This is a genomic window from Enterococcus mundtii, assembly GCF_002813755.1.
Taxonomy (GTDB): Bacteria; Bacillota; Bacilli; order Lactobacillales; family Enterococcaceae; genus Enterococcus_B; species Enterococcus_B mundtii.
The window spans coordinates 552,501-610,171 of sequence record NZ_CP018061.1 but is presented as its reverse complement, the minus strand read 5'-3'; the positions used below and the strand labels follow the sequence as shown (position 1 = coordinate 610,171).

General features: G+C 39.1%; 47 protein-coding genes, 2 tRNA genes, 3 pseudogenes and 1 other annotated feature (1 of these 53 only partly in view). Of the genes and pseudogenes, 13 read left to right on the top strand and 39 right to left on the bottom strand.

Annotated features, from left to right (window positions below):
• The 4 genes from tmk to dnaX all read right to left on the bottom strand — a co-directional run.
• A protein-coding gene (gene tmk, locus EM4838_RS02845; protein ID WP_071866999.1) for a dTMP kinase crosses the window boundary here: on the bottom strand, positions 1-210 show its 5' end (the start). The gene continues 453 nt to the left of window position 1, outside the view; only the first 210 of its 663 coding nucleotides appear in the window; the start codon lies at positions 208-210; its stop codon lies off the left edge, out of view.
• A gap of 89 nt (positions 211-299) precedes the next feature.
• Positions 300-896, bottom strand: coding sequence for a recombination mediator RecR (recR, locus tag EM4838_RS02840; RefSeq protein ID WP_019722633.1), 597 nt, complete (start codon positions 894-896; stop codon positions 300-302).
• A 23-nt stretch (positions 897-919) separates the two neighbouring features.
• Entirely contained in the window at positions 920-1,231 is a 312-nt protein-coding gene (locus tag EM4838_RS02835; protein WP_010736051.1) for a YbaB/EbfC family nucleoid-associated protein, read from the bottom strand.
• Between the two features lie 18 nt (positions 1,232-1,249).
• Entirely contained in the window at positions 1,250-2,986 is a 1,737-nt protein-coding gene (dnaX, locus tag EM4838_RS02830) for a DNA polymerase III subunit gamma/tau (RefSeq protein WP_071867000.1), read from the bottom strand.
• A 465-nt stretch (positions 2,987-3,451) separates the two neighbouring features.
• Here dnaX and EM4838_RS02825 point away from each other — a divergent pair, with 465 nt between their 5' ends.
• From EM4838_RS02825 to EM4838_RS02805, 5 genes are all read left to right on the top strand, one after another.
• Positions 3,452-4,699 (top strand): SPFH domain-containing protein, encoded by a 1,248-nt coding sequence (locus EM4838_RS02825; protein WP_071867001.1) that lies wholly within the window; start codon positions 3,452-3,454, stop codon positions 4,697-4,699.
• Between the two features lie 17 nt (positions 4,700-4,716).
• On the top strand, positions 4,717-5,910 hold the full coding sequence (locus EM4838_RS02820; protein ID WP_071867002.1) for a TFIIB-type zinc ribbon-containing protein: 1,194 nt from the start codon (positions 4,717-4,719) through the stop codon (positions 5,908-5,910).
• A complete protein-coding gene (locus EM4838_RS02815) occupies positions 5,907-6,710 on the top strand; it encodes a TPM domain-containing protein (RefSeq protein ID WP_071867003.1) in 804 nt (267 codons plus the stop codon). The genes EM4838_RS02820 and EM4838_RS02815 overlap by 4 nt, the downstream gene beginning before the upstream one ends.
• Before the next feature lie 219 nt (positions 6,711-6,929).
• On the top strand, positions 6,930-7,235 hold the full coding sequence (locus tag EM4838_RS02810; protein ID WP_071867004.1) for a hypothetical protein: 306 nt from the start codon (positions 6,930-6,932) through the stop codon (positions 7,233-7,235).
• 28 nt (positions 7,236-7,263) lie between these two features.
• On the top strand, positions 7,264-8,586 hold the full coding sequence (locus EM4838_RS02805; protein ID WP_019722638.1) for a PTS sugar transporter subunit IIC: 1,323 nt from the start codon (positions 7,264-7,266) through the stop codon (positions 8,584-8,586).
• Positions 8,587-8,725: 139 nt separating this feature from the next.
• On the opposite strand, the gene EM4838_RS02800 is transcribed toward EM4838_RS02805, so the two are convergent.
• Together EM4838_RS02800 and EM4838_RS02795 are read right to left on the bottom strand one after the other, a co-directional pair.
• Complete coding sequence (locus EM4838_RS02800; protein WP_071867005.1) at positions 8,726-10,945, bottom strand: M60 family metallopeptidase; 2,220 nt, start codon at positions 10,943-10,945, stop codon at positions 8,726-8,728.
• A 426-nt stretch (positions 10,946-11,371) separates the two neighbouring features.
• On the bottom strand, positions 11,372-12,562 hold the full coding sequence (locus tag EM4838_RS02795; protein ID WP_071867006.1) for an MFS transporter: 1,191 nt from the start codon (positions 12,560-12,562) through the stop codon (positions 11,372-11,374).
• Between the two features lie 257 nt (positions 12,563-12,819).
• On the opposite strand from EM4838_RS02795, the gene EM4838_RS02790 reads away from it, so the two are divergent.
• Entirely contained in the window at positions 12,820-13,542 is a 723-nt protein-coding gene (locus tag EM4838_RS02790; protein WP_071867007.1) for a DUF6577 family protein, read from the top strand.
• A complete protein-coding gene (locus EM4838_RS02785; RefSeq protein WP_071867008.1) occupies positions 13,505-14,593 on the top strand; it encodes a nucleotidyl transferase AbiEii/AbiGii toxin family protein in 1,089 nt (362 codons plus the stop codon). The genes EM4838_RS02790 and EM4838_RS02785 overlap by 38 nt, the downstream gene beginning before the upstream one ends.
• Positions 14,594-14,772: 179 nt before the next feature.
• On the opposite strand, the gene EM4838_RS02780 is transcribed toward EM4838_RS02785, so the two are convergent.
• From EM4838_RS02780 to EM4838_RS02760, 5 genes are all read right to left on the bottom strand, one after another.
• The gene (locus tag EM4838_RS02780) at positions 14,773-15,036 is read right to left on the bottom strand and encodes a type B 50S ribosomal protein L31 (protein WP_010736059.1); all 264 of its coding nucleotides are present in this window, start codon (positions 15,034-15,036) and stop codon (positions 14,773-14,775) included.
• Positions 15,037-15,132: 96 nt separating this feature from the next.
• Positions 15,133-16,428, bottom strand: a complete 1,296-nt coding sequence (gene rho, locus EM4838_RS02775) for a transcription termination factor Rho (protein ID WP_071867009.1) — start codon at positions 16,426-16,428, stop codon at positions 15,133-15,135.
• Positions 16,425-17,696 carry a UDP-N-acetylglucosamine 1-carboxyvinyltransferase gene (locus EM4838_RS02770; RefSeq protein ID WP_071867010.1) on the bottom strand — a complete coding sequence of 424 codons (1,272 nt, stop codon included), beginning with the start codon at positions 17,694-17,696 and terminating at the stop codon, positions 16,425-16,427. Before EM4838_RS02770 ends, rho begins: the two co-directional genes overlap by 4 nt.
• A gap of 173 nt (positions 17,697-17,869) precedes the next feature.
• Positions 17,870-18,739 (bottom strand): class II fructose-bisphosphate aldolase, encoded by an 870-nt coding sequence (locus tag EM4838_RS02765; protein WP_010736062.1) that lies wholly within the window; start codon positions 18,737-18,739, stop codon positions 17,870-17,872.
• A gap of 262 nt (positions 18,740-19,001) precedes the next feature.
• A complete protein-coding gene (locus EM4838_RS02760; RefSeq protein ID WP_034689095.1) occupies positions 19,002-20,612 on the bottom strand; it encodes a CTP synthase in 1,611 nt (536 codons plus the stop codon).
• Positions 20,613-20,973: 361 nt separating this feature from the next.
• On the opposite strand from EM4838_RS02760, the gene EM4838_RS02755 reads away from it, so the two are divergent.
• Complete coding sequence (locus EM4838_RS02755; RefSeq protein ID WP_071867011.1) at positions 20,974-21,279, top strand: DUF898 family protein; 306 nt, start codon at positions 20,974-20,976, stop codon at positions 21,277-21,279.
• Between the two features lie 174 nt (positions 21,280-21,453).
• Here the strand turns inward: EM4838_RS02755 and glnA are convergent, their stop codons facing one another.
• From glnA to EM4838_RS02725, 6 genes are all read right to left on the bottom strand, one after another.
• Entirely contained in the window at positions 21,454-22,794 is a 1,341-nt protein-coding gene (glnA, locus tag EM4838_RS02750) for a type I glutamate--ammonia ligase (protein WP_010736064.1), read from the bottom strand.
• 29 nt (positions 22,795-22,823) lie between these two features.
• Positions 22,824-23,219: a MerR family transcriptional regulator gene (locus EM4838_RS02745; protein WP_010736065.1), complete on the bottom strand. Its 396-nt coding sequence runs from the start codon at positions 23,217-23,219 to the stop codon at positions 22,824-22,826.
• A 169-nt stretch (positions 23,220-23,388) separates the two neighbouring features.
• The gene (gene hflX, locus EM4838_RS02740) at positions 23,389-24,633 is read right to left on the bottom strand and encodes a GTPase HflX (protein ID WP_071867012.1); all 1,245 of its coding nucleotides are present in this window, start codon (positions 24,631-24,633) and stop codon (positions 23,389-23,391) included.
• Positions 24,630-25,553 carry a tRNA (adenosine(37)-N6)-dimethylallyltransferase MiaA gene (miaA, locus tag EM4838_RS02735; protein ID WP_071867013.1) on the bottom strand — a complete coding sequence of 308 codons (924 nt, stop codon included), beginning with the start codon at positions 25,551-25,553 and terminating at the stop codon, positions 24,630-24,632. Before miaA ends, hflX begins: the two co-directional genes overlap by 4 nt.
• 7 nt (positions 25,554-25,560) lie before the next feature.
• Positions 25,561-26,295 (bottom strand): glycerophosphodiester phosphodiesterase, encoded by a 735-nt coding sequence (locus EM4838_RS02730; RefSeq protein ID WP_071867014.1) that lies wholly within the window; start codon positions 26,293-26,295, stop codon positions 25,561-25,563.
• Positions 26,296-26,429: 134 nt separating this feature from the next.
• Complete coding sequence (locus EM4838_RS02725; RefSeq protein ID WP_373865798.1) at positions 26,430-26,894, bottom strand: hypothetical protein; 465 nt, start codon at positions 26,892-26,894, stop codon at positions 26,430-26,432.
• 243 nt (positions 26,895-27,137) lie between these two features.
• On the opposite strand from EM4838_RS02725, the gene clpP reads away from it, so the two are divergent.
• Positions 27,138-27,731, top strand: a complete 594-nt coding sequence (gene clpP, locus EM4838_RS02720) for an ATP-dependent Clp endopeptidase proteolytic subunit ClpP (RefSeq protein WP_010736070.1) — start codon at positions 27,138-27,140, stop codon at positions 27,729-27,731.
• An 82-nt stretch (positions 27,732-27,813) separates the two neighbouring features.
• Here the strand turns inward: clpP and EM4838_RS02715 are convergent, their stop codons facing one another.
• The 3 genes from EM4838_RS02715 to efrA form a co-directional block, all read right to left on the bottom strand.
• Entirely contained in the window at positions 27,814-28,302 is a 489-nt protein-coding gene (locus tag EM4838_RS02715) for a gamma carbonic anhydrase family protein (protein ID WP_062805556.1), read from the bottom strand.
• Positions 28,303-28,374: 72 nt separating this feature from the next.
• Positions 28,375-30,135 carry a multidrug efflux ABC transporter subunit EfrB gene (gene efrB, locus EM4838_RS02710; RefSeq protein WP_062805557.1) on the bottom strand — a complete coding sequence of 587 codons (1,761 nt, stop codon included), beginning with the start codon at positions 30,133-30,135 and terminating at the stop codon, positions 28,375-28,377.
• A complete protein-coding gene (gene efrA, locus EM4838_RS02705) occupies positions 30,132-31,862 on the bottom strand; it encodes a multidrug efflux ABC transporter subunit EfrA (RefSeq protein WP_029593997.1) in 1,731 nt (576 codons plus the stop codon). Before efrA ends, efrB begins: the two co-directional genes overlap by 4 nt.
• Positions 31,863-32,245: 383 nt before the next feature.
• On the opposite strand from efrA, the gene EM4838_RS02700 reads away from it, so the two are divergent.
• Positions 32,246-32,458, top strand: coding sequence for a DNA-directed RNA polymerase subunit epsilon (locus tag EM4838_RS02700; RefSeq protein ID WP_010736074.1), 213 nt, complete (start codon positions 32,246-32,248; stop codon positions 32,456-32,458).
• A gap of 1 nt (position 32,459) precedes the next feature.
• The gene (gene rnjA / locus EM4838_RS02695) at positions 32,460-34,139 is read left to right on the top strand and encodes a ribonuclease J1 (RefSeq protein ID WP_010736075.1); all 1,680 of its coding nucleotides are present in this window, start codon (positions 32,460-32,462) and stop codon (positions 34,137-34,139) included.
• A gap of 331 nt (positions 34,140-34,470) precedes the next feature.
• On the opposite strand, the gene EM4838_RS02690 is transcribed toward rnjA, so the two are convergent.
• The 14 genes and pseudogenes from EM4838_RS02690 to EM4838_RS02625 all read right to left on the bottom strand — a co-directional run bounded on the left by EM4838_RS02690 (position 34,471) and on the right by EM4838_RS02625 (position 51,230).
• Complete coding sequence (locus EM4838_RS02690; protein WP_010736076.1) at positions 34,471-34,671, bottom strand: cold-shock protein; 201 nt, start codon at positions 34,669-34,671, stop codon at positions 34,471-34,473.
• 149 nt (positions 34,672-34,820) lie between these two features.
• Positions 34,821-34,976 (bottom strand): annotated as a pseudogene (locus EM4838_RS02685) (JAB domain-containing protein); the annotation flags it as partial.
• A 105-nt stretch (positions 34,977-35,081) separates the two neighbouring features.
• A pseudogene (gene ltrA / locus EM4838_RS02680) lies at positions 35,082-37,001 on the bottom strand (group II intron reverse transcriptase/maturase).
• A 754-nt stretch (positions 37,002-37,755) separates the two neighbouring features.
• Positions 37,756-38,289: pseudogene (radC, locus tag EM4838_RS02675) on the bottom strand (RadC family protein); the annotation flags it as partial.
• A gap of 63 nt (positions 38,290-38,352) precedes the next feature.
• The gene (locus tag EM4838_RS02670) at positions 38,353-39,006 is read right to left on the bottom strand and encodes an HAD family hydrolase (protein WP_071867016.1); all 654 of its coding nucleotides are present in this window, start codon (positions 39,004-39,006) and stop codon (positions 38,353-38,355) included.
• Entirely contained in the window at positions 38,996-40,309 is a 1,314-nt protein-coding gene (locus tag EM4838_RS02665) for a bifunctional folylpolyglutamate synthase/dihydrofolate synthase (protein WP_071867017.1), read from the bottom strand. Before EM4838_RS02665 ends, EM4838_RS02670 begins: the two co-directional genes overlap by 11 nt.
• 121 nt (positions 40,310-40,430) lie before the next feature.
• Positions 40,431-43,076, bottom strand: a complete 2,646-nt coding sequence (locus EM4838_RS02660) for a valine--tRNA ligase (RefSeq protein WP_071867018.1) — start codon at positions 43,074-43,076, stop codon at positions 40,431-40,433.
• 47 nt (positions 43,077-43,123) lie between these two features.
• Positions 43,124-43,336: a binding site (T-box leader), on the bottom strand.
• Between the two features lie 103 nt (positions 43,337-43,439).
• Positions 43,440-44,093, bottom strand: a complete 654-nt coding sequence (locus EM4838_RS02655; protein ID WP_010736081.1) for a redox-sensing transcriptional repressor Rex — start codon at positions 44,091-44,093, stop codon at positions 43,440-43,442.
• A gap of 259 nt (positions 44,094-44,352) precedes the next feature.
• Positions 44,353-45,564 carry a tRNA uracil 4-sulfurtransferase ThiI gene (thiI, locus tag EM4838_RS02650; protein ID WP_071867019.1) on the bottom strand — a complete coding sequence of 404 codons (1,212 nt, stop codon included), beginning with the start codon at positions 45,562-45,564 and terminating at the stop codon, positions 44,353-44,355.
• Between the two features lie 19 nt (positions 45,565-45,583).
• Positions 45,584-46,726 carry a cysteine desulfurase family protein gene (locus EM4838_RS02645; protein ID WP_071867020.1) on the bottom strand — a complete coding sequence of 381 codons (1,143 nt, stop codon included), beginning with the start codon at positions 46,724-46,726 and terminating at the stop codon, positions 45,584-45,586.
• A gap of 200 nt (positions 46,727-46,926) precedes the next feature.
• Complete coding sequence (locus EM4838_RS02640; RefSeq protein ID WP_071867021.1) at positions 46,927-48,648, bottom strand: septation ring formation regulator EzrA; 1,722 nt, start codon at positions 48,646-48,648, stop codon at positions 46,927-46,929.
• A gap of 202 nt (positions 48,649-48,850) precedes the next feature.
• A complete protein-coding gene (locus EM4838_RS02635) occupies positions 48,851-49,405 on the bottom strand; it encodes a pyrophosphohydrolase domain-containing protein (RefSeq protein ID WP_071867022.1) in 555 nt (184 codons plus the stop codon).
• A 31-nt stretch (positions 49,406-49,436) separates the two neighbouring features.
• Positions 49,437-50,276 carry a Cof-type HAD-IIB family hydrolase gene (locus EM4838_RS02630; RefSeq protein ID WP_071867023.1) on the bottom strand — a complete coding sequence of 280 codons (840 nt, stop codon included), beginning with the start codon at positions 50,274-50,276 and terminating at the stop codon, positions 49,437-49,439.
• Positions 50,277-50,396: 120 nt separating this feature from the next.
• Entirely contained in the window at positions 50,397-51,230 is an 834-nt protein-coding gene (locus EM4838_RS02625) for a DUF72 domain-containing protein (protein WP_071867024.1), read from the bottom strand.
• Between the two features lie 143 nt (positions 51,231-51,373).
• On the opposite strand from EM4838_RS02625, the gene EM4838_RS02620 reads away from it, so the two are divergent.
• Entirely contained in the window at positions 51,374-52,342 is a 969-nt protein-coding gene (locus tag EM4838_RS02620; RefSeq protein ID WP_071867025.1) for an asparaginase, read from the top strand.
• 201 nt (positions 52,343-52,543) lie between these two features.
• Here EM4838_RS02620 and EM4838_RS02615 read toward each other — a convergent pair whose 3' ends face one another.
• The 4 genes from EM4838_RS02615 to EM4838_RS02600 form a co-directional block, all read right to left on the bottom strand.
• Entirely contained in the window at positions 52,544-53,293 is a 750-nt protein-coding gene (locus EM4838_RS02615) for an acyl-ACP thioesterase domain-containing protein (RefSeq protein WP_071867026.1), read from the bottom strand.
• Between the two features lie 14 nt (positions 53,294-53,307).
• The gene (locus tag EM4838_RS02610) at positions 53,308-54,141 is read right to left on the bottom strand and encodes a fructosamine kinase family protein (protein ID WP_071867027.1); all 834 of its coding nucleotides are present in this window, start codon (positions 54,139-54,141) and stop codon (positions 53,308-53,310) included.
• A 181-nt stretch (positions 54,142-54,322) separates the two neighbouring features.
• Complete coding sequence (locus EM4838_RS02605; protein ID WP_023519252.1) at positions 54,323-55,651, bottom strand: C1 family peptidase; 1,329 nt, start codon at positions 55,649-55,651, stop codon at positions 54,323-54,325.
• A gap of 163 nt (positions 55,652-55,814) precedes the next feature.
• A tRNA-Asn gene (locus EM4838_RS02600) sits at positions 55,815-55,888 on the bottom strand.
• A gap of 200 nt (positions 55,889-56,088) precedes the next feature.
• Between EM4838_RS02600 and EM4838_RS02595 the strand changes: the two genes are divergently transcribed.
• Positions 56,089-56,161: transfer RNA gene (locus EM4838_RS02595), tRNA-Thr, on the top strand.
• 683 nt (positions 56,162-56,844) lie between these two features.
• On the opposite strand, the gene EM4838_RS02590 is transcribed toward EM4838_RS02595, so the two are convergent.
• Positions 56,845-57,432, bottom strand: coding sequence for a hypothetical protein (locus EM4838_RS02590; protein WP_071868089.1), 588 nt, complete (start codon positions 57,430-57,432; stop codon positions 56,845-56,847).
• Between the last annotated feature and the right edge of the window lie 239 nt (positions 57,433-57,671).

Sequence of the window (57,671 nt, the reverse complement as noted above, 5' to 3'; positions counted from 1 at the left end):
TAATAAACTTTCTGTTCGCTCGTCCATGCGATCATTTTTCGGATCAAGGATCACTGCACGAATCTGTTCAGCAATTGGTATCCCACCTGGTTCTCGAGTTTGAATGATCTCTGTTTTTGCTACTTGTTGTAAAAGAGGAAATAGTTCTTTGATGATACTCGTTTTACCTGCACCATCAGGTCCCTCGATCGTAATAAATAAGCCGTTCACACTTGTTCCTCCATCTCTTCTCTTGCTTTTCTATTGTATCTGAAAATCTTTGTCGATCAAACTAACGCGATCAGACTGGTGTCAAAAAATCATAGTTCACGTCTGCCTTCGACCGCTTTCATTAAAGTCACCTCATCTGCATATTCGATATCGGAACCAACAGATAAGCCATGAGCTAACCGTGTGACTTTGATCCCAGCAGGCTTGATCAATCGTGAAAGGTAGATTGCAGTTGCTTCTCCTTCAGTGGTCGCATTCGTTGCGATGATCACTTCTTGGACCTCTGCATCATGCAAGCGTTGTAAGAGAGGAGGAATATTGATATCTTCTGGACCCGTGCCTTCCATTGGTGACAATACACCATGTAGCACATGGTACAAGCCACGATACTCACGCATCTTCTCCATCGCCATGACATCTTTTGGTTCTTCAACGACTAAAATGATACCACGATCTCTCGATGGATCTTTACAGATCTCACAAGGATCTTCTTCTGTGATATTTCCGCAAATACTACAAAAATGTAGATCGCGTTTGACGCTCAATAAAGCTTTGGCAAATTCATTGACCACTTCATCCTTCATATCGATCGTATAAAAAGCTAGTCTTGTCGCTGTTTTTTGACCAATACCTGGAAGTCTCATATAACTGTCGATCAGTTTGGCAATTGGTTCTGGATATTGCATGTTCATTTCCCCTTCAGGAAAATTTAAAAGGGTAAGCCCTTAGTGTATTTTCCCATTGTTTTTTCTGATTCTGTATCGATTTTTTCTAATACGTCATTGACAGCCATCACGATCAAATCTTGTAGCATTTCTGTATCTTCTGGGTCAACTACTTCATCATTGATCTGGATATCTTTCATTCGACGATTACCAGTAAAGACGACTTTGACTAGGTCATTCGTAGAACTACCAGTAAATTCTGTTTCATTTAGTTTTTCTTGGGCTTCGCCCATTTCTTTTTGCATTTTTTGGACTTGTTTCATCATCCCTTGCATATTTCCCATTCCGCGCATCATTAGTATCGCTCTCCTTTTCTAATCATCGATTACTGTGACTGCTGAACCGAAAAGTTCTTCAGCTTTCGTCACTACATTTTCTTGGTTTGTTTGTTCTTGAGGAAGCAATTCGATCTCGTCTGATTCATCATCAGACGCAAACGATTCTTCGGCTTCTCCATCCTTTGCTTGGACGAGATAATTTTTTCTTAGACCGGGCCAACTTTCCCGTGTGATATAGACAGGCTCTGGCGCATAATCTTTGATCATGCGACTAAGTTGGTTGTGGATCGCTAATTGAAGCTCTTCGTCATTAGCTGCGCGCTGACAGACGATTTCATAATCAAAAGCAATCACTAGTCCATTAGGTCCTGCCGCAACTGGTTCACTTGCTTTGAGCATCGCTCGCTGGGTCACTGACAAACTCATCAAAAGATCATCCCAGACTTCTTTTACTTCATTCAAGTGTTTCCTTGTCGCCTCTTTTAGTACATTATACACCCGTTCCGTGGGAATACGGTATGTACTTGGCTGTTTTTTCTGAACAGGTGATTGCGTCGTTTGCTGATTCGCAGTGACTTTCACCGTACCATTTTTGATTTCTTTGATTTCCTTTTTCAGCTCTTGGATCTCTTGTTGCAATTGTCTTACTTGTTGCTGATCGATCTCACTAGGCACTTGCTGACTTTCATTTGCTGAAGATTGAGCTAGTTTCACTGTGGCAACCTCTAAATAAATGGTCGCGCTATTTGTAAAACGCACCTCATTTTGTGTATCGCTCAAAATTTGGATCATTTGAAACAAGCGTTGTGCCGGGATTTCTTTCGCCAATGTCGTGAATGTTTCTGTTTTGACATGTGAGGTTTCCTCTAATAGATTTGGCGCTTGCTGATACATCAATAGATCACGGCAATAAGACAACAGATCTTCTAAAAAGCGCCGTGATTCTTTTCCTGCCGCTAAAATTTGATTCAATTCTTGTAAGGCTTGTGAGATCTCTTTGCTAAAGCAAGCGGATAGATACGCATCCATCATCTCATTCGTCAAACTCCCCGTGACTTGCATCGCATCATCCAACGTGATCGTGCCATCACTGAAAGAAATCGCTTGGTCAAGAATACTTAACGCATCCCGCATCCCACCTTCTGCTGCTCGTGCGATGACAGTCAACGCAGGCGCTTCATAAGCAATCTCTGTTTTATCCAAGATATATTCTAAATGTTCGGTAATATCTGCTGCATTGATCCGTTTGAAATCAAAACGTTGTGTTCGAGAGATGATCGTTGCAGGGATTTTGTGCGGTTCAGTGGTTGCTAAAATAAAAATTACACTTTCTTTTGGTTCTTCCAGTGTTTTCAGTAAAGCATTGAACGCTCCAGTCGAAAGCATGTGGACTTCATCAATGATATAAATTTTGTAAGCGGCTTTTGTTGGTGCATAATTTGCTCGATCTCTGATGAAACGGATCTCCTCGACACCATTGTTACTTGCCGCATCGATTTCAATGACATCTTCTTGTGTCCCAGTCGTGATCGACTGACACATCTCACAATGATTACAAGGTTCACCATCTTTGCTGTTTGGGCAATTGATCGCCTTGGCAAATATTTTTGCCGCACTTGTTTTCCCTGTCCCTCTTGGTCCTGTAAACAAATAGGCATGTGAGGTTTTATGGGAAACAATCGCATTTTTCAATGTTTGTGTCACAGCTTTTTGTCCAACGATATCTTCAAATCGCTGTGAACGCCACACACGATAAAGTGCTTGATATGCCATAAGGATCCCCCTTCTTTTGAAAAATTCACTAACTTTTATTATACGTGATTTAGCAAAAAAAAACTACTATACTTTATTCGGTTGTAACAGAAGTGAGCAACACTTAGAAATAAGTCTTAACATTCAAAAAAGCTGCTCGTATTTTGGGATGTTTCGGCTAAATACCAATTTCTAACATCGTTTGGCTAGGTTGTGAAAGAAGCCTTAAACTCTAGACTATTAGACAGAAACATTCAAAATAGCTATTTCATCGTTGATTTTTTTGAGCTGTGTCCAAAGAGTTGCGCCTTGAACAGTATTTATCCAGATTCTGAAAAAAAGTTCAGTTCTAAAATGTATGGCTGAACGTGGAAAAGAGTTGCTCTGGTTTTCTACATCTTTCGACTGAGAGCATTTTCAGTCTCCTATGGTATAATATAAACATATACGTAGTAAAAAAATACTTGCTCACAGGGAGGACTTTTTATGGGACTTATTAAAGCAGCAACTAGCATGATCGGCGGCGGATTAGCAGATCAATGGATCGAAGTCATTGAACCAGACAATATGAGCGACACCACAGTTATGACAAAAGGTGTCAAGGTACGTAAAGACGATAAACGAGGATCCAATCGAAAAGGTACAGAAGATGTATTGACAGATGGCACAGTCGTTCATGTCTATCCGAACATGATGATGCTCTTGGTAGATGGTGGAAAAATCATCGATTACACAGCTGAGGAAGGCTATTATACGATCAAAAATGATGCTGCCCCTTCCATGTTCAATGGTTCATTGAAAGGTGCAATCGCTGAAACCTTCGACCGCTTTAAATTTGGTGGCGTGACACCACAAAAACAACAAGTATTCTATATCAATCTACAAGAGATCAAGGGAATCAAATTTGGCACAAGCGCTCCGTTGAATTACTTTGATAATTTCTATAATGCAGAATTATTCTTACGTGCGCATGGAACGTACTCTATCCATATCACCGATCCAATCTTATTCTATACAAATGCAATTCCTAAAAATAAGACGCAAGTTGAAATTGCAGATATCAATGAACAATATTTAGCAGAATTTTTGACTGCTCTTCAATCAGCGATCAACCAAATGTCTGCTGATGGGCAACGTATTTCCTATGTCCCATCAAAAAGTTTAGAACTAAGCAAATATATGGGCACAGCGTTAGACGATTCCTGGCGTGAGCTTCGTGGGATGGAGATTGTTTCTGTCGCAGTTGCTAGCATCTCTTACACAGATGATTCGGTCAAACTCATCAACATGCGCAATGAAGGTGCCATGTTAGGTGATCCTAGTGTCCGTGAGGGCTATGTGCAAGGTTCGATTGCTCGTGGGATGGAAGCTGCAGGTAAAAATGATGCCGGTGCAATGACTGGCTTTATGGGCATGGGAATGGGCATGAATGCCAATGGCTCCTACTTAGCTCAGTCCTCACAAAATAATCAAGAACAAATCAAGCAACAACAAGAAAAACAAAACCAACAAACAGCTCAAGGCACTAATGATACATGGACTTGCCCTGTCTGTGGTACCGAAAACACTGGTAAATTCTGTTCAAACTGTGGTGGTGCAAAACCAGTAGCGAATAGCCAGCCAAAGCTCGAAATGAAATGTAGCGAATGTCATGAAGTAGTGGATCTTTCAAATGGAATTCCTAAGTTTTGTCCAAATTGTGGAAAACCATTCAAAGGTATCCCACTCGACTAGTTGAAAGGGGTGCCTGAATGGATGCTTTAACACATAAATGCCCCAATTGTGGCGGACCATTGACCTTCGATCCAAAAGATCAAAAATTTCATTGTGATTATTGCTTAAATGTTTATACAGAAGCAGAAGTCAGTCAATATGAAGAAGAACAAAAATCGGCCCGCGACATCAATGGGACTCAAGATCAATCAGTTGCAACGGATGACTTCACTTTTACAGCAGAAGAACAGCTCGATCAAATGGATGAAACAGAACGTCAAGCATTTGCAGATGCTGGTGGAACAACCCATACAGAGACAACAGCTGGACAGACGGCTACCGATGAGCAAAGCAACATGGAACTATTTTTATGTCCAAACTGCGGTGCAGAAATCGTCACAGAAGCCACTACAGCTGCTACCTATTGTTACTACTGCCATAATCCAGTCGTGCTATCAGGACGGTTAAGTGGTGACTTCTTACCAAATAAAGTCCTACCTTTTGCTGTGGAAAAAGAAGAAGCAATCAAACAGTTTCTCGCATGGACGAAGAAAAAATGGTTTGTACCAAAAGCATTTTTCAATCAGGATCAAATCGACAAATTAACTGGCGTTTATTTCCCTTATTGGGCAACCGATGCTGAACTAGATGGTTCCTTACAAGCCAACGGGACAGTGGTCAGGATCTGGCGTGTTGGTGATATCGAGTATACCGAAACAAAACAATATGCGGTTCACCGCGAAGGAAAGCTTTCCTTCAAAGAATTAGTAAAAAATGCTTTGTCAAAAAATACACAACAAAAAATGGTGGAGGCTGTCCAACCATTTCCATTAGCTAAAGCTATCGGATTCAAAAGTCAGTATCTTGCTGGTTTCCAAGCAGAGAAACGTGACATTGAGTACCAAGCAATCAAAGCAGATATCCAAAATGAGTTACGTGATTATTCCGAAAAATTGTTGCGAGATACAGCCAATGGCTATACTACTTTGACCGGAGTACGTACTTCTGCGGAAATCACTGGCGAAAAAAATGAATATGTCTTGTTACCGGTCTGGCTTGTTACTTACCGTAGCAACGATTCTAACAAGAAAGTCTATTATTATGCAATGAATGGCCAAACGGGTAAAGTTAGCGGTGTATTACCGATCAGTCATAAAAAACTCGCTTTGACCTCTTTTGGGATATTCACTGTTTTAGCGATCCTCTTTATGATTGGAGGCTATTTGATATGATGAGTAAAAAAAGTCTCTCCATTTTCTTTTTATTAGCTATTAGTTTACTGTGGACACCGATCGTAGGAGCTGCTACCCCAACAATCAATGACGACGCGAATTTATTTACAAGCGAACAAGTCAACACACTGAACCAACAAGCGAAAGAAATCAATGAAAAGATCAAAGGACAAGTATTTATCGTCACAACTACCTCAAATAGTTCAGAACCGAGAGATTTCGCTGACAACTATTTAAGAACCGCAATAGGAAATGATCAAAATGGTTCTGTTTTACTTTTAGATATGGGGCAACGAGAAATCTATATCTCCACTTCTGGAAATATGATCGACTATTTGACGGACCGCAGGATCGATTCGATTTTGGATGATGTCTATGATCAGATGACGAATGCAAACTATTATGCAGCAGCCCAAGCCTATTTGACCAAAGCTTCTACTTATGTAGATGAAGGTGTGCCTGGCGGTCATTATCGTATAGATGAAGCCACAGGTAAAATCACTCGGTATAAAGTTTTGACTACCGTCGAAATAGTGATTGCGGTGGCTTTGGCAGCTATCTTAAGCATCGCTTTTTATATGATCACTGTCTCACGGTACCAATTGAAATCAGGGACATACAAATACCCATTTCGTGAAAAGGCAAGCATCAAATTGACGGACAAAACAGATCGTTTAACGAACTCCTTTGTCACGACTCGTCATATCCCTAAAGCGCCACCACCAGGCAGCGGTGGCGGCGGCAGCACGACTCATTCGAGTGGTGGCGGTACCTTTGGCGGCGGTGGCCGAAGTTTTTAATTCAATGAAAACAGAACACGAAACATGGATCAGACTATGAGGGAATCCCTCTATCTGATTCATGTTTTTTTATACTATCATTAAATACTTACACACTTACCCATACTGAAATAGTCATAGAAATAAAATTACGTTAAATAGATATATATGTTGATTTTTAATTTCATAAATGTATACTTGACTTATGTAAGCGTTTCAAAAATGAAAGGAGGTCGTACCATGAATAATAAAGAAACAGCTCCATCAATCATTCGTTTTGGGATGAAATCGGCTTGTTACTTGCTTCTTGCTTGTATCGTGAGTGGTATCTTCATTCCCTATTTATTCTATTTATTACACTGGGAAGTTCGACTGGGTGTCTTTCTCTTTCTTCCTCCCTCTTTAGCTGCTGTCATCACTGGCAATTATTATTTTATTTCAACTAATATAGGCTTTACTAAAGGATGTATCCGAACATTTCTTATTGCTACAGTCTGTCTCATGTCCGCCGCTTACTTATGGTTGTATCAAGGCATCATCTTCTAAATTCTATCGATAAAAAAGGAGTGTCGAAATGTTAACAAAGTTTACAGAAATCATTGAGCGTTATTTGGCAGGTCCAATGGCTACAATTGCCAACCAAAGACATTTACGTGCCATTCGTGATGGGATCATCGCTACATTGCCACTAATTATCGTCGGTTCGTTTTTCTTGATCATTGCTTTTCCTCCCTTACCGCCTAGTTGGGGGATCTATCAGTTTTTGTCCGAAAATGCAGCAACTATTTTATTACCCTATCGCATGACCATGTATATCATGTCTCTATATGCGACATTTGGTATCGGTGCCAGTTTAGCCAAAACCTATAAACTAGATGTTGTTTCTGGCGGGTTACTCGCTACGATTGCTTTTTTGTTGACCTTTATCCCTGTCAATATTCCTCTTGAGGCTGCGGAAGCTGCTGGCACTTCTGGTTTTGTTTTGCCTATGGCCAATCTTGGCGGTGGTGGGATGTTTGTCGGAATCATTACTTCGATTTTTGCAGTCGAAGTGTATCGTTTGACGGATAAATCGAAATTCAAAATCACAATGCCTGAGCAAGTACCTCCTGCGGTTGCACGTTCTTTCGAAGCATTAACGCCAACCTTGATCGTGATTTTAGTCATGGCATCGATCAGCTATTATATCGGCTTTGATTGGCACACTGCCGTTTCAAAAATTGTCAGCCCTTTGATCAGCGCAACCGATACGTTGCCGAGTGTATTGTTGCTGATTTTTCTAATCACTTTTTTCTGGGCATTCGGTATCCATGGCGTATCCATCATTGGTTCACTTGCTCGCCCCTTATGGTTGCAGATCTTAGAATCCAATACAACTGCAGCAGCTGCTGGTGAGGCTTTACCCAATATTGCAGCTGAACCTTTTTATCAATGGTTTGTTTGGATCGGCGGCGCAGGTTGTACGATCGGTTTAGCGATTCTGCTTGCCTTCACAGCCAAATCAAAATATGCTTCAAAACTAGGTAAGGCAATCATCACTCCTTCTATTTTCAATATCAATGAGCCAGTCATCTTTGGCGTACCGATCGTATTAAATCCGACACTGATCATTCCGTTTATCTTTGCTCCAATGGTTTGCGCAACCATCGCTTGGTTTGCGACTAAACTAGGTTTAGTCAGTGCTGTTACCATCACCGCACCATGGACGCTCCCTGGTCCTATTGGTGCTTACTTAGCTACAGGTGGTGACTGGCGGGCAGCCGTATTGAACATTTTATTGATCATTCTTTCCATTTTTATGTATTATCCATTCGTTAAGATTTATGATAAAAATGAATTAGCAAAAGAACAGGCTTTAGAAACTGAAACATCAAAAGAAACACCACTATCTAACTAATTTGAGAGATACTTAGAGTAAGATTGAGTCTACTTCTTTTATTTCATAAAAACAGCACCTACTTTCCTTAGAGAAAGAAGTAGGTGCTGTTTTTCATTACTGATTTTTTATTCTAGCGAAACTGATTTGTTTTAACTTATTACTTCAATACCCAGACACTGCTTGTTTCTGGATTGCTATTAGTATTCCACCATTTTGCTTCATAGGTCTTTCCTTTGTAGACAACTTGGTCACCACCAGAATATGCCTTGTTCGCTCCCCATTCTTCTGATTGTGTTTTATCTACTTTCTCCCAAGCCTGTGATGTATCAGGACGTTCACCTCTGACCCACCATTTAGCACGGTATTGGATGCCGTTATAAATCACTAAGTCTCCTGCTGTGTAAATTTGGTCACTGCGCCAAGTATCTTGAATAACATTTTGCTCGTTGGTCTTGATTGTCACTGCCTGACTTTTTCCTGACTCATTACCTGCTCCATCATAAGCACTGACTTGGTAAGTATAGCTAGTATTGCTTGCTAGATTCGTATCAGTGAAATTCAAACCTGTTACTGAATTGATTTTTACACCGTCACGATAGATATTGTAGCCAGCCACACGTAGATTATCTGTCGCAGCAGTCCAAATGATCTGCGCGGTATTAGTCGTTACACTTCCCTGCGTCAAACCTGTTGGGATGCTTGGTGCTTCATCATCTTTTTCTTCTTGTCTTGTAACGACCGTCAAGAAGCTCGTTCTTTCTGATTCGTTTCCTGCTTCATCATAAGCGCTCACCTGATACACATATACTTCGTTACTCTTTAGATTTCCATCTAAATATTCAGGCTTATCCGTTGTTCCCACTTTTACGTTGTTCCTATAGATATTGTACCCTTTGACTTTCGTGTTATCCGAAGATGGGTTCCATGCTAATTTAACAGAATGACTTGTTACCTCATTCGCCGCAAGACCTGTTGGGATTGTCGGTGCTTCTTTGTCATTATTGTTCGTACCACCATCGATATCCCCTACTTCACCTGTCATCTCATCTCGGTATTCCCAGATTTTTTTAGTCAAGCTTGGTAGCTTTTCCATTTCGATTCGACTTTCAGCAGTCACTTGGATGCCCCATTTTTCAAAGAAAGGTTGCAAGTTTTGACCACTGATTTTTGAAGCTGCAACGACAAAATACTGACGTTTGTCTTGTTCCGTCGGTAGTGAACGCTGTTCGTTTCGATACATTTTATGTAAGTTTGGATAGAAATCTTCACCAAATGCTAATTCCAATTGCCAGAACATTCCTAATTTTGTCCAAACGTTTTGGCTATCAAATTGTTTTTGCCCTGTTCCATTCAAATAGTTGAAAATAGTTGGATAACGATTATCGCTTTCTAGACGACTACGCACGCCCAGCCCTTTTTCTGCACGCATAGAATAGATGTTTACTGTGACCTCCGTCAAGTCTTTCCAATTCATTCGTGATAATTGGTAGGTATGACCAAGTTCATGCCAAATTCCCCATTGTCCCCTAGTCGTAGGATTCAGTACTGCTCTCATTGCATCGGAGGTGCTGTTATAAGCTGTATGTTGGTAAAAAGCGTACATATAATAGCCAGACTGGATAGTTTCTCGCAAATGTTGGAACAACCCAACTGGCTTACGATGGACAGCAGAACTACCATCTAAACCAGATGTTTGATTATGGAACGTAATGACTTTCTCATGTGCATTAAGAATCGTCTCAGGATCCTTTGCATCTTGGAGTGTTCGATTCGATCCTGTCACTAACACACGGTCACTGACTAGTTCATAGCCTACTGCTGTCGGATTATCGGCAATCATTTTTGTCCATTCTTGCTGAGTTGTTTCACCAAGAATAAATCGAGGAATCGTTACCCCGCCTTTGATTTCAATACTTAGCTTTCCTTGCGCTGTTTGACCAGATTCATTACGAATGTGGATCAGACCGACTTGCGAACCAGAAATCACATTACGTCCCTTAACCAGTTGTGTTCCATTTGCCGAGCCTTCCGAAAAATTCGTTAAAGCAGGTGTAGTAACTGTATACGTCGGTAGTTGTGTTTGATCAGTTGATTCATCTACGTATATCTCGATCACATCATTCGCACGTTTATATATTCCGGTCGATTGATTAGTACTCGGACCATATGGATTATCTAAAATAGTTGATCTATATGTATTTAGATTCTCACTTTGTTTGAGTTCTAGTTTAGTAGAAATATTTTGATTGGTTTGTACGATTGCAGATGTGGTAGCTTTTTCATTATCCCCCGAATGAATAACTTCCTCTGCGGTAGTTACATCAGAAAACATAACCATCCCTAAAAGTGCAGCGCTAAATAATAAACTTTTCTTCATTTTTAAAATAACTCCCCTAAAATCATTTTTTATTACAAAATAACTATAACATCCGCAAGAATGTGTTATTTACTAATTTTTCTTCACATCTGAAAAAAATGAACAAAATTTTATTTTATTTATGTTTCTACTGACAATTACCTATAAAATTGCTATTTATACCACTATCCTTACCAAACAATGATGTGAAAAATAAATAAACAACAACACGCTTGCCATATTTTCTCGCAATAATAAAAAAACATGTTTAGACTATTAATTCTCTCCCACCACCTGAAATCGAATAAGCAGTGGAAACAGAAGTAACACTTTCAGAAATAAGGCACCATCCACGAAAATTTGAAGAACAATTTTTCGTCAATGACACCTTATTTATCGAGGCTAAACACTTCTGTCCCATCTCGTGTTAAAATAATACTAGTTTTTTCAAGCAAATAGATTTTTCTTATACTGACCGATGAGCGCCACGAGTATAAGAAGTATCCCTGAACAAAGATAAACAACTTTCACGCCAAAAAGATCAGCAATTTTCCCCATAACTAGCATCGCAGTCGAAAAAGTGCCCATATGGATAACTCCTGATATCGCATACACAGAAAGTAACTTTTCTTCTGAAATCTTTTGCTGAATGATCGTTGCTTGCGGAATATTTTTTATCTGGAAAAAGATTCCGATCATAAACGTACAGAGCAAAACAAATGACGCATAAGGGAGCAACACGACTAGCAAAGTTGCTACACCACCCAAAAAAGATCCTCCTACGATTGCTTTTCCTTTACTTTTATCAAAAAAGGTCGGACTTTTCATCACGATCAAACTTCCGAGTAACGCGCCAATAAAATAAGAAGTATTGATATAGCCCCACCAGTTAGCTGGTTGTTCCAATACTACCGATACAAAAACCAGCACAATAGAAGAGGCCCATGCTGTATTGGCAATTCCTTCTATTGTATCCATGATCACGACTATCCGTATCAAAGGCTCTCTCCAAACGTATTGCCAACCTTTTTTCAACTTTTGCCATTTTGAGTGCTTTGCTGCTTTTTCAACAGCTCTAGGTAGAAATAAAAATAAAACAGAACAAACTAAAAATAGTCCCACGTCTATCCAAACTAGCTCAGAAACAGAAAACCAGATAAGTAGAGAAGCACCTACCGCCCAACTGCCGATATTAACGACTTGAAGCATCGTGCTAAATAAGCTATTTGCCCGAATCAACTGATCTTTTTTGATATATCGAGGAATAAGTGCCATACTGACTGGTTCCGCACATCCATCTAAAAATGCAATACAAGCAATCAAAAAGTAAATCACGCCTAGGTTAATTGGTTTAGGCAGATAAGAGATATAGGCTGCTAGAACGGTCAAAAAAATGGTCTTCATTATTTGACTCCATTTCAACATTCTATCAAGCGATATTTTCATGGAGAATAAGGGTGTCAAAAAGCTAGCCAACATCATTGCTCCTGTAACGACGACTGGTACAACGGCTGAAGCAAATGCTGAATTTGTCCAAGAAAAAACTGCACTGATGATTGCTACTGTATAAATCGTATCACCAATATTCGCTACTGCTTGACCGAACATCAAACACAAAAAAGCTTTTTTATCCTTCATTTTTTTCTCCTTTTTCTGCGCCTCTTCTCTTACATGTTTTTGTTGCAAGAGATCATTAATTACCAAGGAATTAATATGAGGTTTTGCCATCTCTTTTGTAATCTATATTATCACAAGTCAGACTTTTAAAATTAGAGATTAGAATAATAAAAATATTCGGGTCATAATTTGATTTACACCCAATTATTTGGTAAAATCAAGCAAACATTCGGGTTGAAAATACGTTTAAACCCAATTATTTGCCTAGGAGAATTATTATGTCTAGTAATTTATACAAAAATGAGCTAATTGATTATTTAAAAAATAAATCAGAAGTTTCCACACAAGAACTCTTGCTATTTTATCGGCAATTCACTCCCGAATTACCATTGAATACCTTACGTTGGCGAATTTATGCGCTCAAACAACAAGGAATCATATATAGTCCCAAAAGAGGTGTCTATGCACTCAATGAAAAGGAGACATTTGCTTTAGCACCTAATGATAAAATTTTACGCATAGCCAACCTTTTACAAACCAAGTTTCCGTATATGAATTTCAGTATATACTCTACAGGATGGATTGGGAATCTATCCAATCACATGTATCAGACAAATAATCTGATCATTGAGATTGAGATTGATACCTTAAATGCTGCCTTTCATTATTTGAAGGAACGGTTTCCAAATACTTTTGTATCTCCGGATCAAAAGATGTATGACTACTATATTAACCCTTCAGAAGAAAATATTATTGTCAATAGGTTATATGTTGATGCTCCTTTAAATAGGTTTGATGGAAGCTTTTATACTCCTAAAATAGAAAAATTAATTGTCGATTTACTTGTGAACAATCCGATTATTCTTCCAATCAGTTCTTCAGAAATCCATACAATTATCTCTACTGCTCTAGATACGTACAATATTAATTATTCAACACTTACTCGTTACGCAAACAAGAGAAATGTACACCAAGAACTTAAAAAAATATTGCCTATATAAGGAGAAGAAGAATGATTCAAGTTTTACTACTGACTGGTATGCCTCTGTAGAAAATAACTATCAAAACTTAGATCATAACTTATTGGACAAAGTAACTCACGCTTTATATTTACTAGAAAAGCTTACAGATACTCAATTAGAGTTTATTTTCAAGGGTGGAACTTGTTTACTTTTATTACTGGAAAAAATCAAACGATTCTCTATTGATATTGATATTGTTATTACTGAAATAATCTCCAAAGAAAAACTTTCTGATACGTTACAAACAATTATTGACTGTTCTATTTTTACCCGATTTGAAGAACAATCACGCTATCAAACTGAGATTCCAAAGGTCCATTTCAAGTTTTTCTATCCATCGCCATTAGATGGTACAGAATCTTATGTGTTACTTGATATTTTATTTGAACCCTCTCCCTACAATCATTTAATAGAACTTCCAATCAAAAGTCCTTTTGTTGTTACTTCACCACCAAACAAAATAGTTTCCGTCCCAGATATCGAAAACATTCTAGGCGATAAGTTAACTGCATTTGCCCCAAATACTACTGGTATTCCTTACAATAAAGGAAAAGAAATGGAAATTATTAAGCAGTTATTTGATATTGAAAGTTTATTTGATCAAGCAATTGATTTAGGTAAAATAAGAGCTGCATTCATCAAATGTGCTAAACAAGAACTTATATATCGCGAATTAAGTAGCTTGAATCCTGAGGATGTTTTAGACGATATCTTAAAGACCGCATGTATCATTGGAGGGCGTGGTAGTAGCTATAAAGAAACATTCTTAAAATTAGAAGATGGAATACGTAGAATCAAGTCTCATATCATTAGTAGAAACTATATTTTAGAAGAAGCTGTGGTCAGTGCTTCTAAAGCTGCATATTTAGCTTGTCTGTTAAAATCTAATCATACTAATATTGACCATTACAATTCCTCTAAACCTTTATCTGAGCTAACTGGTGTTCCACTCTTTAAAAAAATGGGAAAGATTAAAAAATTTAGTCCAGAAGCATATTATTATTTTGTGAAGGCTCAAGAAATTATTTAGATATAACAAACGAATAAACCTAACATTTAAGATTATTCGTAAACACATAACCAGTAATCAGAAGAAACAGCAAATCGTTTTGCAGTTTTTATGAGCTCTACATAAGAATTACAAAAGATCAAAAAAGCAGACTATCCTGATAGGATAGTCTGCTAAAACTTGACTTAACAATGTTTTTATTATTCCGCAGCGTTTTCGTCTTTGAGACCGTATTTTTTGTTGAAACGGTCCACACGTCCGTCTGCTTGTGTGAATTTTTGACGTCCAGTGTAGAATGGATGTGAGTCAGAAGTTACTTCGACACGGATGACTGGGTATGTATTACCGTCTTCCCATTCAACTGTTTCTTGTGAAGTTTTTGTTGAACCTGACAAGAATTTGAAACCAGTTGTAGAATCCAAAAATACGACTGGATGGTAATCTGGATGGATATTTTCTTTCATGCTATTCGCTCCTTTGCCCTGCTTCATTTGCTGAACCAGAGTTGATTTGTCGATTTACAACAGTTACATCTTACCATGTTTCCTATAAGCTTGCAATTATCTTTTTAAATTTCTTGTGGGATTTTTTTTGCCAAAAGAAACATCTTGGAAATCGTTAAAAAATTGTTGGTTATTTTTAGTTTTTCGCAAGAAACGAATCAATTGTTCCGTATATTCTAATGAGTCGCCAATCATATGCTTACGGAGTTTCCAGATTTCTTCTAGCTGATCACTATCCATCAATAACTCTTCTTTACGAGTACCTGATTTTTTGATGTCGATAGCAGGGAAAATACGTCGCTCTGATAGTTCACGAGAGAGTTGTAATTCTAAGTTCCCTGTTCCTTTGAATTCTTCGTAGATGACATCATCCATCCGACTCCCTGTATCAACTAATGCCGTAGCCAAAATCGTTAAGCTACCGCCTTCTTCAATATTTCTGGCAGCGCCAAAGAATTTTTTTGGTTTGTACAGTGCAGCAGGATCGATCCCTCCGCTCAATGTACGACCACTTGGTGGTACCACTAGATTATAAGCACGAGCCAATCGAGTGATACTGTCCATCAAGATGACGACATCCCGTTTATCTTCAACTAAACGCATGGCACGCTCTAAAACCAATTCAGAAACCCGCGTGTGGTTTTGTGGTTGCAGATCAAATGTGGAAGAAACCACATCCCCTTTGACACTACGCTCAAGATCGGTTACTTCTTCGGGTCTTTCGTCGATCAATAGAACGATCAATTCCACTTCTGGATGATTTTCAGTGATTCCATTAGCGATTTCTTTCAAGATGGATGTTTTTCCTGCTTTCGGCGGTGCAACGATCAACCCACGTTGTCCAAAGCCAATCGGCGAGAAAATATCGATCATGCGTGTTGCAATTTGTTGCGGTGTCGTTTCTAAACGAAGTTGCTTCTCCGGATAAAGCGGCGTCAATGCTGGGAAATGCGGGCGCTCTTTCGCATCTTCCGGATCTCTCCCATTGACACTTTCAACGTGCATCAATCCGTAATATCGTTCTGATTCTTTAGGCGGTCTTGCTTTACCAGCTACTTTGTCACCGTTTCTTAAACTGAAGCGACGAATTTGGGAGGCAGAGATATAAATATCTTCGACACTTGGACCATAGTTGATCGGACGCAAAAAACCATAGCCGTCTTGTCCAACGATATCTAAAATCCCCTCCATATAGTAAAAGCCTTGTTTTTCAGCCTGAGCTCGAATAACAGCTAGGGATAATTCCTTTTTGTTCATCTTACTATAATAAGGAATCTTGAATTCTTTTGCATAACTGTAAACATCTTTTAGTGTTTTGTTTTCCAGTTCGGCCATTGTCAAATAATCGCTCATTCGGCTTCCACTTCCTCCACCATTTTGATACTTGCTCCGATTGCTGTCAATTTTTCGATGATATGATCGTATCCGCGCAGAATATATTCGACATTATAAATCGTTGTCGTGCCTTCTGCCATCAATCCTGCAATCACTAAACAAGCCCCTGCGCGTAGATCTGAAGCAACAACTTCAGCGCCATGGAGTTTATTCGGCCCATTCAGGATGATCATATTCCCTTCTACTGAGATATCAGCACCCATTCGTGCTAATTCAGGAACATGATTCACTCGCTTCGAATAGATCGTATCCACGATCTCAGCAGTTCCAGTAGTCATCAATAATAACGGTGTCAACGGTTGTTGTAAGTCTGTGGCAAAACCTGGATACGGATAAGTCATCACATTCGCGGCTTTTAAATTCTTTGAAGGATAGACTTCGATCTCATCTTCACTGATTTTCATGCTCACACCGATTTCTTGAAGTTTAGCAATAAAACTTTCAAGATGCTCATAGATCACATTCTTGATTTTTATACCATTTCCTGCAGCAGCAGCTACAGCCAAATAAGTCCCTGCTTCGATACGGTCAGGAATCATGAAATGACGACAGCCATGCAGTTCTTCTACTCCTTCAATACGAATCACGTCAGTGCCTGCTCCACGGATCTTGGCACCCATATTGTTCAATAATGTCGCAACATCAATGATTTCAGGTTCACGCGCCGCATTTTCGATCGTCGTCTGTCCTTTTGCTTTTACTGCGGCTAACATGATATTGATCGTTGCACCAACAGAAATCACATCCATAAACACACGATTTCCATGAAGCGTTTTGTTTTCTGTTCGTAGGTACATCGCACCATGTTCATTTGTGACTTTTGCTCCTAACGCTTCAAATCCTTTGATATGAAGGTCGATTGGACGCGGACCAAGGTAACAGCCGCCTGGTAGACCAACAACTGCTTCGCCAAATTTAGCTAATAACGTGCCCATAAAATAGTAAGAAGCACGCAAGCTATTGATCTTCCCACTTGGCATCGGTACTGAAACGACACCGCGTGGATCGATTTCTAATACATTGTTTTCAAAACGGACAGTCGCGCCCATGATTTCTAAAATTTCTATCAATGAATGAACATCTTGAATGTCAGGTACACCTTCCAAGATCACAGGAGAATCTGCTAAAATCGCTGCTGGTATTAAGGCAACTGCACTGTTTTTAGCACCACTGATCGTTACTTCACCAGTCAATGGACGATTTCCTTCGATGATTATTTTTTTCATTTGTTCCCCACCTTGTTTATTCCTCAAATTTTATACATATGCTTGTATTTTATCATAGATGAAACGAAGAAACGAGTATCGTTCCTTTTATTTAAATAAAAAAAGAGAACAATTGCCGGATCGGCACATTGTTCTCTTCTATCAGTTATCTCGTTTGATCTAACTTTAATCGATTATGCTTTGTTAGCAGAACCGAACCAGTCGATATGAGATTCAGCATCTTTAACGATTGCTGCTTTACCTGGTGCTAATAATTTACGAGGGTCAAATCCTTTACCTTCGCGGTCTTTACCAGCTTCGATATATTCACGAGTTGCTGCAGCAAATGATAATTGGAATTCAGTGTTCACATTTACTTTAGAAATACCCATTGAGATAGCTTTTTCGATTTGATCTTGAGGAATACCAGATCCGCCGTGTAATACTAAAGGTACATCTGAACCTACAGCATCAGCAATTGCTTGTAAGTGATCAAATGCTAATCCGCTCCAGTTTTCTGGATATTGACCGTGGATGTTACCAATACCACATGCTAAGTAGTCAATACCTGTTGCTACCATTTGTTTACATTCTTCGATGTCTGCTAATTCGCCTGTTCCGATGATTCCATCTTCTTCTCCACCGATTGAACCAACTTCACACTCAACTGAGATTCCTTTAGCGTGAGCTTTTTCAACAACGTCTCTAGCTAATTTCAAGTTTTCTTCGAATGGTAAATGAGAACCATCGAACATAACTGAAGTATAGCCAACTTCGATACATTCTAATGCTGCATCGTAGTCACCATGGTCTAAATGGATTGCCACTGGAACAGTGATGTTCATTGATTCAACTAAATTAGTGATCATGTCTTTACATACTTTGTAACCACCCATGTATTTAGCTGCACCCATTGAAGTTTGGATAAGTACTGGTGCTTTTTTAGCTTCAGCTGCTTCTAAGATCGCTTGAGTCCATTCTAAGTTGTTTGTGTTGAACCCGCCGACAGCATAACCGCCTTTACGAGCAGCTTGTAAAAATTCAGCTCCTGATACTACTGGCATAATAAATTCCTCCTAAATTTTGTGAAAACTAAATTTGTTAAGATGATCCTTAACCAACGAACCTATTTTACCAAACATTTCACTAGTTTTCTACTAAAATCAATAAAAATGAAAATTTTCAAGACGCTTTTTTCATTAAATAAATAAAATCTACTGAAATATCGTAGGTAAAAGGTTCTCTATAAACATTTAAAATATTTATTAATAACAATTCTAATAATTTGACACCCGCTGATTTTGACGGATCAATTCCTAGTATTTTTTATTTTGATTCGCGTTCCGTTAACGAAGCACCAACAAATGCCTTGATCAATTTCTGTGGACGGTTCGGACGTGAGATCAATTCTGGATGGAATTGACATCCAACAAAGAATTTCTTCTCGGTGATCTCAACGATCTCAACTAAACGATTGTCTGGAGATACACCTGAAAAGACTAAACCATGTGCTTCAAATTGTTGACGGTATTTGTTGTTGAATTCATAGCGATGACGGTGACGTTCTTGGACAACTTCTGCACCATCATAAGCTGTAGCAGTAGTCGTGCCTTTTTTGACTTTACATGGGTAAAGCCCTAAACGCAATGTTCCACCAAGATTTTCAACGTTCTCTTGATCTGCCATCAAGTCGATGATGTTGTTTGTCGTTTCTGGAATTGTTTCTGCTGAAGCAGCATCTTCTAGACCTACGACATTGCGAGCAAATTCAACACAAGCCATTTGCATCCCTAAACAAATCCCTAAGAATGGGACATCATTTTCACGAGCATAACGAATGGCTTCGATTTTTCCTTCGATTCCTCGATCACCAAAACCACCTGGTACTAAGATTCCATCTGCCTCTTTCAATCGTTCGTCCACATTTTCACTCGTCAATTCATGTGCTTTGACCCAATCCAATTCGATATCTGCATCAAATGCAAAGCCTGAATGTTTCAATGCTTCCACAACTGAAATATACGCATCAGGTAATTCAACATATTTCCCTACTAAAGCAATGCGAACTTTTTTCTTCAAGTTCAAGACACGATTTTCTAATGCTTTCCATTCTGTCATATCTGCTTCTGGCGTTGAGAGCTTCAAATGATCACAAACGATCCGATCCATTCCTTGTGATTGCAATAATAACGGGATTGAATATAGTGTATCTACGTCTGGTGATTCGATCACGGCTTCTGGTTCAACGTCACAAAATTGTGCCAATTTATTTTTGACATCTTGAGATACAGGTTGCTCTGTGCGCACGACTAAGATATTTGGTTGGATACCTAATCCACGTAACTCTTTCACGCTATGTTGTGTTGGTTTAGTTTTCATTTCACCAGCCGCTTTTAAATAAGGAATCAACGTTGTATGGATATACATCACGTTATCAGAACCAACATCAGCTTTCATTTGACGCAACGCTTCTAAGAATGGTAGTGATTCAATATCCCCAACTGTGCCGCCGACCTCTGTGATAATGATATCTGAGTCAGTCATTTTAGCTGCACGCATGATTTTTTCTTTGATTTCATTCGTAATATGCGGAATCACTTGGACAGTTGCGCCTAAGTACTCCCCTTTACGTTCTTTACGTAAAACTTCTGAATAAATTTTTCCTGTCGTCACATTGGAGTATTTGTTCAAGTTGATGTCAATAAAACGTTCGTAGTGGCCTAAGTCCAAATCCGTTTCTGCTCCATCATCCGTAACGAAAACTTCTCCGTGTTGGTATGGACTCATTGTCCCTGGGTCCACGTTGATGTATGGATCAAATTTTTGGATCGTTACTTTCAATCCACGATTTTTCAACAAACGGCCTAAAGATGCTGCTACGATCCCTTTACCAATCGATGAAACCACGCCGCCTGTCACAAAAATGTATTTTGTCATATGTTCAAAAACTCCTTCTTGTTTTATCTGCAGGAAAAGTCTAAGAAAATAAATAAGGCTCCCTATCCTTCTAAAGAATAGGGAGCGTTGATTTCTGTAAACTTCTGACCCTCTAAAAGGGTGCCCAAGGTGTATATTACAAGCTATCTAAACGAAAGTCAAGTATTCAATTGTGATTGAACAAATTCACTAAACAAGGATACACTCACTTTCGTAAAAGACTTTGATTAGTATTCAATTGATCAAAGTAAGAGGGAAAATGGCAACATAGGAAATGTTACCGAAATTTTAGGAAAATATAGGCAGAAAATGTTACTATTAATATTGAATTAAAAAATATATCCAGAAAAGAGGAATATTTATGAAAGAATCTTATTTTGATGGTGGACTTGCTACTTATATTGGTACATCGATTTTAGCTTCACTTATCACCATATTAACGTTAGGTATCTGCGCACCTTGGGGATTTTGTTTTTTGTATAATTGGAAAATCAAACATACTGTAATCAACGGAAAAAGACTTTATTTCGATGGTACAGCAATGCAATTATTTGGTCATTGGATCAAATGGTTATTACTCACTCTCATTACTTTAGGAATATATGGTTTCTGGTTAACTATTAAATTAGAACAATGGCGAGTGAAACACACACATACAATCGATTGATGTTTACATATGATATTAAATAAATAGCAGTAAATCAGTTCCTTAAAATTCATCGCAAAACTAATCAATATACTTACAAGAAATGCATATTCCGTAGATAAAAAAATGCCGAATCATGGATGTTACTCCATAGATTCGGCATTTTACATTTTTTATTATTTTCTACAAACTGGATTAATAAAGCTCTAAATATTGTTCTCTTTCCCATTCAGAAACGGTTTGTCTAAAGGCAGCCCATTCCAGACGTTTTGCCTCCACAAAGTTTGCAAAGATATGATTGCCTAACGCATCGATCATTACTTTGTCTTTGCGTAATTCTTTGATGGCATTGTGGATCGTTGATGGCAGATCTTGGATTTGTGCTTCTTCACGTTCTTCTTCGTTCATCACGTAGATGTTACGATCAACAGCCGGTGGTGGTGTCAATTCATTTCGGATACCATCTAAACCTGCTTGTAATAAAACAGCCATTGCTAGGTATGGGTTCGCTGCTGGATCGACAGAACGTAATTCTAAACGAGTGGATAAACCACGAGATTCCGGTACACGTACCAATGGCGAACGATTACGTCCACTCCATGCCACATAAACAGGTGCTTCGTAGCCTGGAACTAAACGTTTATAAGAGTTGACCGTTGGATTGCAGACTGCCGTATACGCGCGCGCATGTTTCAATAAGCCACCTAAGAAATGATACGCAGTTTGACTTAATTCTAAATCTCCGTCTTTATCGTAAAAGGCATTTCCATCTTCATTGAATAGAGACATATTGCAGTGCATGCCAGAACCGTTGATCCCGAATAATGGTTTTGGCATGAAAGTCGCATGCAAGCCATGTTTACGAGCGATGGTTTTCACGACTAATTTAAACGTTTGGATATTGTCACAAGCATCAACGACATCCGCATATTTGAAGTCGATCTCGTGTTGTCCAGGAGCCACTTCATGGTGAGAAGCCTCCACTTCAAAGCCTAAGCTTTCTAATTCCAATACGATATCTCGACGGCAATTTTCGCCTAGATCCGTTGGTGCAAAATCGAAGTAACCACCTTTGTCATTCAACGTCGTTGTGATGCCACCATCTTCATCTAATTTGAACAAGAAGAATTCTGGTTCAGGTCCTAAATTAAATGAGGTAAAGCCAAGTTTTTTCATATCATTTAATGAACGTTTCAGATTGCCACGAGGGTCACCAGCAAACGGAGTACCGTCCGGATTATAAATATCACAAATCAGGCGCGCCACTTTGCCGTGGTCGCTTTCCCATGGGAAAATCATCCAAGTAGAAAGATCAGGATACAAGTACATATCACTTTCTTCGATTCTGACAAATCCTTCAATCGAAGAACCATCAAACATCATTTTATTCTCAAGTACTTTGTCGATTTGACTCACTGGAACTTCAACATTTTTGATTGTTCCTAATATATCTGTAAACATCAAACGTAAAAAGCGTACGTTCTCATCCTCAATGATTCGTTTAATCTCTTCGCCTGTGATTTGTTTCTTTACCATGGTATCCCTCTTTCTTTTTTTTATTTCATTCAGTCAAAGTATTGACGTTGTTGCAAGCCTTGTGACTGATAATGTCCTGTTTTGGCTAACCCGCCTTGAGCTAATATCTCATCACGGAAAATTTGACGAACGTCGTGATCGGTCAGCGGTTTTTTACTTTTTTCTTCTTGTTTTTTCGCCTGTGCCATTTCATAGACCCGTTTGATTCCAGCCATATTCAATCCTTCTGAAAGATAGTCTTTGATCTCTAATAAAATATCGATATCATTCAGTGAATACATGCGTCGATTCCCTTCACTTCTCTCAGGGTGAACAAATTCCTGTTCTTCATAATACCTGATTTGTCGAGCAGTCAAGTCTGTTAGTTTCATAACTGTACCAATTGGAAATACTGACATTGAACGACGTAATTCCTTTTCTCCCATCTGACGTCTCCTTTCGTCCTATCAATTGAATAAAGTATACCAATCACAAAAAAGACTGTCAACCTCTCATGTTAGGTTTCCTTACATAAGAAACGGTTTTTTTTATAAAAAAACTTGATCCACTTCTAAATGAAGTCGATCAAGCTCGTATTTTCTTATTATTTCATTTTTAAAATAACTCATCTTTTTTTAGCCATTTTGAATTTTTATTCGCAAACCCACGTACTTCATAGCTATTTTGTTCTTCAATGAAGTGTTCATCTAATACAAGTGTCTGCCGTCTCAACTCACTTAATGTTTGTCCTTGGTCACTCGGCACAAGTTTCGTATAAGGAAGCATCAACTCCATCAACTGCCGTTTGATGGCCTCGATCAAGCGTTCTTTCCCCTCTTGTGTCTGAGCAGAAATCAAGACATTCGGAAATAAAGTCGGTGTAAACCCTGCTGTGTCGATCTGGTCTGATTTATTATAGACAGTCAATACAGGCATTTCTTTCATATCTAACTCGTCCATCAACTTTAAAACTGTTTGTTCTTGCAAGATTCGATCAGAAGAACTTGCATCGACAACATGAAGCAAGAGATCCATCCCTTGACTTTCTTCAAGGGTTGAATGGAACGCATCAATCAACTGGGTGGGCAGATCTTGGATAAAACCAACGGTATCCGTTACAGTCAATTCGAATCCTTCCGCAAAACGCCATTTTTTCGTCAGCGGATCAAGGGTGGCAAATAGTTGATCTTTCGCATATGATTCGGCTTGCGTCAATAAATTAAGGATTGTTGATTTACCCGCATTCGTGTAACCGATCAAACCAATTTGAAACACTTCACTACTTTGTCTTTTTTGCCGATTACGTTCTCGATGGGCCTCCACTGCTTTTAGCTCTCTTTTTACGCCTAAGATCTTGTTGCGGATATGCCGACGATCCGTTTCCAGTTTCGTTTCTCCTGGTCCCCTTGTACCGATCCCACCACCAAGACGAGAAAGCGACTCGCCTTGTCCAGCAAGACGAGGTAGTAGGTATTGCAATTGCGCCAATTCGACTTGCAGTTTTCCTTCTTTAGATCGCGCACGCATCGCAAAGATATCCAAGATCAATTGGACTCGATCAATGACCGGCGCCCCTACTGCATCGGTAATCAGCTGACTTTGACGCGGAGTCAATTCGTGGTTGAATATGACAAGATCTGCCTCATAAGCATCTGCTAATTGAGTCAATTCTTGAAGCTTTCCTTTACCGATCAACGTTTGACGATCCACTTGCGGTCGTTTTTGCGTGAGTCTATATACGACTTCACCAGCTGCTGTATCGATCAATTGTTCCAATTCTTTCATTGATTCAGCAAAATATCGCTGATTTTCTTCCGTTTCCACACCAACAATGATTACTTTTTCTTTTGCTTCTCTCATGTCCTCACCTCTTTCAGCCAACCTTCGATGGCATTTTCGATCTCTGCTAGATCTGTCGGTTTTTTCAAGAGATCGAACCAATGCGCCGTCAAGCGATTACGAAACCAAGTCAGTTGTCGTTTGGCATAGCGCCGAGAGTTCAATTTGATTTGTTCGACTGCCTCATCTAGAGTGATATTTTCTTCAAAATAAGGAAAGAATTCTTTATAGCCGATCCCTTGACTGGCTTGAACCGCCCCTAATTCATAGACCTTTCTTGCTTCTGCAATCAATCCCTCTGTGAGCATTTGATCCACTCGTTGGTTGATTCTACTATAAAGGAACTCACGCTCCGTATCCAGACCGATCATATAATAATCATACAAGCACTCAGGTCTTTCTTTCGGTGCCATGATACTGTAGCCTGTTGTCTCAAATACTTCTAATGCGCGAATCACTTTTCGCTGATTATTCCAATGGATTTTTCCCGCCGCAAGCGGATCGCGTTCATTCAAATAAGCCCAAAGTTGTTCTTTTCCTAGTTCTTCAGCCATTTTTTCATATTTCTCTCGAATAGCAGAATCCGTTTCTTCATTTGCTCCTAATTGAAAATCGTACAATAACGATTGAATATATAAACCGGTGCCACCGACGATGATCGGCAAATGTCCTCTTTCGGTGATTTCCTTGATCAACTTGCGACCTGCCTGTTGAAAATCCGCTGCCGAATACTGCTGGTCTGGCTCGATCACATCAATCAAATGATGAGGAATCCCCATCATTTCAGCTGGCTTGATTTTTGCCGTACCGATATCCAGATGTTTATAAATTTGTAAGGAATCTCCACTGATGATCTCGCCGTTGAATTTTTGGGCAAGTGTCACACTTAACGCTGTTTTACCAACTGCTGTGGGTCCTACGATCACTAATACTTTTTCCATATGGCTCCTACTTTTTCATTAATTGTTTAACATACCAAGCACGTTCAGGAAAGTCTGTGATGAGTGCATCCACAGGTTCCTTTAATCCTCTTTCAAGCTCTTCTGTCGTATTGACTGTCCAAAGACGAATACGCTTTGTAAACTCTTGTATTTCCTGAGGATGCGCAAATGCCCAAGTTGCTTTAGGGTGAAGACCTTCAATAAAAGGTAAGGTCTTAGCTAGATCTAATTTTTTCATTGAATCACTCATTAAAAGATCCAGTTGTGCGTCTGGTTCGATGACGGATAAACGTTCTAATGAACGAAGGTTGAAACTACAATAAGCATGACGAAACGGCCACTCATTTTTTGTCATGAGTTCAGACACTTGTGCTTCGATCCCCTCATACTCATACTTGTCCGTTTTGATTTCAATCATCAATGTTCCTCGATAATTTTTTTGGAGAAGTAGCGAGAGTACTTCTTTTAGCGCAGGGATTTTCGCTGCTGGGAAATCTTTACTAAACCAACTACCTGCATTCAATTTTTTCAGCTCTTCGAGAGTCTTTTCTCGAACAAGGCCTTTGCCGTTGGTTGTTCGATCAACGGTTTCATCATGGATAACGATTACTTGACCGTCCTTACTAAGATGGACATCTAGCTCGATCCCGTCCGCCCCCACTCTTACTGCTTCAGAAAAGGCGGGCAATGTATTTTCCGGATGGGTTCCTTTACTTCCTCGATGTGCATAAATCTGTACCATAGTCCTCACTCCGATCATCCCTATTTTACCACAGGAACAAAAAAGAAAAAGCTTGGACTCCTTGTAAGTGCCCAAACTTTTACTTTATCAAAATGTTTAGTTTCTCTTATCCTTGAACAAACAATATGTTTTGTTTAGCTCCACACATCATCTTTTGAGAAAAAGCCGATTGGTTGTCTCGTCGTATTTTTCAACTGGGATTTTTTCTCATTGATCATTGCGGTCAAATTATCTGTAAAGTTTTCCAAAATGACACGCCCACCTTTGTAAGCATAGCCGCCGATCTTCATCGTTTCACCCGGTGAAAGAATCACTTTGCGGTGAGCGATATTTTGGAATAATTCATCTAAAATATAATTTGGTAAATAAAAATTATTTTGTGCAGAAAATGATTGCAGATACGCAAAGTCATCGATTGTGATATAACAATCGTCAAAAGCATCAAAGCTGACATATTCTTCCAACAAGCTCGCACGCTTTTGGAGAATCTCATTGATTTTTTTATTTAATTGATTCAATGTTTCGATTTCTTTGACTTTCAGTTCCAATTCGCGTCTACGTTGCTCTTTATTCTCAAGATGACGCATTTGGATCGCCATCCCTAAGTAGACTAAGATCGCTCCTACTAATACACCGATAAAACCTGTGATAGCAATTACCAATTACGGTTCCTCCTTCTTATTGATTTCTTTTTTATCATAACATAAACTCACTTTATGAGACTAGCTCTCGGAAAGTTTTTTCATTTGACCTTTATTGACCAAAAATGTATACTACTTTGTAGGTAATCAAAATCAATTTATGTTACACTATTTCTAAACAAATCAAGGAGGAACCTTATTATGAATTTAATTCCTACAGTTATTGAACAATCCTCACGTGGGGAAAGAGCCTACGATATTTACTCACGTTTACTGAAAGACCGCATCATCATGTTGAGTGGACAAGTAACAGATGATCTAGCAAACTCAATCATCGCACAATTGCTATTTCTAGATGCACAAGATTCTGAAAAAGACATTTACATCTATATCAACTCACCTGGTGGTTCTGTGACTGCTGGAATGGCCATCTATGACACAATGAATTTTGTCAAAGCAGATGTCCAAACAATCGTTATGGGGATGGCTGCTTCAATGGGAAGTTTCTTATTGACTGCCGGAACAAAAGGAAAACGATTTGCTTTACCAAATGCTGAAATCATGATCCACCAACCACTTGGTGGCGCACAAGGACAAGCAACAGAAATCGAAATCGCTGCACGTCATATCTTACAAACCCGCGAACGTTTGAATAAAATCTTAGCGGAACGTACTGGTCAACCAATCGAAGTGATTGAAAAAGATACAGATCGTGACAACTATATGACTGCTGAACAAGCCAAAGCATATGGCTTGATCGATGAAGTCATGGAAAACAGTGCTTCATTAAGCTAATCAACCTATCAAGATCAAAAAAGAAGGCCTTCATCCTTGGATGACAGACCTTCTTTTTTTGCTGTAAAAACATGTGTTAAAACTATTGTTGCCATTCTTTGAAGAATCCTTCTGCATGTTTTTGTCCCATTTCGATATAATGCGTGATATTCTGTTTATTTTTTTGGATTTCTTCTTCTGTTAACGGACGGATTACCTTGGCTGGTCGACCAAAAGCTAAAACATTCGGTGGGATGATTTTTCCTTCTGTCACAAGTGAGCCTGCTCCGATCAAACTATTCTCCCCAATGACTGCATGGTTCAAAACAGTCGCTCCCATGCCGATCAATGCGCCTTTTTCAATTTTACAGCCATGAAGCATACATTGATGTCCGACTGTGACATTTTCAGCAATCTCAACTGGGGCATCATGATCGACATGGATGACCGTCCCATCTTGGATATTGGTTCCTTTGCCGATCTTGATCCAATTGCTGTCGCCACGAACCACTGCTTGGTACCAAACCGTGACATCTTCTCCTAATTCTACATCACCGATAACCGTCGCATTATCTGCTATAAACCTTGCCATCTTTTTCCCTCTTTTCATTTATTGAAGAAAAAAGGTCCTAGAAGGCTGTTCGCCTCTAGAAACCTCTTTTCATTATTCCGCTGCTTCAGCAAATTGGCTGTTATAAAGTTTCTCATAGAAACCGCCTTTTGCTAATAAACTTTCATGTGTTCCTTTTTCAATGATTTGGCCTTGATCCATCACTAAGATCAGATCGGCTTCACGGATCGTTGATAGACGGTGAGCGATCACAAAACTCGTTCGTCCTTCCATCACTTTATCCATTGCTTTTTGGATCAACGCTTCAAGTCTCGTATCAACGGAACTAGTCGCCTCATCCAGAATCAATATCTTCGGATCGGAAACAACCGCACGAGCAATCGTCAGCAATTGTTTTTGTCCCAACGAGACATTATCTCCTTCTGAATTGATCTCCATTTCATAACCATCAGGCATCGTTCGGATAAAATGATCGACATTCGCTGTTTTCGCTGCATCAACGATCTCATAATCTGTTGCATCTAATTTACCAAAACGAATGTTGTCGGCAATCGTTCCCTCGTACAACCAAGCATCTTGCAGTACCATCCCAAACATGGAACGAACATCACTTCGACTCATCGCTTTCGTATCAATACCATCAATCTTGATGGCGCCATGCGTCACATCATAAAAACGCATCAATAAGTTGATCAATGTTGTTTTCCCAGCACCCGTTGGTCCGACAACAGCTACCATTTGTCCAGCTTTCACCTCAAAGTTCAAGTCTTGGATCAATGGTTTCTTCGGATCATAAGCAAAATCGACATGTTCAAACGAGACATTTCCATGGATCGTTTCTGGCAAAGGAACATCGGTCTTGTTTTCTTTTTCCTCAGGTTCGTCTAAAATCTCAAACACCCGTTTCGTAGCTGCGGATGCACTTTGCAACACAGAAGATAATTGCGTCACATTACCCATTGGTTGGCTGATTTGCCAAATATATTGGATAAAGGCTTGTAATTGCCCAACCACAATGACTCCAGAAATCACATAAAAGCTTCCTAAAACTGCCATACCGATATACGTAGCGTAGGCAGTTAATTGTACTAACGGCATCATCAATCCAGAAATAAAGGCTGCTCGAAACCCAAAATGTTTCAAGCTATGGTTGACCTTATGAAATCCTTCAAATGTTTCTTTCTCACGACCGTATACTTTTAACACACTGAATCCAGTCATGTTTTCCTGAACATAGCCATTTAATTCACCTAAAGAATTTTGCATTTCTTGGAAATATTTTTGAGAAGCATTGATCACTCGTTTAGAGATCCAAATTGACGCTGGAATCATGATCATTGAAATCAACGCCATGACCGGTTGGATATAAAACATCATCGCTGCTGCCATCGTAATCCCTAAGATTGCATTGACGATACCGATAAAGGCTTGTTGCAAGGCGCCACTAACTGCATCTACATCATTCGTGACACGAGATAAAATATTTCCTTGTTGATTTTTATCGAAATAAGAAACCGGCAAACGATTGATTTTTTCTTCAATATCTCTACGCAAGTCTTTCATGGCACTCTGAACAACATTTGTCATCAATACCCCAGAAAGCAATTGAGAAATACTATAACCTGTACCAACCACCGCGATCCAAATCAAACAGTTGATGATATAAGAAAAATTGATTGCCTCATTATTCACTAGATTTTTGCTGATTTCTGTTGTTGGAAGCCCGACGACATAAGGCAATGCCGCATTGAAAGCCACCGTTAAAAATGTAAATAGTAGCACTAAGATAAACGTCAATCGGTAAGGACGGATATAGCGAGCTAAACGTTTAAAAGAAGCGAAGGTTTTTTTCATGCTAGTTCCTCCTTCGATAATTGAGAAGCGGCAATGTCGTAATAAATCGGACAATTTTCTAGTAGTTCACGATGTGTGCCCATGCCTACTACTTCTCCTTCATTCAATACGATGATCTTATCGGCGTGCATGATCGTACCCACACGTTGGGCAACGATCAATACGGTTGATTCAGTTGTTTCTTTTTTCAATCTTGCACGAAGTTTTGCATCCGTTTGATAATCAAGTGCTGAAAAACTATCATCAAAAATATAGATTTCTGGTCGGCGGATGATTGCCCGAGCAATGGCTAACCGTTGTTTCTGCCCACCTGAGAAGTTTGCGCCACCTTCAGAAAGATGTTCATCATAACCGTCCGCTTTTTTAGAAATAAAATCAGTCGCCTGCGCAATATCAGCCGCACGTTCCATTTCCTCTTGCGTTGCATCTTCTTTTCCGTATCTCAAGTTTTCAGCGATCGTCCCAGTAAACAATAGTGCTTTCTGTGGAATAAACCCGATTTTTTGTCTTAGTTTACTCAACTTGTACTTACGCACATCTACACCGTCAATCAGGATCTCACCATGAGTAACATCATAAAAACGTGGAATCAATTGGATCAATGTAGACTTCCCGCTACCTGTACTACCAATAAATGCCACTGTTTCACCAGGTGAAGCAGTAAAGCTGACGTTGCGAATCACTGGTTCTTGCGAATGTCCAGGGTAAGCGAAGGTCACATTTTTAAATTCGATGTAGCCTTTCGTTTTTGTTTCTGATATGCCATTTGGATCTTCAACAATAGCAGGAGTAGCATTTAAAGCTTCTTGGATACGACTAGCAGAGACTGCTGCTCGCGGATACATCATAAACACACTCGCAAACAACATAAATGAAAACAACGCGTGGAAAATATACTCAATAAAAGCAATTAGATTCCCTACTTGCAACTGTCCATCTGCAATTTGTAGCGTACCGCTCCAAATAATCAAAATCATCACGATATTGAATAAGAAGAAAAAGCCAGGTTGAGCAACCGCCATCAAGCGAAAGAGGCTTTTAGAACTTGAAGCATAGTTCTCGTTGACTTTTTCAAATCTTTTTTCTTCGAATTTTTCATTTACAAACGCGCGGATAACGCGTAGACCTGATAGGTTTTCACGTAAGATACTATTGATCCTGTCTAAATTCTTTTGTTGGATTTTTGATAAAGGTTCAGAAAACTTAGCAATCCCAACAACAGCCAATAATAAGAATGGCAATGCACCAATTACATATAAACCAAGAGATGGACTTGTTCGCATAACCATATACAAACTAACAACAAACATCATCGGTGCCATAAAACCGATTCTTAAAATATTTTGTAGAAACAACATGATTTGATACGCATCATTGGTCGTACGAGTGATCAATGATGATACGCCTAGTGTTTCATACTCTTGATGTGAATACGTTTGGATATGTTTGAACAGATCATCACGAATGTCTGCAACGATATTCGTCGTGATCCTTGACCCAAAATAACCTAAAAATATATTCATTATGATCCCGATCACAGTAATCACGATCATCAATAGTCCTTGTTGTTTCACATAGTCAAAATCATCGTTGAGGATTCCAACATCGATCATGCGTGCTAAAATAGTTGGTAGACCTAGTTCGATCAGAATAAAGCCGAACACACAAATAAAATTCAACACCAAATATTTTTTGTAGCGCATGGTGTAATGCCACATTAACTTCACTTTATCATCTCCTTTAAATATTCTATCTTGCCATTACTTTCAATAGTAGCACAATCTACTACTTTATAGAACACTACATTTTTTAAAAAGAATTTTTTCTGAAAAATATTTTCTCTTCGTACGTTTTTTCATTTTACAGTGACCGTTTTCTATACTTATCTCTTGATTTATGCTAGAATAGCAATTAACTATTGTATGTTTCATACAGAGGATCCGAGTAAAAAATATTCCAATTGGATAAGCAAATGCGAGGCTTGTCTCTTTAAGGAGAATCAAGTATTTTTCTTAAAGTATAAAAAACATAGGTGGCTTGTCCCCTCGTTTTGTGTTGTCCAAAAAATACGCTAAATTACTGCTTTAAGCAGATAAAGGAGACATAAACCATGATTTACAAAGTTTATTATCAAGAGTCAAAAATCCGTAACCCAAAACGTGAAGAAACACAATCGCTATACATCGAAGCAAACAGCGATGTTGAAGCACGCCAACGAGTGGAAGAAAATACCCCATACAATATCGAATTCGTACAACTTCTAGAAGGTAACCATCTAGAATACGAAAAAGAAAACCCAGCATTCACATTAGTGGAGTTTTAAGATGAAACTTTCCATCAAAAATAATGAGACAGGTGTCTTTGCGATTGGTGGATTAGGTGAAATCGGGAAAAATACGTATGGGGTACAATTCCAAGATGAAATCATTATCATCGACGCTGGAATCAAGTTTCCAGAAGATGAACTGCTTGGCATTGACTACGTCATTCCTGATTACAACTATATCGTACAAAACATACACAAAATCAAAGCTTTAGTGATCACTCATGGACACGAAGACCATATTGGTGGGATACCTTACTTATTAAAGCAAGCAAATATCCCGATCTACGCTGGCCCTCTAGCTTTAGCTTTGATCACAAATAAACTGGACGAACATGGCTTACTTCGTGACGCTGTGCTAAATGAAATCAATGAAGACACTGTGATCCGTTTCAGAAAAACATCCGTCAGCTTTTTCCGAACGACCCATAGTATTCCGGATGCTTTAGGTGTGGTTGTCAAAACACCTTCTGGTAACATCGTGGCTACTGGAGATTTCAAGTTCGATTTTACACCTGTAGGAGAACCAGCAAATTTGCATAAAATGGCTCGTATCGGAGAAGAAGGCGTTCTTTGCCTCCTTTCAGATAGTACCAATGCAGAGATTCCAACGTTTACGAAATCAGAAAAAACGATTGGCCTTTCTATTTTGAAAATATTTGAGAAAATCGAAGGTCGGATCATTTTTGCCAGCTTTGCTTCCAATATCTTCCGTCTACAACAAGCAGCGGAAGCCGCTGTAGCAACGGGTAGAAAAATTGCTGTTTTCGGGCGTAGTATGGAAAATGCGATCGTCAACGGACAACGTCTCGGCTACATCAAAGTGCCTGACGGTACCTTTGTCGATGCGCATGAAATCAATCGTTTGCCTGCAAATGAAACAATGATCCTATGTACAGGTTCGCAAGGTGAACCAATGGCTGCATTGAGCCGCATTGCGAATGGTACCCATCGTCAAATCCAAATCCAACCAGATGATACGGTGATTTTTTCTAGCTCACCGATCCCAGGTAATACAACAAGTGTGAACCACTTGATCAACTTATTGTCTGAAGCTGGTGCTGAAGTAATTCATGGAAAAATCAATAATATCCACACATCTGGTCATGGTGGTCAAGAAGAACAAAAATTGATGCTTCGTTTGATGAAGCCAAAATATTTTGTACCGGTGCATGGTGAGTTTCGGATGTTGAAGATCCATGCCTCTCTTGCACAAGACACAGGTGTACCAGCTGAGAATTGTTTTATCATGGAAAACGGTGATGTATTAGCATTGACAAGTGATTCTGCTCGTTTAGCTGGAAAATTCGTCGCTGGCGATGTGTATATCGATGGCAGTGGAATCGGTGATATCGGTAATGTTGTTTTACGAGATCGTCATTTACTTTCAGAAGAAGGACTCGTTCTTGCAGTGACAACTGTCGATATCAAGAAAAAAGAAATTCTAGCTGGACCAGATATCCTTTCTCGTGGCTTCGTCTATATGCGTGAATCAGGGGATATGATCAATGAAGCGCAACGTATTTTGTTCCACGCATTGCGTGATGTGCTAAATGCCCCCGACTGTTCGGAGCACAAATTAAAAGAAGCGATGGTCGGTGCATTACAACCTTACTTGTTCGATCGTACAGAAAGACATCCAATGATCATCCCTATGGTGATGACACCGGATCAAAACTAACTTAAAACCGAGGTCGGGCCAGAAGTGTTCAGCCTCGATAAATAAGGCGCCAGCCACGAAATTTGTTCTTCAAATTTTTGTAGCTGGCGCCTTGTTTATCGAAGCGGTTCTTCTGTTCCCGCCGTTTATTCGGTTTTAGGTGGTGAGAACTAATGTCCTACTCCCAGATTTTTATAGAAAAAAAAGCGAGACCCACAAAAATGTGAAAGAACAATTTTTGTGGGTCTCATCTTATTTTTCGAGGGAAACACGTTGGTTTCAACCTCTGTCATCAATTATTTGGTTCGCTCCATGACGAAGCAAGCCTCATAACAGTATATTTTCGTATAGATTACGCTTTTTCAACGTTTGTAGCTTGTGGGCCACGATCTGAATCTTCTACGTCAAAAGTAACTGCTTGACCTTCTTCTAATGTTTTGAATCCGTCACCTTGGATTGCTGAAAAATGTACGAATACGTCGCTTCCATCTTCACGTGAGATAAAACCAAATCCTTTTTCAGCGTTGAACCATTTAACTGTTCCGTTTTCCATTAATAATACCCTCCTCGTGCCAAAGCACTTATTTGATTGTAACATTGCTCGTGTACGATAGAGGTGCAACAGATGTTTCAACTTCTATTCCCAAACAAAATTACATTATAATTGTACACTTGGTTGTTTTTTTTTGCAAGAAAGCTACATCATTCTTTTTCCATTAATCCTTCTTCACGCAAACTAAAGTATTGTTTGCTGCCAATAATCAGATGGTCAAGAACTTCGATCCCCATCATCTCTCCACATTCCTGAATGCGTCGTGTCAATCGCATGTCTTGCTTGGACGGAAGAACGTTGCCGCTGGATAGCGATAGGTAAACCTTTGATGTTATCGCCAGTTTTTCCCCCACTTCACACCGTGCGTACGACTTTCACCGTACACGGCGTTCCCCCGTTAGTTCATTACTTCATGTTTGTCTCAGTCCGGTTTTAAATTGATTACTGAATGAAATTTTTGTGTTTCCTACTGCTACTCGCAATTTATTGACTTTCTCTAATTCCGAATCCGACAAGTTAAGGTCTTGCAAATAAGATAGAAGTGTGTCTTCACGTGTTGCGTGAATCAATCGATGAATGGTATCGCTAATCAAAACGAGATTAGAGTATCGGTCATCTTTTGATTTGATCCATGGGATTTTATGGTGACAGTGCAATTGTGTGACATCCAACTCTTCGCCTGTAACCGCACATTTTCCTTGTTGGGTCACAAATAGAGAAATACGATTATCGTTAAACTCAATTGTTGCTCGTTCGCCAATCACTGGATGGCTTCTAAGCCATTGAAGTGCTTGCACTGAAACTACTTGAAGCTTTTTATGAATCAGTTTTCTACCTTCTTCTGTATACTTACACACACCGTTGTGCTTCATTAAAGCCGTTCTCGTCTTTATAAAACCAATCGGTATAATCGGTATATCGTTAATATACCTTGTCATTTTCGATTTTAGATACGGTCGAATACCTTTATCACGAGTTTTATATTTTGATGTCTTCTTTATTCCCAAATATTTAAATCTGTGCTTCTCAACTTGGGTTAATTGATACTGGATCGGCATCAAATCGGCATTGACTTGTGTTGCGATTTGATAATAATTGTGAATCCCGATAACCATACTATTGTAAATGTTTAGGTGACGGGTAACATCATTGCCGTTTGGTGCTTTTTGTATCAATTTTATCTGATCTTTGAGCTGTTTCTTGATCCTCTTTTTGGCTTTATCACAAATATGGGATTGGCAAACATAATTCTTACGTCCCATTCTGTCGTATCCTTTACGTTCCATTTTCAATTCAAATCCAAGAAACTCACTACTTTTCTTTTTCAGATTTGTAATCTTTGATTTTTCTGGAGAGATAGGTAGTTTTAACCGTTCTTCCAACCACATTTTGCTTGCTGTAAAAATCTTTTCAGCATTTGCTCTTGTAGTTGTAAAGATTTTAAAGTCATCTGCGTAACGGACTATATACATTTCTTTTAGTGTTGACGTTTTTCTCAACCGTTTATATCTATGTTGGTGATTCCATCTTTCAGCCTTTTCGTTGTAATAGTCATTAATGTTTTCACAATTGAAACTTTCCCATTGTTTCGCGATCCACCAATCAAATTCATTCAAATTGATGTTTGCCAACAACGGGGAAAGAATCCCGCCTTGTGGTGTCCCTTTCGTTGGATAGATCGTTTCTCCATTAGGCATTTGGATAGGTGCTTTTAACATTTTACGCAAAATCACGAGTAGTTGTTTGTCTTGTATTCCCAATGTCCATATCTGTCGCAATAATTTTGTATGATCGACTTCATCGAAGAATCCTTTGATGTCTACATCGACTACCTATTGCATTTTTGCTCGATTAATTCGCCCCGCCGCTGTAGAAACAGCGTTTTCTGCTGAACGGTTTGGTCGAAAGCCAAAGCTGTGTTTATAAAACTTTGGTTCACAGATTGGTTCAAGGACTTGTAGGATACATTGTTGTGCGACTCTATCCCACATTGATGGGATTCCTAGTGGTCTGGTTTTCCCATTCGGCTTGGGAATCTCTACTCGTTTTACTTTTCGAGGATTGTAATGAGTGAAACGTTTCCTGACTTTGTTGACAAACTCCTCTGTATCCAGCTTCTCGATATCGTAGATAGTCACCTTATCTATTCCAGGTGTCGCACTACCATTATTACGTTTGATATTTCGATAGGCTAGAAGAATATTATCTGTTGAGGTGATGATCGTCATCAAGTTTTTAAATTTTTCGCCCTTATTACTTCGCTCATAGATTGAATCGAAGACTTCGGTCATACCATAATATTCCGCATGGCGTAACCGTGTGTTTTTCATTCTAGGGATCTTCTTAAAACTTTCTTTCAAGGTCTATCACGCTCCTTATAGGTACGTGACCTTTTGAGTCATACCAGAATCCTTTGCTATGACTGAGTTGAAGTATATCAAACTAACGGCTAGAGGCTGTTGCTCCATCTCCATTACAGAAATTTCTTCGCTCGTGCCTCCACTCTCACTGCCACAAATTTAAGTTTCCTCTTTATGATTCCCCTTAAAATCGCTTCATTGAGTATACTCTCTCCACGATGACAGCTTTCCACGTTCCCTTTGCTTTATCTTATGTCTTGACTTAGGTGCCAACTCTTACCCAATGTTCTCTCCACAGCCTGTAACTGTGCATGGAGCTTTCGGAACCACCATAGGTACTCGCCCACGGAACATAACTAACCTACTGTTAGCCTTACCCATTTCTAGGTATTCGCCACTTATGGATATTTCATTCGCTGGTTCGTCAGTGTTTCACCACATTCTCACCTTATCAAGTTTAACGACTCCCGACCTATCAGATACACCCTCTACCGCTAGAGAGATTTCGTTGCAGTTCACTATTTTAATCAACAGACGGTATCTTTCAGCCGACTTCACCGAGATTCACACCTCATTCCCAATATATGAAATGACGCATGTCGGAGTATCAGAGTAAGCGCTTCAGGACGTTACTCCTTCATTTCACCTATCAAGCAAAGAGTTCACGACTCTCTTATTTCTGAGAGGACGTGCGTAATCTTTTCAATTACGAACGTGTCTCACGATGATTATGAGCAAGTACAAGCCGTGCTGCTGAATAGCGGACTGCGTAATGGAACACTTCACGTGGATGTGCGATTGTCTGATCCAATGACCCGATGAACAAGGTTTTCTTTAGTAAGATTTGATTTTTGGTATCGAGATAGATGCAAACTAAATGTTCTTGTTTTTGATCTTTTAGTTCTAGGATCAATTCTTTTGCCAATTCATAACTCGCATGGACAGTCGTCGTTTGACGCAACTGATCGACTTGTATCCGTCGACCCAGCTCGATCAATGCTTTGATCTCTAAGGCTTTGACCCGACCAATCCCACGAACCGCTTCTAATTCTGCTAGTGTTGCTTGTCTCAAGAGCGCTAAACCACCAAATTTCTTCAATAACGTACCCGCAACTTCTAATACATTATACGGATGCTGACCAGTCCGAAGCAAAATGGCTAAAAGCTCTTGATCTGATAACGCATCCTCTCCATAAGTCTCCATCCTCTCCCTTGGTAGAGACGTAGCGGGTACTGTTTGAAGCAAATTTTTTTCCATAAAAAACCTCCTTTCCCGTGCGCTCAAAATAAGATACGGAAAAGGAGGATATTTATTTTATTTTTATTTGATCAATGCCGGAACTTCGTGAAGTGAAGAAACAATCGCTGTTGTCTTAGCGGCTAATTCATCAGAAGGTGCTAGTAAATCTGGCACCATGATTACTGGAATTCCTGCACCATACGCTGCTAATACCCCATTTTGTGAATCTTCTAATATCAATGTCTCCGCTTTTTCAGTACCTAAAAACGCATGGGCATGTAAAAAGATTTCTGGATCTGGTTTTGCACGTTTGACATTTTCAGCTGAGACGATCGTATCAAAACGATGACGTAGATTATTTTTTTCTAGCAACAGTTCAATGACATGTCGCTGATTACTTGATGCGACTACTTTTGGGATATCTTTTTCTTCCAAAAAGTTCAAGAATTCTAAAACACCTGGTTTTAATTCAACTTGACCTGAAGCAAAACGATCAAGCGTTTCTTGATAGGAATCGTCGATAAATTTTTGGACAGTTTCTCGACCAAAGCTTGAAAAAATAGTATGGTAGTTCGCCCAAACTTCTTCATCAGAAACGCCTAAAAATCGCAAGTAAAGCTCTTTGTCATAGGGAAACCCCATCCGATCGGCTACTGTTTGGGATGCCTCATAATAAACGATCTCTGTATCAAATAATAAGCCATCCATATCAAAAATCACTGCATTAACTTTCATTTTTTCCTCCCAACTGTACAAGCAAACGTCGCACTTCCGAAATAAAATAGAGTGAACCTGTCACTACAAGAACATCCTCAGCCGTCATCTTCTCCAAGATCTCTGCAAGCCCAAATTGCCACATTGAAACAATCGTAACTTTCTCATCAGTCGTTGCTTGGATATCCGACAACTCGATTGCTTTAGGATAATCAAAAGTAGTGACGTAGATTGTTGCATCTGGTACTTCTTGTAATTGGTGTAACATTTTATCAACCTCTTTTGTTCGTAAAGCAGAGAACAAAAGATGGACATGATAGCCTTTGAATTCTTGTTTAAGATTTTGGACTAAGCGTGCCATCGCATGGGTATTATGCGCCCCATCTAAAATCACTAAGGGTTCTTCACTTAATCGTTCCATACGACCTGGCCATTGCGCCTTTTTCAAGCCATTGATCACGTCTTTTTCACGGAATGGAAGATTCATCCGTCCACAATAGATTTGATACATTTCAATCGCCATACCCGCATTTTCAACTTGATGTCTCCCGATCATATGGATCGTCAACTTAGGGATTTTGCCAAACTCATTTTGGAATGAAAAAATTTCGCCCCACTCTTCTGCCGGATGTTTGTAACTGACTGTGTAAGCCTCTCCCCATGCGTGTTGTGTAGCATTTTTTAATTTTGCTTGTTTTTCGATCACTGCCAAGGCTTCAGGTACGATATTTCCAGTGACCAGTGGCACATTTTGTTTGATGATCCCTGCTTTTTGAGCAGCGATTTCTTCGATCGTGTCGCCCAAAATATCTGTATGATCCATACCAATCGTTGTGATACCCGTCAACAAAGGTTTCGCTACGTTTGTTGAGTCGAGTAAACCACCCAATCCCACTTCAATGATCGCGACGTCCACTTGTTCTTCCAAGAAATAATCAAATGCCATAGCAGTCAACGTTTCAAATTCGGTAATGCCAGCTACTGCTTCAAATTGATCCATCTGCTCAACTAGCGGTTGATATTTCTTTACTAGTCGAATCAATGATTCATCAGGAATGCCTTGTCCATTGATCGAAATGCGCTCATTGAAGGATTCGATATATGGGGAGGTAAATGTTCCGACTGTCAAGCCGGCTTCTTCTAATAAATATCTTAAATAAGTCACTGTTGAACCTTTGCCATTCGTCCCTGCAATATGGATCGTTTTGACTTTTTCTTCTGGGTGTCCGACTACCTCTAATAAGGCCTCTACTCTGTCTAATCCAGGACGTGAGCCAAATGGTAATCGGCTATGGATCCAATTGATTGCTTCTTCGATTTTCACGTTACTATCCCCCCATTCCTCTTCATTATAACAAAAAAGCTTACGTAGGAAACAATGAAATCCAGAAGAACTCTTTTTACTTAAAAAAGAGAGGCAACTTCCGTCACCTCTCCCTTTCGTTTTATTTGATTGATTTTAATTGCGCAATACGTTCATTGACAGCTGCTTGTTTTTCTAAATAATCTTTTTCTTTTGCACGCTCTGCTTCAACTACATCATCCGGTGCATTCGATACAAAACGCTCATTACTTAATTTTCCTTGTACACGTTTCACTTCGCCTGTCCATTTTGCTAGTTCTTTTTCTAAACGTTGGATTTCTTCTTCAATGTTGATCAGCCCTGCTAAAGGTAAGAAGATTTCTGCGCCAGTCAAGACCGCTGACATTGCTAGATCCGGTGCAGTTACGTCACTTGAGATCGTCAACTCTTCTGGATTACAGAAGCGCTCGATATAGCTAGTGTTTTCATTTAAGAATTGATCGATCTTCGGATCATTTGTTTTGATCAGTAACGTGATTGGTTTTGATAATGGTGTATTCACTTCAGAACGGATATTACGTACAGAACGAATCAATTCTTTCAGTACTTCCATCCCTTTTGAAGCAGCTTCATCATCGTATTCCGGTTGCACGACTGGATAGTCAGCAACTACTAAAGATGTGCCTTTATGAGGGATGTGTTGCCAGATTTCTTCTGTGACAAATGGCATGATCGGATGCAATAAGCGTAAGATCTGATCCAACGTATGGATAAGAATACTACGGTTGGTTTGTTTCGCTACTTCATCCTCACCGTAAAGTGTTTCTTTACTCATCTCGATGTACCAGTCACAGAAATCATCCCAGATAAAGTTATACAATTGGCGACCTGCCTCACCAAATTCAAATTGTTCAAATAAGTCAGTCACTTTAGCGATTGTTTCATTCAAACGTGTCAAAATCCAACGATCGGCTACAGTTTTCTCACCTGAAAGATCAATATCTTCTACGGTCATTCCTTCAACATTCATGATAACGAAACGAGAAGCGTTCCAGATTTTATTGATGAAGTTCCAAGAAGCATCCATTTTTTCGTAACTAAAACGTACGTCTTGTCCTGGTGCTGAACCATTGGATAAGAACCAGCGTAACGCATCAGCACCGTATTTTTCAATGACTTCCATTGGATCGATCCCATTTCCAAGAGATTTACTCATCTTGCGTCCTTGTTCATCACGAATCAATCCATGGATCAGTACATTCTCAAATGGACGACGTTCTGTAAATTCCAAGCTTTGGAAAATCATTCGGCTTACCCAGAAAAAGATGATATCATAACCTGTTACTAATGTACTTGTTGGGAAGTAACGTTGGTAATCTTCATTGTCTTCGTCAGGCCAGCCCATTGTTGAAAAAGGCCATAGCGCTGAACTGAACCAAGTATCCAACACATCGGGATCTTGTAACCAGTTTTCACTGTCTGCTGGTGCTTCCATGCCCACGTACATTTCACCAGTTTCCTTATGATACCACGCAGGGATCTGATGTCCCCACCATAGTTGACGTGAGATTACCCAGTCATGAACATTTTCCATCCAGCGTAAGAAGGTTTGGTTGAAACGTGGTGGGAAAAACTCAACTGCATCATCAGTTTCTTGATTTTGGATCGCCTTTTCAGCTAAAGGTGCCATTTTTACAAACCATTGTGTTGATAAACGAGGTTCAACAACTACCCCTGTACGCTCAGAATGGCCTACATTGTGGATCATCGTTTCGATTTTGATCAGACGCCCAAGTTCTTTTAGATCCGCAACGATCGCTTTACGTGCTGCAAAACGGTCCATTCCTTGATATTTACCTGCCAATTCATTCATCGTGCCATCTTCATTCATGACATTCACTCGTGGGAGGTCATGACGGTTACCGACTTCAAAGTCATTTGGGTCATGTGCGGGCGTGATTTTTACAACCCCTGTTCCAAATTCCATGTCGACATATTCATCTGCTATGATCGGTATTTCTTTATTCACTAGTGGTAAAATGACTTTTTTACCAATCAATGCTTGGTAACGCTCATCTTCTGGATGAACAGCGATCGCCGTATCACCAAGCATCGTTTCTGGACGAGTCGTTGCAATTTCCACCACACCTGAACCATCAGCCAATTCATAGCTCATATGATAAAAGGCACCTTCGATTTCTTTGTGGATCACTTCGATATCAGAAAGAGCTGTGCGTGCTTGTGGGTCCCAATTGATGATGTATTCGCCACGATAGATCAACTCTTTTTCGTATAGGCTAACGAATACTTTACGAACAGCTTCAGACAAGCCATCATCTAAGGTGAAGCGTTCACGGCTATAATCCAAAGATAAACCCATTTTTGCCCATTGTTCACGGATATGACCGGCATATTCTTCTTTCCATTCCCATACTTGATCAATAAATTTTTCGCGACCTAGATCATAACGAGAAACACCTTGCTCACGTAGTTTTTCTTCTACTTTTGCTTGCGTTGCAATCCCTGCATGGTCCATCCCCGGTAACCATAACGTATCATAGCCTTGCATTCTTTTTTGTCGAATCAACATGTCTTGCAATGTTGTATCCCAAGCATGACCTAAATGGAGTTTACCAGTCACATTGGGAGGTGGGATAACGATTGAATAAGGTTTTGCTTTTTTGTCGCCACTAGGTTTGAACAAATCTTCGTCTAACCAGTTTTGATAACGCCCCGCTTCAACTTCTTGCGGATTATACTTTGTCGATAGATTCTTTTCTTCCGTCATACTGTCTTCCTCCTTTGAAATAAAAAAAACGCCCTAAATACTTTCGTATTTAGGACGTATAAATTACGCGGTACCACCTAATTTGTAATAGTTGCCTATTACCTCTCAAAGTGAGTTAACGATCACTACTCGTTCATCTCTACTCGATTCAAGACAAAAACTCCCAAGCTACCTTCACTAGCTTTCGCTAAGAACGTTCCACCATTCGTTCTCTCTCTCTAAACGTCGGACTAGTTACTCCTCTTGATCAACATCTTGACTCATTTTACAATGGTTAGTAGCCAAAGTCAATAAAAGCTCTTGATGAATCGCTGTTCGATTCACATAAAAACGCCACTTTTGCACGATCTTCCCGCTTAGTTTTTACTTGGAAGGAAAGACTTGCGAATAATTTTCATCAAAATAGATCAACGTCTGTAGTTCAGTTGTCAGATCGATGTATTGCATATGGACATGTGGCGGAACGTTGACACGATCTGGTGCAAAGTTCAAGATCGCAGTAATGCCTCCTTTGACGATTTCGTCGATGGCTGCTTGTGAATACTTACTTGGCACAGTTGATATCGCCACTTTGATTCCTTCTTTTTCAACGATTTCACTAAAGCGATCCATAGGATAAACCATCACACCTTCGATTTCTTTTCCGACGATGGCTGGATCATTGTCAAATACACAAACAATATTCAAATTTGCATTTCTTCTGAAATTGTTGTGTTTCAATGCTTTTCCTAAATTCCCAAAACCAACTAAAGCGATTCTTTTTTCTTCCTCTGTGTTCAAAATTCGATCAAATACTTCAATCAAATAGGGAACATCGTACCCATAACCGCTTCGTCCTAATTCTCCTAAATGAGAAAAATCTCTGCGGATCGTGGCAGAAGGTACTTGTGTGATCTCACTAAATTCATTTGATTTGATTCGTTGAACACCAGAATCATTCAACATATTCAAATAGCGCAAATATAAAGGCAACCGTTTCGCTGTTGCTTTTGGTAACGTTTCTGATTTTTCTCGCATATCGTTTCTCCTTGTTAATCATTTCACATAATTTTAGTTTAGCATGGAACAAGGAACCTCGCAATAGGAGGAAGCTTAACTCCATGAAAAACAAGAAAAATAAGGTACCATCCACAAAATTTGACATACAATTTTTGTGGATGGCGCCTTATTTCTCGAGGCTAAACAATTGTCTCGTCCTCTTTCACCTGTCTACTTCTTGAGACTGGATCTTTTATTACGAATGATCGACTCGTACAAGAAGTACAAGTTCCTTCGTTTAAAGTAAATCAGAAAATTCTTCTACTTGTTCTTTTGCTGTTTCTGTGTGGATCGTTTCGATCTTTAATCCTGCCAATGCACGTTCGATCATCCCATCGATATCCAAACGTTCTTCGTATTGATGCACTTTTTCTAGTCGTGGACGAGTTTTAGGCTGTGGCGGTGCAAAGATCGTGCAGCAATCTTCAAATGGTTGAATGGACAAATCAAACGTATCGATTTGTTCAGCCACTTCGATGATCTCTAATTTATCCATCGTCGCTACAGGACGAATGATCGGTGTATTCGTGACCTCATTGATTGCCACCATACTTTGGAGTGTTTGGGAAGCCACCTGTCCTAATGATTCACCATTTAAAATCACTAGTCCATGACGAATACGGCGGATCTCATCTGTCAAACGAAGCATCATCCGACGTGTGATCGTCATCCAGTAGCCTTGGGGCACCACTCGTTTGATCTCTTCTTGCACTTCTGTAAACGGTACTTCGATAAATTCGATTTTACCAACATAGGGTGTCAGCTTCACTGTTAAGTCTTTCGCTTTTTGCAAGGCTTGTTCACTCGTGTAAGGTGGACTAGCAAAGTGGACAGCTTCAATTTCTACCCCACGTTTCATGGCATAATAACCGGCAACTGGAGAATCGATCCCTCCAGAAAGCATCAACATACCTTTTCCACTTGTACCGACAGGCAGACCGCCAGCTCCTTTGATCGTCTCATAGGAAAGATAAGCCCCATCTCGGCGGATTTCCACACGCAACGCAATATCTGGCTTTCTCATCTGTACTTGGATATCCGGAAAAACATCGATGACTGCATTTCCTAATGCTTGGTTTAGTTCATTGCTGTCCAATTCAAAGCTATGATCACTACGTTTTGCAATGATCTTGAATGTTTCTTTTCCTGTATAGATTTCTTGCATGATTTCCTGAACCGCTTGTTTTAAACTTTGTACTTCTTTTTCTACTCGCACGCTAGGTGAAAAGTTTTGGATTCCAAATATCTTCGCTAACTTAGGGATAACTAAGTCTCCGTCTACACCATTCAACAGTAGATGCATCCGATCACGCTCTGCGTGGATCTTGATTTCAGGAAAATCGCTCAATGCCTGTCTGACATTTTGTGCCAACTGCATAATAAAACTGCGACGATTTTTTCCTTTTGTTGAAAGTTCACCATAGCGAACCATGATTTCACTGTACTTCACAAAAACACTCCTCTGTTTCTTAATTGATGACTGAAAATTTCTTGTACAACTGTTTAAAGATGATCATGAATTGTTCGACTTCTGCCATCGTATTGCTTTCATCTAAGCTGACGCGAATCGCTGAAGTAGCTAAATCATTGGGTACTTGCATTGCATGCAGCGTACTACTTGCCATGTGCTTTCTAGAAGAACAAGCGCTTGTCGTAGAGACAAATATTTGTTTTTCTTCTAATGCATGGACCAATACCTCACCACGAATACCTTTTAATGAAAAACACAAAATATGTGGTGCGTAATCTTCACCTTCAGAAAAAATCGTTACTTTATCATACGTATGTAAAGCTTCAATCAATGCTTGTTTAAGATAGGCAGTTTGGTTTGGTTTTTGTGCTTTGATATCTAGAGCTAAACGCAGAGCTTTTGCCATCGCGACGATCCCCGGCACATTCTCTGTTCCACTCCGTTGATTCTTCTCTTGTCCGCCTCCAGTGAACAGCGGTGCTAAACGTCGGCCTTTTTTCCAATAAACAAAACCAACACCACGAGGCCCGTGGAATTTATGGGCAGAAAAAGTGGCAAAATCCACACGTTCAGTCAACCATTCCTCTAAAGGAACTTTACCAATTGCTTGTACCGCATCCACATGGAAATGGATTTTAGGAAAAGCATTTAAAAAACTACTGATTTCTTTGATTGGTTGAATCGCACCTACTTCATTATTTACTGCCATGACGGAAACTAAAATCGTTTCTTTACGCACTAATTTTTTCAACTCATCTACGCGGACGAACCCTCTTTTATCGACAGGAGCAATACTCACTTCAATACCGAGTTTTTTTAACTGCTCAGCTGTTTCACTGACAGCTGGATGTTCAACGCCTGAAATGATCATGTGGTTACCGTAACCTAGTTTTTCAAGCATCGTTCCTTTAAGCACCCAGTTATTTCCTTCTGTTCCACCTGACGTGAAATAAACTTCTTCAGGAGAGACAGCAATCAGTTCAGCGATTTGTTTTCTCGCTTGTTGTAGCAGGCGGTTCGCCTGATTGCCTAAATCGTGTAGACTTGATGGATTCCCGATGATCCGTTGACTTGTTTTGACATACGCATCCAAACTTTGCGGATAAATCGGTGTTGTCGCACTATTATCGAAATATATCATATTTAAACCTTCTTTTTTTGAAATTCTTACCTATTATAACGGTTGTCCCTTGTGCTTTCAAGTGGCGTTTTCTCTGAGTTGGACTCTATAAAAAAATCGATCGAATCAACGTATTTCTCTACCCAATAGTTACTAGTCAATGACTCCCAAAAAAAGACAACACTCGGCACTTGCCTGTGTTGTCTTTTTTGATCGCAGGATTATACTAAATCAGGATGATTGAAGTAAAAATCTTCGATTCGTTTGAATGCACCTGGTTCTGTGCGCTCTAATGCTGTGCCGATCTCATCCAAAGCCTCTTGATAGTGATATTCTTTATTGAATAAGTAATAACTCTTTTCAATGGCTTCTTTCACTTCTTCATGTGTGTGACGGTAACGGTTCGCATATTGCAACATTTGCTCGGTTAATGCTGCTGCATCCACTAGATCGTGGGTTTTCTTATCAAGTAACTCTAGATCTTCTTCACATAATGCTACAAGACGTTCGACCTCATCCATGTTGACTCTGATTTTATTCAACACAGTACTCAATTCTTCGATACGTTCTGTTGCCACAAAGAAAAACTCTAGATAATCATTTGGCAAACCTGGTAATCGTTGTTTTTCAACAAACCGTTTAAGACTGCGCAATTTAAATTCGAATGTATCGATTTTTTCTTGCGCTTCTTTTTCACCTTTTCTTAGTTCGTGTAAAGAATCGCTGATTTCAACCTGTTGGTTTTCAATATCTTCTAATACTTTGAAGACTTTCTTATAGAACGTTCTTACTTCTGAGTAAGCCACTTCATGTTGTTGTAACTGTGGTTTGATTTGTTCGTTTTGGCGTTCGATTTCTTCCACTTCTGTTTGGAAACCACGTACACGCCCAATTTCGTTATGGTTCAATGTATAACTTTGAGCGGTATGATCTAATTCGATCAACAATTGACGATTGTTTTTTGTCGCATGTTTGATATATTGTTCGATCGTTGCTTGATTTTTAGTCACAAATGCTTGTGCTTCCATCTCACGTTCTAAAATATCATATAATGCATCGATCAGATTAGCCGTTTCACGATTTTCAAATTCAACAGTTTCAACTTCCGTTTTCTCAATATTGATCAACGAACGTTCGATTCGACGATTGATCGTTTCGATATCGCCAGACAGGTTTTCTTCTGGAAAAACATACTCCTCTTTGATCAAGCGGTCATAGGTCTCTTGGATCTCTTCCACTTGCGCCGGGAAAGTCGTATTCAGATCTTCAAATAATGGCGGGATTTTTTTCATTAACGCATCCACTTCATACGTGTGTTTTTCCGCTTTATCCAGCACTTCACGGGCTTCCACTGGATCACCTGAAGTATTTAACGTAACAAATTGTGTAAACTCATTTTCAATCGTTTTCACTTGCTTTTGTAACTCAGGTAAAGCTGGACCGTATTGCTGTTCTTCTTCTCGGATTGTTGCTTTTAGTTCCTCATAAACGTCTAAAGCTTGTTGAACAGCTAAGGAATTACGTTCTTCTGTTTCACGCAATTCTTTTAAGCCTTCACGAATCTCCGCAACTTCTTTTTCCATTTGGTTCATGGTTGCTTCGGCTTCTTCTACTGCTTTTTTTCCTTTTAAGAATCTAAAGCTCTCGTTGAGATTTTCGACTTCAAAGATCTGACTTTCTAACTCGGCAAATGATGAGGTAGAGATGTCATTCCATTTTTGACTCCATTCACGAAAGGTATTTTGGCTTTGCCCCACTAGATGCATTTTTTTGACATCGTCAACTTCTTCAATCACAGGCAAGTCGAATAATTCTTCCTTGCGTTTTTCTAAGACGTCCAATCGATCTTGGTTTTTTTTCTTCATTACGTAACTAACCAAAAAAGCCAGAATGGCGACTATAATGATTGCAATGACGATCCCGATGATAACATTATTTCCCATTTAAGGTTCCTCCGTTTTCAATATGCATCTACTGTCTCTATTTGTTTATGATCAGACGAATCTGATTTGCATAACATTGTAAATACGTCTTTCGTGCAAAAAGACATCTATTTTATATTATAACATACTATGTTCAGTCATACACTACCTACATAAAAAATCTTTTGGCCATCTTTCTACCAACTAAAATGAGAAGACCTTATCAAGGACCCGTTGAAGAATTTTCTGTGGCAAACTTTACTTGCTCTGCCTTCTTCATTTGCTCCTTGATTTCCTTTGCGATCCTTTCTTCAGGCGCGTAATCCTTTTGCCAATTGTCTGGCTTCAATACTTTGTTTGTAACAGGATCGTAGTGAGGTTTACCATCTGGAAATAGTTTACCCATATTCGCTTGATGGACAATATCAAAAATCCTCGTAGGATCAACGCCCAGCAAAGAAAAAGAGCCATACGTAAAATAAAGCAAATCGGTCAGCGCATCTACTTGCTCGACGAGACTTTCCTCTCCCCAAATCTGTTTTTTAAGAATCTTTTTTTCTGCTTGATCAAGTGCATGATGCAAGTATTGGACGGAATCATGCAATTTTTTCGCATCACCGTCACTCGCTGCTGCCACAAATTCAACTAACTCTTCGATTTTGAATCCTGCTCGATCATCCGCATGTTCTTTAGTAAATGCAGTGGGTCGCTCTGGTATTCTTGGATCGAATGTCCGATGGAATTGTTCTACTTTTTGATAAGGTGTTTCTGGCTCCATAATGATTCTAGTCCTCCTAACTGACATACATTCAATCAACTATCCCGAAATGCTTCAAACCTTTATAAATACCATCCGCTTCATTTGATGCTGTGACAAAATCAGCTTGCTGCTTCACACCAGTTGGCGCATTCCCCATTGCAACACCGATTCCTACTCCTTTTAGCATTTCAACATCATTGTAATGATCGCCAAATGCCATGATTTCAGACAATGCCATTCCTTTGCTTGTCGCAAACTGTTGGATTCCTAACAATTTGGATCCCCCTTTAGGAATAATATCGACCGTATAAGGATTAGAACGTTGGAACGAACACTCTGGGAATCGTTGGATGAGTTTTTCTTGCTCAGATGTTTGGCTCAATAAAATGCATTGATAAATCGGTTCATTCAATATCGCTAAGGTTTCATACCGTTTACGTTGACGATGTGGACTGAACACTTGTAAGATTTTTTTCAACAGACGTACAGGGAATTTTTTTGGTAAGTGATTGACGATTTTTTTGATGATGATCGATTGTCCTAGCATCATCGTCGTTGAACCATCTAGTTGATCTCGCCCACCAAAAATGATTTGTCGGTGATGAGCATCTGAAAAGTGAACGATATCCGCTAATACTGTTTTATCAAAAGGATGGTCGACGATCGTTTGATCACGGTCAAAGACTAATTGACCATTGTAGACGACGAACATGTCTAGTTCAAGTTCATCGATCACTTCTTTGATTCTTACAGGGCTGCGCCCAGTGGCAACACCGCATAATATGCCCTTTTTTTGTAGTTGATCAATCGCATATTTAGTTGAAGCCAACGCTTTTGCTTGGTTGTTGACTAATGTGCCATCGATATCAAAAAAAACTGCTTTGATCATGTCGTTCCATCACCTCTTCCGATTATTATTTAGTAAAAATTTCTAGTTGAACAGTTTCAATTCTTATTGGTAAGGCGTGCGTGCTACTTTTTATATAGAGTGATTACAAAAGACCGGTCTTCAAAACAAATCGATTTGTTTTGGATTCAGCTCATCTGGTTCGATCCCTAAGATCTTTTGTAATGCCAAGGCATTTTCAGCCGCATCTCCACCAGAGTTATTATTGAAGATCACCCCAACATATTTTGTTGACCCGTCTACTTTTTTGATGGCTGCTGCTAATTCCTGTAACTCTTCTTCAAAATAGCGATACAACGTTCTTTTTTTTCGCCAATCCTGATCATTTGCTTGCCAACCTTGCTCATTTCTTCCATGAAAACGAAAAAGGGTAAAATCCGTATTTGTCACATAAGGATCGAAAGGAATCGTCGTATTCAGTAATTGTGGTTCATCAATGATTGCTAAGGAAAACATTGCACGAGTCATAAACTGTCTCGTGCGTGACAGAAATTGGTCGCTATACCAAGAATAGTCACGTAACTCAATAGCTACCGGATAGCCATTGAACCATTTTCTTAGTTTTCTTAAATAGGCGACATTTTCTTTGGTGCATTTAAATGAAGCAGGGAATTGAACTAAAAAACAAAAGAGTTTTCCTGACTCGCTCATCGGTGCCATCACATCCAAAAAGTGTTCAATCATCTCTTCTTCAGATTGATAATACTTTTGCCAGTCACCTTGACCACTGATTCCTTGATAGGCTTTTATCACAAAACGAAAAGATGCCGGTACTTCATTCACCCACTTCTCCACAGATGACTTTCTTGGGATACCATAATAGGCGGTATCTAATTCGACTAATGAAAGGACACTCGCATAATCGTAAAGAGTATTATTCTTTTTTCCTGTTAATTTGTCATGTTCTTTAAATGAAGTCAAGCCAATTTTGATCACGACGAATCACTTCCATTCGTTTAAATTCATTTTATCTTTGTTCTCAAGTTGTTCCGTTTGATTCATTCATAGCAAAACTCTTTTATATAGTATACAATAAGCTAGAAACCCTATGCAAAATTATTCGTGAGGAAGTTCTGAAAATGAAAAAAATTCTTATCTTACACACAGGCGGCACGATCGCCATGAAAGAAAATTCTTTAACAGGTGGCGTAAGTCCAGATGTGGCTAACCCACTATTAGATGCAGAAGTAACGATTCCAGAAAATGTTGATTTGATCATGGAAGATATCTTTAATCTTCCTTCCCCGCACATCATGCCTAAACATATGTTACAACTTAAAGAAAGAATCAATCAAGCCGTTCTTTCTGACATCCAAGGTGTCGTGATCACCCATGGGACAGATACGTTGGAAGAAACAGCATTTTTTCTAGACTCAACGATTGGCGATAAATTACCGATCGTCTTAACAGGAGCGATGCGTTCAAGTAATGAGTTAGGTAGCGATGGTCTATATAATTTTGAAAGTGCGATTCGAGTAGCAAGTTGTGAGGAAGCAAAAGACAAAGGTGTTTTAGTCGTGATGAACGATGAGATCCACTCAGCACGCTATGTCACTAAAACCCACACGACTAATGTCGCTACTTTTCGTACTCCTACGTTAGGACCAATCGGTTTGATCACTAAAAATCGTATATTGTTTATGCAAGAATTACTTGAAGCGCAAAGACTAGATATCGCATCAGTCAAAGGAACGATCCCAATCGTCAAAGCCTATGCGGGTATGCAAGGTGATTTATTAGAAGCACTTGCCCATTCGAAAGTCGACGGTCTGGTCATTGAAGCTTTAGGCGCTGGGAACCTCCCTCCGCAGGCATTAACAGCATTAAAGAAACTCTTGATCCAAAAAATACCAGTAGTCTTGGTTTCTCGTTGTTTCAACGGAATCGCTGAACCCGTCTATGATTACGAGGGTGGCGGAAAAGAACTCGCAAGTATGGGCGTTATTTTTTGTAATAGTATCAATAGCCAAAAAGCTAGAATAAAACTTTTGATTGCCATTAACGGTGGCTTGTCAGAAGAACAGTTGATCAAATTTATGACACAATGAAAAAATCGAGTAATACGGGTCTTGTACGTCTCATCATGTTGAGAACTCAATAGACGCTATAATCATATTGTTGATAAACGGAGTTCCAAATGAAACTCCTTCAGAAATAAGCGCGAAAAACACAAAAATTGGAAGAACAATTTTCGGTTTTTCGCGCTTATTTATCGAAGCAAAACATCTCACAATCTTATCTCACTCGATTTATTTTGTTTCTGCATTTTTCTCCCATGAGATATTTGCTGCACAATAAAGTTGCTCTTGCATTCTGATCTCATGTCTCGTTTTTACTTCTGTTCCAGAAACCGTTTGTTCATAATGACTCTCGATCTCATTGCCATATTCAACCTCTTTATCAAAACGGATCAACACATGTTTAGGTGTATGTGTTGTCAAAAAATCGTAACCTAAAACATCAATGATCCAGTTGAAATACATCGCATTGTTCACATGTTGATTGCTGTCAATATCATAAAATCGAACACGATATGGCAACATCAAGCCAGATTCGATTGGCTCGATTTTTTCTTGTCGTTTGATTTTCTTGATTTTTTCACTTTCAAAAGGTGCAATGATTTCTTCATTCACACTACTCATCTTACGGTTCACTAGATCCATCAAAACAAATACTGATTCGATTTCAACTAATTCATTTCCTTCCTCATCATGAATCCAAAAATTACGATAGCAAAAGAATTTATTATACTGCATCGCTTGTGTGGTAACATCGATTGTTTCACCTACATGAGGCAAGCGATTGATTTTCATCGAATAGTTCGTGATTACCCAAGTCAAGCCAAAGCTACTGACAAAGTCGGTTCCTCGACCTAAATGATCACTTTGTTCTTCCGAAGTCTTGATGACTACACCCAGCATGGACGGAAAAGTCATTGTTTTGTTGATATCACATTCATAATAAGATACTTCATGTTTTTTTGTATATTTTTGTGCCAAAAGAAAACCTCCAATTACTTCTTCATTAATATATGATCGACCTGTGTCCCATAACTCTCTCCAAACATATTGAGATGCGCCAACAAGTAATAGAGTTGATAGAGTGGCAAACGACTCTCCCAGCCCTCTTCCAATGGCCAGCTTTCTTGGTAAGCTTCCAGGAATTCAGGACGAAAGCCACCGAACAACTGACTCATCGCAATATCTTGTTCGCGATTCCCATAAGAAACTGCCGGATCGATAAACACTGGTCTTCCTTGCCTATCATAGAAAACATTACCACTCCATAAATCTCCATGCAAGAGGCTAGGCGTAATCTTCCGATGATCGTCACGATTTAGTAGTTCCTTTTTTAACCGCTGATACTCTTTTTCACGTGTTTCATTCCATCGATTGTTTTTCTCCGCTATGTCGATTTGAGCCTCCAAGCGATTTTTGAAAAAGAAGGTCCACCAATCTTCTTCAAATGTATTGAGCTGTGGTAAACTGCCTAGATAATTGTCCTTGCGAAAACCAAACTGTGGTGCAGTTGAACGATGGATTTTTACTAAGTCTTTTGCCAGTTCTCGAGGATCACCTTTCCCTGGTTCGATCCATTCCATCAATAGATAGGCACCTTCATTTGTTTCGCCTAACATATAAGTTTCAGGTACTCGTACATGTGGTGCAAGCTCTTTCAGACCATCCACTTCTGCTTCAAAAAAGCGTTTGGTCACATGAGGATGGATTTTTAGAAAATAGGATTTTTGCTGTTCTTCAATTCGATAGTTTTGATTCACATCTCCCCCAGTAATCGGTATCACCTTACCACTCAAACGAATCTCTGTTAACACTTCTTGGATATCCATTTTCACTCCTCCTTGCTATTTCACAAGATCGATCATTCATCGATCAAGTACACCCGCAACAACTCCTATATCATTTTAAAGTATAACACAGGTATTTATAAAATCCTGAAATCAAGAAATCAACAAAAAACAGATACAGAAAACTATCAAGTCTCTGTATCTGTTTTGATTGATATTGAAATTAAGCTAATGCCCCCATTGGGTCCCAAGGAGCTAATAAAATTGGTTCAGCATTAAATGCGGCTAGCTGTTCTTCCGTCAATAAATCTTTGCGGACAACGATTTGATACGTATATTCATCCATCCACTCATCACTCATCACAAAGAACCCTTTATCTCCGACTTTTTCTCCCCAGCTGTTTTCGACTTTCCATTTAGTTGATTTTCCATCAACTAAATCGACACCAGTCAAGACCATCGCGTGAGTCATCAAGCTTTCTCCATGATCTAAACGTTCCGCTTTAGTCATAGAAAAATCTAAATCAAATAATTCATCCATCTCATAAACATCTGTTGCCATGATGCCACTATCTCTTGTAGAAGATTGACCAACATCACACCCAAACCACACAGATTCTCCTTGTTCCAATTGAGCAATCGCTAAATTTTTGAACGTTGTCATATCGACATTAAGATATTTGACTTCTTTTCCTCCCACAACATTCCCTAACATTTCGACCGTATAAGAGCGATCGTAAGGCTTGTCTGCCGTCGGTGCATTGATGATACTTACATAATCATCCAAATTTACACCAATATATTTATCGTAAAACATTTGTGGAGTCAATTGTTGATCGATATGGTAATTTTTTTCTTCATCTCGGTACTCAAAATCAAATTCAGTTGGTGGCGTACCTAAAGAAGTTGTTAGAAATTGATAGATCCCAGCTAACATCTTTTCTTTTTCTACTTGGATCTCTTCATTTGTTTTTCCTTCTGCCACTAATTGGCGTAGTTTAACGGCGTCTTTACGCAATAATTTGTTTAAGTAGTTATTCAAATCACGAGAATTTGAGCTATTCGCGCTTTCTGGCATCACTGATTTTGGTACGACACCATATTTTTGGAATAATGATACGATCATATCCCATTGTCCACCATCTTGTTGGGGAACAGCTAGTAAAAAAGCGACTTTACGACTGTCTAATGCTTCATTACCAGTTGCAAGAATATTTTCATAAAAATAGTTTGCTTTCTCATATTTATCCCAAAAGAAAGTATAATTTTGTGATAATTCAAATTCTTTTAAGTGGAATTGATTCAACAATTTGTGACGGAATGTATTCAACGCCGCAAACATCCAGCAACGGCCAGATTGTTTTTGGTTTGAGACTTTCCCAGTCGCTAGATCTACAGAAAATACCGGTGTGTTTTTTGTATGTGAAGCAATATTTTCTGCTGAAGCTGTGATCCCATTTTTTACAACAGCATTTTGTAAAGCTTGTTGCTTTTTATTCGTTTGAAATTGATCGGCAAATTTTTTTGTCATATCTGGTGTAATCGCGTTCATTTAATCATCCTTCCCGATTGAAAATATACCTCCATTTTACTCTTTAACCCTTCGAATTACAATGTGCTATTCTGAAAATTCAGAACAATCATGCGATTCAATCTACGTATTTTCATTAGAAAACAAAAAAATCCAGAAGAATTCTTCTGGATTTTGTGTAGTACTCCGGCAGTAGGACTCGAACCTACGACATCATGATTAACAGTCATGCGCTACTACCAACTGAGCTATGCCGGAATCAAATTACATGAATATAATATCAATTTTCATCATATAACGCAATACTTTTTTTTCGATTTTTCAAATAATTACTAATTAACCATCGTTATTTTATATTTGTGAAAAACAACTCAATTTCTTTTAAATGTCGTCTGTTCACAGAGAAAAGTTATTGACAAATGACTATAAATTAGTTATCCTATTTAGGTAGTAAAAATGCCGCTTTAGCTCAGCTGGTAGAGCGCTTCCATGGTAAGGAAGAGGTCGACGGTTCAAGCCCGTCAAGTGGCTTTGTAGAGATTGTGACAGAAGTATCCAGCTCCGAGAAATACGCAGAGAACCCAAAAAAATTGTTCATCAATTTTTTTGGGTTCTCTGCGTATTTCTGAAGGAGTTACTTCTGGAACACCTTTTATTCGGTTTTAAGGACAGAATCAAAAATGGACTTTATTTTTGTACCATACATTAAAAAAAAGATAGTATCTCCTTAAAAAGACACTATCTACTGATTTTAAGCAAATCGGTTTCTTTAATATTTTAGGCATTCTCAAAATAATGTGCAATGAATCTTTGATTTGAAACTCGATTAATCCTATTAGGTTGCCCTAGCTTAATGGAAGCTCGTGGATTAAATGGCGTTACAATTTGGTTAACCATACTTATACTTGTATTTTCAATGGAAACTGTGTTTCCTAAAGAATATATCCCGACTCTATAAATCCGCCATTTGTCACTATTAATATTCCTGCGATTATCTACTAAAGAACCCACGATTCTCTATTGCTGAAAGATTAGCAGTCCTATATCCCCCTCCAGCGTGTAAAGGATCACCAACAATTTGATAAGTATCAGCAACATTACTTATGAATCGATCGATTTTTAATTTGAGGGACTACTATATTTCCATCCGTACTTACAATATGCGAATCTAGCATTATACAAAATGTTGTAGCTAAAAAATTGCAAGTCGAATTTTAAGCGTTTCCTAAAATTCGGATAATAAATCGCTGACTAGTACCTCCATTAGCTACTTCAAGTGGTCTCAATATAAGCGGACTACCCAGCCAGGCAGCAGGATAAGTCATAATACGATTTTCACTCACATTTTGAATGTATACTGTATTTCCATTCGCATGTGATCCAAAACGGAAAATTCGCCACTTATCGCTATTGATATTCCAACGTGTATCAATATTCTGCCCATTTGCTGATAGATAAGCTGCTCTGAATGTCCCTCCAGCATTAAGAGGACCACCTACAATTTGATAAGTACCATCTTCATTGTTATAGAACATAACCCATCTTTGATTTGGAAGGCCCTGGTCTTGACGCATAAATACACGACTGGTAGTGAACATATTCCACTCTAGAACATTTCTCGGATTTTCTAACATCTGAATTGATACAATCCTGTGATGGTAGGTATTTCCTACGTTAGTAGCTCGATTTATAATTTGAGGCTCTGCGGTATTTTCATCCGCACTTACAGTATATCCACTAATTATTGCACTAAATATCGTACAAACAAAAATTCCAAAAATCAGTTTAGTAATTTTTTTCATAACTTAGTCTTCTTTATTCCGATTTGCTTAGATATAGTATCTCAGTTTTCTTAACAAAAATTACATTTTGATTAGCGTTGCAACAAAAAAATACTTCGAAAACAAATTTTAAATTAATTTAATTTTAACAAATAAAGAAACTGGGACAAAAATCGTCTCGCACAATCAAAAACTGAATAAACAGCGGGAACAGAAGCAACCTCCTTCACTTGACTGAACTCATTAGCTCTTATTGACAA

Coding starts and splice junctions, on each gene's coding strand:
- recR (WP_019722633.1), bottom strand. CDS start 896: ATGCAATATCCAGAACCAATTGCCAAACTGATCGACAGTTATATGAGA.
- EM4838_RS02835 (WP_010736051.1), bottom strand. CDS start 1,231: ATGATGCGCGGAATGGGAAATATGCAAGGGATGATGAAACAAGTCCAA.
- dnaX (WP_071867000.1), bottom strand. CDS start 2,986: ATGGCATATCAAGCACTTTATCGTGTGTGGCGTTCACAGCGATTTGAA.
- EM4838_RS02825 (WP_071867001.1), top strand. CDS start 3,452: ATGGGACTTATTAAAGCAGCAACTAGCATGATCGGCGGCGGATTAGCA.
- EM4838_RS02820 (WP_071867002.1), top strand. CDS start 4,717: ATGGATGCTTTAACACATAAATGCCCCAATTGTGGCGGACCATTGACC.
- EM4838_RS02815 (WP_071867003.1), top strand. CDS start 5,907: ATGATGAGTAAAAAAAGTCTCTCCATTTTCTTTTTATTAGCTATTAGT.
- EM4838_RS02810 (WP_071867004.1), top strand. CDS start 6,930: ATGAATAATAAAGAAACAGCTCCATCAATCATTCGTTTTGGGATGAAA.
- EM4838_RS02805 (WP_019722638.1), top strand. CDS start 7,264: ATGTTAACAAAGTTTACAGAAATCATTGAGCGTTATTTGGCAGGTCCA.
- EM4838_RS02800 (WP_071867005.1), bottom strand. CDS start 10,945: ATGAAGAAAAGTTTATTATTTAGCGCTGCACTTTTAGGGATGGTTATG.
- EM4838_RS02795 (WP_071867006.1), bottom strand. CDS start 12,562: ATGAAGGATAAAAAAGCTTTTTTGTGTTTGATGTTCGGTCAAGCAGTA.
- EM4838_RS02790 (WP_071867007.1), top strand. CDS start 12,820: ATGTCTAGTAATTTATACAAAAATGAGCTAATTGATTATTTAAAAAAT.
- EM4838_RS02785 (WP_071867008.1), top strand. CDS start 13,505: ATGTACACCAAGAACTTAAAAAAATATTGCCTATATAAGGAGAAGAAG.
- EM4838_RS02780 (WP_010736059.1), bottom strand. CDS start 15,036: ATGAAAGAAAATATCCATCCAGATTACCATCCAGTCGTATTTTTGGAT.
- rho (WP_071867009.1), bottom strand. CDS start 16,428: ATGAGCGATTATTTGACAATGGCCGAACTGGAAAACAAAACACTAAAA.
- EM4838_RS02770 (WP_071867010.1), bottom strand. CDS start 17,696: ATGAAAAAAATAATCATCGAAGGAAATCGTCCATTGACTGGTGAAGTA.
- EM4838_RS02765 (WP_010736062.1), bottom strand. CDS start 18,739: ATGCCAGTAGTATCAGGAGCTGAATTTTTACAAGCTGCTCGTAAAGGC.
- EM4838_RS02760 (WP_034689095.1), bottom strand. CDS start 20,612: ATGACAAAATACATTTTTGTGACAGGCGGCGTGGTTTCATCGATTGGT.
- EM4838_RS02755 (WP_071867011.1), top strand. CDS start 20,974: ATGAAAGAATCTTATTTTGATGGTGGACTTGCTACTTATATTGGTACA.
- glnA (WP_010736064.1), bottom strand. CDS start 22,794: ATGGTAAAGAAACAAATCACAGGCGAAGAGATTAAACGAATCATTGAG.
- EM4838_RS02745 (WP_010736065.1), bottom strand. CDS start 23,219: ATGGGAGAAAAGGAATTACGTCGTTCAATGTCAGTATTTCCAATTGGT.
- hflX (WP_071867012.1), bottom strand. CDS start 24,633: ATGAGAGAAGCAAAAGAAAAAGTAATCATTGTTGGTGTGGAAACGGAA.
- miaA (WP_071867013.1), bottom strand. CDS start 25,553: ATGGAAAAAGTATTAGTGATCGTAGGACCCACAGCAGTTGGTAAAACA.
- EM4838_RS02730 (WP_071867014.1), bottom strand. CDS start 26,295: ATGGTACAGATTTATGCACATCGAGGAAGTAAAGGAACCCATCCGGAA.
- EM4838_RS02725 (WP_373865798.1), bottom strand. CDS start 26,894: ATGGCGATCCAAATGCGTCATCTTGAGAATAAAGAGCAACGTAGACGC.
- clpP (WP_010736070.1), top strand. CDS start 27,138: ATGAATTTAATTCCTACAGTTATTGAACAATCCTCACGTGGGGAAAGA.
- EM4838_RS02715 (WP_062805556.1), bottom strand. CDS start 28,302: ATGGCAAGGTTTATAGCAGATAATGCGACGGTTATCGGTGATGTAGAA.
- efrB (WP_062805557.1), bottom strand. CDS start 30,135: ATGAAAAAAACCTTCGCTTCTTTTAAACGTTTAGCTCGCTATATCCGT.
- EM4838_RS02700 (WP_010736074.1), top strand. CDS start 32,246: ATGATTTACAAAGTTTATTATCAAGAGTCAAAAATCCGTAACCCAAAA.
- rnjA (WP_010736075.1), top strand. CDS start 32,460: ATGAAACTTTCCATCAAAAATAATGAGACAGGTGTCTTTGCGATTGGT.
- EM4838_RS02690 (WP_010736076.1), bottom strand. CDS start 34,671: ATGGAAAACGGAACAGTTAAATGGTTCAACGCTGAAAAAGGATTTGGT.
- EM4838_RS02670 (WP_071867016.1), bottom strand. CDS start 39,006: ATGAAAGTTAATGCAGTGATTTTTGATATGGATGGCTTATTATTTGAT.
- EM4838_RS02660 (WP_071867018.1), bottom strand. CDS start 43,076: ATGACGGAAGAAAAGAATCTATCGACAAAGTATAATCCGCAAGAAGTT.
- EM4838_RS02655 (WP_010736081.1), bottom strand. CDS start 44,093: ATGCGAGAAAAATCAGAAACGTTACCAAAAGCAACAGCGAAACGGTTG.
- EM4838_RS02645 (WP_071867020.1), bottom strand. CDS start 46,726: ATGATATATTTCGATAATAGTGCGACAACACCGATTTATCCGCAAAGT.
- EM4838_RS02640 (WP_071867021.1), bottom strand. CDS start 48,648: ATGGGAAATAATGTTATCATCGGGATCGTCATTGCAATCATTATAGTC.
- EM4838_RS02635 (WP_071867022.1), bottom strand. CDS start 49,405: ATGGAGCCAGAAACACCTTATCAAAAAGTAGAACAATTCCATCGGACA.
- EM4838_RS02630 (WP_071867023.1), bottom strand. CDS start 50,276: ATGATCAAAGCAGTTTTTTTTGATATCGATGGCACATTAGTCAACAAC.
- EM4838_RS02620 (WP_071867025.1), top strand. CDS start 51,374: ATGAAAAAAATTCTTATCTTACACACAGGCGGCACGATCGCCATGAAA.
- EM4838_RS02610 (WP_071867027.1), bottom strand. CDS start 54,141: ATGGATATCCAAGAAGTGTTAACAGAGATTCGTTTGAGTGGTAAGGTG.
- EM4838_RS02605 (WP_023519252.1), bottom strand. CDS start 55,651: ATGAACGCGATTACACCAGATATGACAAAAAAATTTGCCGATCAATTT.
- EM4838_RS02590 (WP_071868089.1), bottom strand. CDS start 57,432: ATGAAAAAAATTACTAAACTGATTTTTGGAATTTTTGTTTGTACGATA.